This is a genomic window from Salmonella sp. SAL04214 (assembly GCF_046550615.1).
In the GTDB taxonomy this organism is placed as follows: domain Bacteria; phylum Pseudomonadota; class Gammaproteobacteria; order Enterobacterales; family Enterobacteriaceae; genus Salmonella; species Salmonella enterica.
Map to the genome: position 1 here is coordinate 227,044 of NZ_JBGDXT010000005.1, position 57,124 is coordinate 284,167.

57 protein-coding genes, 1 pseudogene and 1 riboswitch (1 of these 59 cut by a window edge) are annotated in these 57,124 nt (G+C 50.5%); of the genes and pseudogenes, 22 read left to right on the forward strand and 36 right to left on the reverse strand.

The features are described 5' to 3' along the window. Positions 1-239: the 3' portion of a tetratricopeptide repeat protein gene (locus ACLJQD_RS11240; protein WP_000586675.1), read on the forward strand. 481 nt of this gene lie to the left of the window's left edge; the window shows 239 of its 720 coding nt (coding positions 482-720); its start codon lies off the left edge, out of view; the stop codon is at positions 237-239. A 130-nt stretch (positions 240-369) separates the two neighbouring features. On the opposite strand, the gene ACLJQD_RS11245 is transcribed toward ACLJQD_RS11240, so the two are convergent. The 6 genes and pseudogenes from ACLJQD_RS11245 to ACLJQD_RS11270 form a co-directional block, all read right to left on the reverse strand. Continuing rightward, positions 370-1,107, reverse strand: coding sequence for a hypothetical protein (locus tag ACLJQD_RS11245; RefSeq protein ID WP_017442192.1), 738 nt, complete (start codon positions 1,105-1,107; stop codon positions 370-372). A 38-nt stretch (positions 1,108-1,145) separates the two neighbouring features. After that, positions 1,146-2,078, reverse strand: coding sequence for a hypothetical protein (locus ACLJQD_RS11250; protein WP_000092680.1), 933 nt, complete (start codon positions 2,076-2,078; stop codon positions 1,146-1,148). 233 nt (positions 2,079-2,311) lie between these two features. Further along, positions 2,312-2,559: pseudogene (locus ACLJQD_RS11255) on the reverse strand (ISAs1 family transposase); the annotation flags it as partial. Positions 2,560-2,949: 390 nt separating this feature from the next. After that, on the reverse strand, positions 2,950-3,393 hold the full coding sequence (locus ACLJQD_RS11260) for a hypothetical protein (RefSeq protein WP_000646714.1): 444 nt from the start codon (positions 3,391-3,393) through the stop codon (positions 2,950-2,952). A 551-nt stretch (positions 3,394-3,944) separates the two neighbouring features. Further along, complete coding sequence (locus ACLJQD_RS11265) at positions 3,945-4,364, reverse strand: hypothetical protein (RefSeq protein WP_000502177.1); 420 nt, start codon at positions 4,362-4,364, stop codon at positions 3,945-3,947. A 656-nt stretch (positions 4,365-5,020) separates the two neighbouring features. After that, positions 5,021-5,638: a hypothetical protein gene (locus ACLJQD_RS11270; RefSeq protein WP_017441984.1), complete on the reverse strand. Its 618-nt coding sequence runs from the start codon at positions 5,636-5,638 to the stop codon at positions 5,021-5,023. A gap of 163 nt (positions 5,639-5,801) precedes the next feature. Between ACLJQD_RS11270 and yegQ the strand changes: the two genes are divergently transcribed. After that, positions 5,802-7,163, forward strand: a complete 1,362-nt coding sequence (gene yegQ, locus ACLJQD_RS11275; protein WP_023242746.1) for a tRNA 5-hydroxyuridine modification protein YegQ — start codon at positions 5,802-5,804, stop codon at positions 7,161-7,163. Positions 7,164-7,614: 451 nt separating this feature from the next. Further along, the gene (sseK2, locus tag ACLJQD_RS11280) at positions 7,615-8,661 is read left to right on the forward strand and encodes a type III secretion system effector arginine glycosyltransferase SseK2 (protein WP_077907252.1); all 1,047 of its coding nucleotides are present in this window, start codon (positions 7,615-7,617) and stop codon (positions 8,659-8,661) included. A 35-nt stretch (positions 8,662-8,696) separates the two neighbouring features. Here the strand turns inward: sseK2 and ACLJQD_RS11285 are convergent, their stop codons facing one another. Together ACLJQD_RS11285 and steD are read right to left on the reverse strand one after the other, a co-directional pair. Then, on the reverse strand, positions 8,697-9,113 hold the full coding sequence (locus tag ACLJQD_RS11285; protein WP_001540404.1) for a CesT family type III secretion system chaperone: 417 nt from the start codon (positions 9,111-9,113) through the stop codon (positions 8,697-8,699). Between the two features lie 121 nt (positions 9,114-9,234). Beyond that, the gene (steD, locus tag ACLJQD_RS11290) at positions 9,235-9,570 is read right to left on the reverse strand and encodes a type III secretion system effector SteD (RefSeq protein ID WP_001529372.1); all 336 of its coding nucleotides are present in this window, start codon (positions 9,568-9,570) and stop codon (positions 9,235-9,237) included. A 564-nt stretch (positions 9,571-10,134) separates the two neighbouring features. On the opposite strand from steD, the gene yegS reads away from it, so the two are divergent. Further along, positions 10,135-11,034 carry a lipid kinase YegS gene (gene yegS, locus ACLJQD_RS11295; RefSeq protein ID WP_017441987.1) on the forward strand — a complete coding sequence of 300 codons (900 nt, stop codon included), beginning with the start codon at positions 10,135-10,137 and terminating at the stop codon, positions 11,032-11,034. A gap of 52 nt (positions 11,035-11,086) precedes the next feature. Here yegS and fbaB read toward each other — a convergent pair whose 3' ends face one another. Further along, complete coding sequence (gene fbaB / locus ACLJQD_RS11300) at positions 11,087-12,139, reverse strand: class I fructose-bisphosphate aldolase (RefSeq protein WP_017441988.1); 1,053 nt, start codon at positions 12,137-12,139, stop codon at positions 11,087-11,089. 253 nt (positions 12,140-12,392) lie between these two features. On the opposite strand from fbaB, the gene ACLJQD_RS11305 reads away from it, so the two are divergent. Genes ACLJQD_RS11305 through ACLJQD_RS11315 form a run of 3 tightly spaced genes read left to right on the forward strand, consistent with a single transcriptional unit; the run spans position 12,393 to position 15,627 of the window. Next, positions 12,393-13,664, forward strand: a complete 1,272-nt coding sequence (locus tag ACLJQD_RS11305; protein WP_000858692.1) for a nucleoside permease — start codon at positions 12,393-12,395, stop codon at positions 13,662-13,664. Continuing rightward, on the forward strand, positions 13,661-14,665 hold the full coding sequence (locus ACLJQD_RS11310) for an ADP-ribosylglycohydrolase family protein (protein WP_000642799.1): 1,005 nt from the start codon (positions 13,661-13,663) through the stop codon (positions 14,663-14,665). Before ACLJQD_RS11305 ends, ACLJQD_RS11310 begins: the two co-directional genes overlap by 4 nt. Beyond that, positions 14,662-15,627 carry a PfkB family carbohydrate kinase gene (locus ACLJQD_RS11315; protein ID WP_001012652.1) on the forward strand — a complete coding sequence of 322 codons (966 nt, stop codon included), beginning with the start codon at positions 14,662-14,664 and terminating at the stop codon, positions 15,625-15,627. Before ACLJQD_RS11310 ends, ACLJQD_RS11315 begins: the two co-directional genes overlap by 4 nt. Here ACLJQD_RS11315 and ACLJQD_RS11320 read toward each other — a convergent pair. The 3 genes from ACLJQD_RS11320 to thiM are packed head-to-tail and all read right to left on the reverse strand — an operon-like array spanning position 15,601 to position 17,967. Further along, positions 15,601-16,347: a GntR family transcriptional regulator gene (locus ACLJQD_RS11320; RefSeq protein WP_000434062.1), complete on the reverse strand. Its 747-nt coding sequence runs from the start codon at positions 16,345-16,347 to the stop codon at positions 15,601-15,603. The two genes, ACLJQD_RS11315 and ACLJQD_RS11320, sit on opposite strands and share 27 nt — an antisense overlap. Before the next feature lie 35 nt (positions 16,348-16,382). Beyond that, positions 16,383-17,183 carry a bifunctional hydroxymethylpyrimidine kinase/phosphomethylpyrimidine kinase gene (gene thiD, locus ACLJQD_RS11325; protein WP_017441989.1) on the reverse strand — a complete coding sequence of 267 codons (801 nt, stop codon included), beginning with the start codon at positions 17,181-17,183 and terminating at the stop codon, positions 16,383-16,385. Next, on the reverse strand, positions 17,170-17,967 hold the full coding sequence (gene thiM, locus ACLJQD_RS11330) for a hydroxyethylthiazole kinase (RefSeq protein WP_017441990.1): 798 nt from the start codon (positions 17,965-17,967) through the stop codon (positions 17,170-17,172). Before thiM ends, thiD begins: the two co-directional genes overlap by 14 nt. A gap of 31 nt (positions 17,968-17,998) precedes the next feature. Beyond that, a riboswitch (TPP riboswitch) is annotated at positions 17,999-18,095 on the reverse strand. 282 nt (positions 18,096-18,377) lie between these two features. Here thiM and rcnB point away from each other — a divergent pair. After that, complete coding sequence (gene rcnB, locus ACLJQD_RS11335) at positions 18,378-18,692, forward strand: Ni(II)/Co(II) efflux transporter accessory subunit RcnB (RefSeq protein WP_000837534.1); 315 nt, start codon at positions 18,378-18,380, stop codon at positions 18,690-18,692. Between the two features lie 41 nt (positions 18,693-18,733). Here the strand turns inward: rcnB and ACLJQD_RS11340 are convergent, their stop codons facing one another. The 6 genes from ACLJQD_RS11340 to apbC form a co-directional block, all read right to left on the reverse strand. Beyond that, complete coding sequence (locus ACLJQD_RS11340) at positions 18,734-19,741, reverse strand: fimbrial protein (protein ID WP_017441991.1); 1,008 nt, start codon at positions 19,739-19,741, stop codon at positions 18,734-18,736. A gap of 8 nt (positions 19,742-19,749) precedes the next feature. After that, positions 19,750-22,230, reverse strand: coding sequence for a fimbrial biogenesis outer membrane usher protein (locus ACLJQD_RS11345; protein WP_017441992.1), 2,481 nt, complete (start codon positions 22,228-22,230; stop codon positions 19,750-19,752). A gap of 12 nt (positions 22,231-22,242) precedes the next feature. Further along, positions 22,243-22,923, reverse strand: a complete 681-nt coding sequence (locus tag ACLJQD_RS11350) for a fimbria/pilus periplasmic chaperone (RefSeq protein WP_017441993.1) — start codon at positions 22,921-22,923, stop codon at positions 22,243-22,245. A gap of 46 nt (positions 22,924-22,969) precedes the next feature. After that, positions 22,970-23,515 (reverse strand): fimbrial protein, encoded by a 546-nt coding sequence (locus tag ACLJQD_RS11355; protein WP_017441994.1) that lies wholly within the window; start codon positions 23,513-23,515, stop codon positions 22,970-22,972. Positions 23,516-23,794: 279 nt separating this feature from the next. After that, on the reverse strand, positions 23,795-24,076 hold the full coding sequence (locus ACLJQD_RS11360; RefSeq protein WP_001543027.1) for a DUF2574 family protein: 282 nt from the start codon (positions 24,074-24,076) through the stop codon (positions 23,795-23,797). Between the two features lie 266 nt (positions 24,077-24,342). After that, the gene (gene apbC / locus ACLJQD_RS11365; RefSeq protein ID WP_001005424.1) at positions 24,343-25,452 is read right to left on the reverse strand and encodes an iron-sulfur cluster carrier protein ApbC; all 1,110 of its coding nucleotides are present in this window, start codon (positions 25,450-25,452) and stop codon (positions 24,343-24,345) included. A 164-nt stretch (positions 25,453-25,616) separates the two neighbouring features. Here apbC and metG point away from each other — a divergent pair, with 164 nt between their 5' ends. From metG to ACLJQD_RS11380, 3 genes are all read left to right on the forward strand, one after another. After that, positions 25,617-27,650, forward strand: coding sequence for a methionine--tRNA ligase (metG, locus tag ACLJQD_RS11370; protein WP_000195334.1), 2,034 nt, complete (start codon positions 25,617-25,619; stop codon positions 27,648-27,650). Positions 27,651-27,890: 240 nt separating this feature from the next. Beyond that, positions 27,891-28,349, forward strand: a complete 459-nt coding sequence (locus ACLJQD_RS11375) for a YehR family lipoprotein (RefSeq protein ID WP_000703137.1) — start codon at positions 27,891-27,893, stop codon at positions 28,347-28,349. A 171-nt stretch (positions 28,350-28,520) separates the two neighbouring features. Further along, a complete protein-coding gene (locus ACLJQD_RS11380; RefSeq protein WP_017441995.1) occupies positions 28,521-29,051 on the forward strand; it encodes a YehR family lipoprotein in 531 nt (176 codons plus the stop codon). A 56-nt stretch (positions 29,052-29,107) separates the two neighbouring features. Here ACLJQD_RS11380 and ACLJQD_RS11385 read toward each other — a convergent pair whose 3' ends face one another. From ACLJQD_RS11385 to ACLJQD_RS11395, 3 genes are read right to left on the reverse strand one after another with little or no spacing between them, the layout of a single operon-like run. After that, positions 29,108-29,575, reverse strand: a complete 468-nt coding sequence (locus ACLJQD_RS11385) for a DUF1456 family protein (protein WP_017441996.1) — start codon at positions 29,573-29,575, stop codon at positions 29,108-29,110. A gap of 46 nt (positions 29,576-29,621) precedes the next feature. Further along, positions 29,622-30,341 (reverse strand): two-component system response regulator BtsR, encoded by a 720-nt coding sequence (btsR, locus tag ACLJQD_RS11390; protein ID WP_000598637.1) that lies wholly within the window; start codon positions 30,339-30,341, stop codon positions 29,622-29,624. After that, entirely contained in the window at positions 30,338-32,023 is a 1,686-nt protein-coding gene (locus ACLJQD_RS11395; RefSeq protein ID WP_000272850.1) for a sensor histidine kinase, read from the reverse strand. The genes btsR and ACLJQD_RS11395 overlap by 4 nt, the downstream gene beginning before the upstream one ends. Positions 32,024-32,245: 222 nt before the next feature. Between ACLJQD_RS11395 and mlrA the strand changes: the two genes are divergently transcribed. Together mlrA and ACLJQD_RS11405 are read left to right on the forward strand one after the other, a co-directional pair. Further along, complete coding sequence (mlrA, locus tag ACLJQD_RS11400; protein WP_001240418.1) at positions 32,246-32,977, forward strand: HTH-type transcriptional regulator MlrA; 732 nt, start codon at positions 32,246-32,248, stop codon at positions 32,975-32,977. A gap of 59 nt (positions 32,978-33,036) precedes the next feature. Then, positions 33,037-33,144, forward strand: coding sequence for a protein YohO (locus tag ACLJQD_RS11405; protein WP_001261696.1), 108 nt, complete (start codon positions 33,037-33,039; stop codon positions 33,142-33,144). Here ACLJQD_RS11405 and ACLJQD_RS11410 read toward each other — a convergent pair. The 5 genes from ACLJQD_RS11410 to bglX form a co-directional block, all read right to left on the reverse strand. Continuing rightward, positions 33,125-33,856, reverse strand: coding sequence for an ABC transporter permease (locus ACLJQD_RS11410; protein WP_000824854.1), 732 nt, complete (start codon positions 33,854-33,856; stop codon positions 33,125-33,127). The two genes, ACLJQD_RS11405 and ACLJQD_RS11410, sit on opposite strands and share 20 nt — an antisense overlap. Continuing rightward, on the reverse strand, positions 33,840-34,787 hold the full coding sequence (locus ACLJQD_RS11415; protein ID WP_017441997.1) for an ABC transporter ATP-binding protein: 948 nt from the start codon (positions 34,785-34,787) through the stop codon (positions 33,840-33,842). The genes ACLJQD_RS11410 and ACLJQD_RS11415 overlap by 17 nt, the downstream gene beginning before the upstream one ends. Continuing rightward, positions 34,780-35,949, reverse strand: coding sequence for an ABC transporter permease (locus ACLJQD_RS11420; RefSeq protein WP_017441998.1), 1,170 nt, complete (start codon positions 35,947-35,949; stop codon positions 34,780-34,782). Before ACLJQD_RS11420 ends, ACLJQD_RS11415 begins: the two co-directional genes overlap by 8 nt. 3 nt (positions 35,950-35,952) lie before the next feature. After that, a complete protein-coding gene (locus ACLJQD_RS11425) occupies positions 35,953-36,870 on the reverse strand; it encodes an ABC transporter substrate-binding protein (protein WP_000155876.1) in 918 nt (305 codons plus the stop codon). Between the two features lie 180 nt (positions 36,871-37,050). Then, positions 37,051-39,348 (reverse strand): beta-glucosidase BglX, encoded by a 2,298-nt coding sequence (gene bglX / locus ACLJQD_RS11430; RefSeq protein ID WP_000871543.1) that lies wholly within the window; start codon positions 39,346-39,348, stop codon positions 37,051-37,053. 266 nt (positions 39,349-39,614) lie between these two features. On the opposite strand from bglX, the gene dld reads away from it, so the two are divergent. Continuing rightward, a complete protein-coding gene (dld, locus tag ACLJQD_RS11435) occupies positions 39,615-41,345 on the forward strand; it encodes a D-lactate dehydrogenase (RefSeq protein ID WP_000095234.1) in 1,731 nt (576 codons plus the stop codon). A gap of 58 nt (positions 41,346-41,403) precedes the next feature. On the opposite strand, the gene pbpG is transcribed toward dld, so the two are convergent. After that, entirely contained in the window at positions 41,404-42,351 is a 948-nt protein-coding gene (pbpG, locus tag ACLJQD_RS11440; RefSeq protein ID WP_000911555.1) for a D-alanyl-D-alanine endopeptidase, read from the reverse strand. Between the two features lie 165 nt (positions 42,352-42,516). Next, on the reverse strand, positions 42,517-43,104 hold the full coding sequence (locus ACLJQD_RS11445) for a Yip1 family protein (RefSeq protein ID WP_001017057.1): 588 nt from the start codon (positions 43,102-43,104) through the stop codon (positions 42,517-42,519). Positions 43,105-43,262: 158 nt separating this feature from the next. Between ACLJQD_RS11445 and ACLJQD_RS11450 the strand changes: the two genes are divergently transcribed. Next, complete coding sequence (locus ACLJQD_RS11450) at positions 43,263-43,832, forward strand: DedA family protein (RefSeq protein WP_001523476.1); 570 nt, start codon at positions 43,263-43,265, stop codon at positions 43,830-43,832. 48 nt (positions 43,833-43,880) lie between these two features. Here ACLJQD_RS11450 and ACLJQD_RS11455 read toward each other — a convergent pair whose 3' ends face one another. Next, positions 43,881-44,642 (reverse strand): SDR family oxidoreductase, encoded by a 762-nt coding sequence (locus ACLJQD_RS11455; protein WP_000169608.1) that lies wholly within the window; start codon positions 44,640-44,642, stop codon positions 43,881-43,883. Between the two features lie 65 nt (positions 44,643-44,707). After that, the gene (mdtQ, locus tag ACLJQD_RS11460) at positions 44,708-46,144 is read right to left on the reverse strand and encodes a multidrug resistance outer membrane protein MdtQ (protein ID WP_001081457.1); all 1,437 of its coding nucleotides are present in this window, start codon (positions 46,142-46,144) and stop codon (positions 44,708-44,710) included. Positions 46,145-46,461: 317 nt separating this feature from the next. On the opposite strand from mdtQ, the gene yohP reads away from it, so the two are divergent. Then, positions 46,462-46,545 carry a small membrane protein YohP gene (gene yohP / locus ACLJQD_RS11465; RefSeq protein ID WP_000698460.1) on the forward strand — a complete coding sequence of 28 codons (84 nt, stop codon included), beginning with the start codon at positions 46,462-46,464 and terminating at the stop codon, positions 46,543-46,545. A gap of 57 nt (positions 46,546-46,602) precedes the next feature. Here yohP and dusC read toward each other — a convergent pair whose 3' ends face one another. The 6 genes from dusC to ACLJQD_RS11495 form a co-directional block, all read right to left on the reverse strand. Then, on the reverse strand, positions 46,603-47,541 hold the full coding sequence (gene dusC / locus ACLJQD_RS11470; protein WP_017441999.1) for a tRNA dihydrouridine(16) synthase DusC: 939 nt from the start codon (positions 47,539-47,541) through the stop codon (positions 46,603-46,605). A gap of 108 nt (positions 47,542-47,649) precedes the next feature. Continuing rightward, on the reverse strand, positions 47,650-48,843 hold the full coding sequence (locus tag ACLJQD_RS11475) for a 3-hydroxybenzoate 6-monooxygenase (RefSeq protein ID WP_000150103.1): 1,194 nt from the start codon (positions 48,841-48,843) through the stop codon (positions 47,650-47,652). A gap of 14 nt (positions 48,844-48,857) precedes the next feature. Beyond that, complete coding sequence (gene maiA, locus ACLJQD_RS11480) at positions 48,858-49,502, reverse strand: maleylacetoacetate isomerase (protein ID WP_000781195.1); 645 nt, start codon at positions 49,500-49,502, stop codon at positions 48,858-48,860. Positions 49,503-49,510: 8 nt separating this feature from the next. Further along, positions 49,511-50,212: a fumarylacetoacetate hydrolase family protein gene (locus ACLJQD_RS11485; protein WP_000170621.1), complete on the reverse strand. Its 702-nt coding sequence runs from the start codon at positions 50,210-50,212 to the stop codon at positions 49,511-49,513. Between the two features lie 15 nt (positions 50,213-50,227). Continuing rightward, complete coding sequence (gtdA, locus tag ACLJQD_RS11490; protein WP_001289857.1) at positions 50,228-51,265, reverse strand: gentisate 1,2-dioxygenase; 1,038 nt, start codon at positions 51,263-51,265, stop codon at positions 50,228-50,230. Between the two features lie 11 nt (positions 51,266-51,276). Further along, positions 51,277-52,635 (reverse strand): MFS transporter, encoded by a 1,359-nt coding sequence (locus ACLJQD_RS11495; RefSeq protein ID WP_017442000.1) that lies wholly within the window; start codon positions 52,633-52,635, stop codon positions 51,277-51,279. Between the two features lie 125 nt (positions 52,636-52,760). On the opposite strand from ACLJQD_RS11495, the gene ACLJQD_RS11500 reads away from it, so the two are divergent. The 6 genes from ACLJQD_RS11500 to ACLJQD_RS11525 all read left to right on the forward strand — a co-directional run bounded on the left by ACLJQD_RS11500 (position 52,761) and on the right by ACLJQD_RS11525 (position 57,067). Beyond that, the gene (locus ACLJQD_RS11500) at positions 52,761-53,669 is read left to right on the forward strand and encodes a LysR substrate-binding domain-containing protein (protein WP_000024658.1); all 909 of its coding nucleotides are present in this window, start codon (positions 52,761-52,763) and stop codon (positions 53,667-53,669) included. 131 nt (positions 53,670-53,800) lie between these two features. Further along, complete coding sequence (locus ACLJQD_RS11505) at positions 53,801-54,199, forward strand: CidA/LrgA family protein (RefSeq protein ID WP_000045719.1); 399 nt, start codon at positions 53,801-53,803, stop codon at positions 54,197-54,199. Further along, complete coding sequence (locus ACLJQD_RS11510; RefSeq protein ID WP_000989296.1) at positions 54,196-54,891, forward strand: CidB/LrgB family autolysis modulator; 696 nt, start codon at positions 54,196-54,198, stop codon at positions 54,889-54,891. Before ACLJQD_RS11505 ends, ACLJQD_RS11510 begins: the two co-directional genes overlap by 4 nt. A 153-nt stretch (positions 54,892-55,044) precedes the next feature. After that, positions 55,045-55,929: a cytidine deaminase gene (gene cdd / locus ACLJQD_RS11515; RefSeq protein WP_000553526.1), complete on the forward strand. Its 885-nt coding sequence runs from the start codon at positions 55,045-55,047 to the stop codon at positions 55,927-55,929. Between the two features lie 176 nt (positions 55,930-56,105). Then, positions 56,106-56,825 (forward strand): outer membrane permeability protein SanA, encoded by a 720-nt coding sequence (gene sanA / locus ACLJQD_RS11520; protein WP_000920081.1) that lies wholly within the window; start codon positions 56,106-56,108, stop codon positions 56,823-56,825. Next, positions 56,822-57,067: a DUF2542 family protein gene (locus ACLJQD_RS11525; protein ID WP_000605187.1), complete on the forward strand. Its 246-nt coding sequence runs from the start codon at positions 56,822-56,824 to the stop codon at positions 57,065-57,067. Before sanA ends, ACLJQD_RS11525 begins: the two co-directional genes overlap by 4 nt. Positions 57,068-57,124 lie beyond the last annotated feature (57 nt).

Here is a 57,124-nt window from a genome sequence, read left to right on the forward strand (position 1 = left end):
AGGGTTACTGGTTCGGTTTAATGGGGATCTACTTCGGCCCCAATATCGGCGAGTTCTCCGCAACGGTAACGCTGGAAAACGATAAAACCATCGTGGCGCTTCGGGAAGGCGATGATATTCACTGTGACATTTCACTGGCTTTTTCTTCTGAAACCATTGATGCCAGCACCGATACGTTTGTGGACTGCGGTTTTGGCGCAAATGTCCGCGCCGACGGGCACTATCTGCGCGTTGAATAAATCTGGCGTGGAAACTGAAATTTTATGATTAACCTGAGATCGGTTGAAATTAACAATCTATTTATAATTCTCATAACGTTCCTCATTCTTTCCTGCTATCCATATTACCTCAACACCTCCATTACAATTATTAATGTCGTAAGCATGGTATATTTAACGCTCGCTTCTTTTTTTTACCCTGTGATACTTCATTTCTGGATATCAATTTGAACCGACCATTTTCCATTTGATATTGTTCCTTTATATAAATCTGAGGCGCCTGATCTTTAAACTTTATAGTTACAAGATGACCATCTTTGCTGTCCTCATACCACCTATATATAACATAACTATCAATGCTTATTGTGTAATTCTGGCGGATGACAAAATCAGAAAAACGCACGATATCTTCATAAGCAAAAAAGCTACTAAGTAATAAAGCATCCACCAGGTTTCCTTTTGCATCATAACTATTTATTTGTACATTAAGTAATAACGTATCAGACTCTCCAATTTTATTATAAATTATCAATTTGTAAGTATTACCATCATGTTCAAAGTACCCTAATTCATAATAACGGACACCATCACCAATATACGGAGAAAGAAAATTCTCACCTTTTACCGGCACCTTAATTTCCTGTTGATTAAATAAGTTAGTTTTCTCTTTATATTCACCTGGTAATTTTAACTCCATTACATTATCATCGGAATTAATATCCTTATAATAACAAGCCAATTGCGTAAACTGCGTGGAATCAACAGGAAGAACCAATTTCTTACTCTTTTGATTATTACAACCAACACTTGTTAAAATGATGCTAAGCAACATTACCGAACGCAGGAAATATAAAGAAAAAGTTAATCTATAATTATTCATAATCGGCATTAACTTTCGTAATACACATCACCCTGTCTCATCTCTCATTATTTAAAGAGTTCTCTGGTAAAAGCCAGTTCAGTATTTGCTGATATCAACCTGTCAACCAGTGGACAGAACCACTCTGGCGCATCCCATTTACTGAAATCAGCCTGATGTTCTATGGCTAATGGCGTCTTTAATAATGGATGATCAATTTCTGGCGTGGTAAGACCATGTGCTGCACGAAATTTTTTCACTGCCTGATATTCAAAAGGCCAGAGCAAAAGTTCCTGTGGCTCTATTTCATAACCGTTAAGAGCATATTCATTTTCTGTAGTCTCTGTACGCGCAGACCATTTCAGATGGCAGTCACAAAGCTCAGCCAACCACTCTTTTAGTACCGCTTCATCCTGTGAGTAAAGAGCCTCTTTCACAAAATCATAATAGAAACGCTCAACTGGAATACCATGCGACTGCCAGTCAACCGTCTGCTTATGTTCACTGGCTAGCATTTCAATTGCCAGAACAATGGTCTTTTGAGGCAATAGATTTCTCGCTCGTTCTGCTTCAAAGTTCTTTAATCCTTTAATAAAAAGAGGATAGAAGCGACGGGCAACATCAATTTTATTGGTAGCAATCTGAAGAAGTAAGGGAATACCCTGATTATATAGCAGTTCATCAGAAACAAATACTTTATCTGGTTGTTCAAAATAGCCACAAAACAATCCCATCGCATCAAATGCAACAGAAGCACATAGTAAATTATTTTTTATTTTATTTTTAAAATAGACATTCCAAGCGTAAAGGTACAGAAAAGACCTTGAATTATTAAGGAAAAATAGATTGAAAGAGGATAATATTTCTTCCTCACCATACTTATCTATTATTTTAAGGTCAGTGGAAATAGTTCTTTCTGTAATATGAGTATATCGTTCCACATCCATACTTGCAGAGTTATCACTATTAAAATACTGAGATATCTCATTATATCTGCTCATGTAGCGCCCTTATTTTTTCACATCTGGATGGACTGGAATATCCACACCAAAAATTTTTTTAACTGTTTGCCCCACTCTTTCATCACTAAAAAAACGAAAGTGAGGACATTCCTTCAGGACAGGCATCATTCGAGACTAATCTGTAGTTTTCATCAATATCCTGTCCGGACACAACCCCCTCCTTACAGGGCAAGATTACGAAACCCCGCCCCCGCAAGGACTGACGCGAGGTACTCTCTGTCCATCGCCACATCCAAACGCCAGTACCATTTATTTTCCACATCCCAATGGCTTCTCATCGCATTAGAAAATTTTTCTGATGTTAAATCCGATGAACTTATATAATATCTCACCCAACATTTCCTGTTCTTTCTTTCCGCTATGTTTCTCTGAACGAAAAGATACCGTCACACATAGTTTTTTAACCCTTCCATTCAAATGTAAAATCAATTATCTCATCAGGAACATCACTGACAATATGAGTCACATGTTATTTAACATTAAATGAGAAATATATTTCTTTGTAATCTTTAAATAAGGGTGAATCCCCTACGCCCATAAAAATGAACATTATGTTTGTTGATGATAATGCCACCTCTGCCTGAAGGCACTGTTCTATCAGGGAAAGATCATAACAACCATAACTCAAACATTAATTTATGAATTTAGTAATAACGCAACATTGATCTGTAAAATCCAGCACTGACTTGTATTTAAAAAGTTGTGTTTAACGTAATAAATATACGATTCTTGGTTATTTTATTCTTTATCCCGGTGTGTACAAAAATATACTTTCATACTCTCGTCATGATGCTGAAGGTTAAATTTAATTCATTTTAAAAGGCTAAAACCAGGATGAAGAACTACCTCGTCACCAAATCAATTTGCCACCACCACCTATATAACTCCGGCCTGGATATGGAAGTATAAACATGTCATCACATTTTTCCCTGGAACACCCCCAGTATATCGTTTCCTTACCATCGGACCATTCTGCCGTGGCAGCAGCATTAATAGAAAAATGCCACTTTTTCTTATTATAAATCAACTCACCCGTTATTTCACAGGGAAACCAGAGCCAAAATCCAGTCATGGTATCACTCATTTCCTTATATTTATCACTTAACAAAAATATTTTTTCTATCTGACTTGCATTTAAAACCCATTTATTGCATAAGTTTCTATCCCCAGGCTCTTTATTATAAGGACTCATATAATGGGACTGATTTATTTTTAATATCTTCATATCAGCAAAACAATAACTCACAGAGGATAAAAATAGAATCACAAAAATAATCACATTATTCGCTTTCATATTAACACTCTATCCAGAGTCGAACGCATACCTTTGTCGTTTAGTCGAGCGGCGGCGGGCATATAGTTTTCCTCATTATATATTGATGTGATTTTGTATCATTGCAATTATAATATTAAAGTTACCTTACTCAGTTTAGTAAAAAAAGGCAGAACATGTTTGACGTCAATATTATTCAACACTTCTATGAAGAAGTACAAATTCAAACTAACAGTTTGCACTTGCTTTTTGAATAAATAATGAGAAATTTTTTATCTGACTTGTTCTTTGCCCTAATTACTACAAATCCGTGAGTTTGTACTCGATTTTACATTATTGTCGATAGTCATGAATTATTGATATATAATTCAGTAAATTTGACAAATTCGTTTCAGAATGACCTTGCTTTTATGTGAACTTCATTCATTTTTCAAACCGTCTCATATAATCTTTTCATGCAAATTTTCTTGTCATACACATTGAAAACATATAACAAAAATATGTTCACGACATATCCAATTAATATTTCATACCATCATTAACTTCATCATCATAATTTATCAAATATAGAATTATTTTAGTGTAATACGTTTGAGTGGCAACCATTCACCAGGCTGAGAATATGAAAACATTTTTCCTTTTATATAATATGCTTTTCCTTTATTGCTTATCTCAAATTGCGGTGATGGATATGGACATGCATTTTCCTCGTCGCCGTTATAGTATAATGCCAAAACACCAGAATTGATTTTTAAAGAGTAGTCACCAATGCATGTTATCCCCGCATGCCAGGTTGTCATGGATAAAGAAGCACGATTATTTTTACTATCTATCTTTAAATTATATTGTAAAAAAACCTGACTCCCATCATTTAACTCCTCGCCAAGTTCCTCGACTCTAAAGTTACCATCCCATTGAGTTTGAGTAATCGCAAAAGAATTTGCGCTCCATAAGCAAGAAAAAATAAATAGATACTTTATAAAATCGCCCATACAACTAACCCCTGATTTAATATGTAGAAGGTATCAATTCAGTATTCAGCATTGTCACACTATATACAAAATCACTCAAGTTGCATCAAGGCGGCAAGGATTTGCTATTGCGCAATGCGTAAAAAACATCAAGAAAAATATATTTTTCATAATAAAATCTACTAATAAGTAGATTCAATGGATTCCATCTTATCAATACGTAATTATCATTTTCTGTTCAACCTCAACCTGATTTCCTCTTAGTACTGAGCATCGTCTGCGATCGTTAATTCCACCTCTGATGATATCTCGTTAAAAAATAACGCTACCGCCATACCCTGGTTTACAAACCTGCACCCCCTAAGATTACTCTCTTATCTGCATTAAGAATATCATTGTGTTTTTTTTCGGAATATATAAAGATTCCCCATAGTGGATACATATCGTGAACCAAATTAGTTAAAGGAGGGATCACTGATGCTATAATAAGTCAAATGACCTTTTGTATTTTCTTTAATAAATGTTGCCGAGGTGATTTCAAATTTATTTTTTAGTGAATTAATTTAATATTCAAGAAATGCTTATTTAAATCCTGAATATTGGGGGCAGTGTCATAATATCCTGATAGCAGAAAGATATAAATAAGCAGCTATTTACCCTGATTAAACATATATGCCTCACGCACTACAATCTTCCGTGACCAAATCCAGCAGCGTTAAACTCCACCCTTTGCCCAAGCCATGAAGCTCGCTCAGATGAAAAATCAAACCATCACCCCATTCTTTCGGCACTGCCACCACTCGCTCTGATTGCAGCTCAAGCCGCCTGGCGTTTGCTATACGGGTATCCGACGCCTGATCCCCACTATCCGCTCCATTCACCATGCTAAACGTCAGCAGCGCATTATTAGTACCGGTATAGCTGACAAAAAAACCGGCGTGATCCCATCCCTTTTCACAAACGTACTCAACCTCCGTGTGGTGATCAAATTCGTTATCCACAGGAATATGCTCTGAAAACCAACCTACCTGCCCCAACAGGTAGTTAAAACCGGGTATCGGCTTATTAATATCAAAACTTTTCATCCACTTATAATCAACCCCAGCCCCAATTCGGTACAGCACATACATCCCAACTTTTTTATCAATCAGGGCATTAATTTTCGCGTTGTCTCGCTGCTGAAAAGCGATAATCACCTGTCTTGCCGTCTCTTCAAACGACGGAGCGGCAAAAACGGGATGCGCGACCATTCCCAGCAGACTCAACGCGATGGCCGTGCGGCTCATTTTCATCATTGGCTCTCCATTAACATCCGGTGTTCTATTAGCGCCAATATACTCTCGCAATATTTACTCGGCCTGTCCGTAAGCGTACAATGCCCGCCCTTAAAGTGAGGACTCTCCTCAAGCCGCCTCATCAGGTGAGGCGGATCTGACCTGTCATCAGAACGAGAAAATGATGTTTAAACCAGAACTTCTTTCGCCGGCGGGAACGCTGAAAAATATGCGTTACGCTTTCGCTTACGGTGCCGATGCCGTCTATGCGGGCCAACCACGCTACTCTTTACGCGTGCGTAATAACGAATTCAATCACGAAAATTTGCAGCTTGGCATCAACGAAGCCCACGCGCTCGGAAAAAAATTCTACGTGGTGGTGAACATCGCCCCGCATAACGCCAAGCTCAAAACCTTTATCCGTGACCTGAAACCCGTCGTCGAGATGGGCCCGGATGCGCTGATCATGTCCGATCCAGGGTTGATTATGCTGGTACGCGAGCACTTCCCGGCAATGCCGATTCACCTGTCGGTACAGGCTAACGCCGTAAACTGGGCGACGGTAAAATTCTGGCAGCAGATGGGGCTGACCCGTGTGATTCTCTCCCGCGAGCTGTCGCTGGAAGAGATTGAGGAAATTCGCCAGCAGGTGCCGGATATGGAAATAGAAATTTTCGTCCACGGCGCGCTATGCATGGCCTATTCCGGCCGCTGCCTGCTTTCCGGCTACATCAATAAACGCGATCCGAATCAGGGCACCTGCACCAATGCCTGCCGTTGGGAATATAACGTGCAGGAAGGAAAAGAAGACGTTGTCGGCAACATCGTGCATAAGCACGAACCGATTCCGGTACAGAACGTTGAGCCGACGCTCGGTATCGGCGCGCCGACGGATAAAGTGTTTATGATAGAAGAGGCCCAAAGACCGGGCGAATACATGACCGCGTTCGAAGACGAGCATGGCACCTATATCATGAACTCAAAAGATTTGCGCGCTATCGCCCACGTGGAGCGCCTGACGAAAATGGGCGTCCACTCGCTGAAAATCGAAGGCCGCACCAAATCCTTTTATTACTGCGCCCGTACCGCGCAGGTCTACCGTAAGGCCATCGACGACGCCGCCGCGGGTAAACCCTTCGACCCTACGCTGCTGGAAACGTTGGAAGGTCTGGCTCATCGCGGCTATACCGAAGGTTTCCTGCGTCGCCATACGCACGACGATTACCAGAATTACGAGTACGGGTACTCCGTTTCCGAACGCCAGCAATTTGTCGGCGAGTTCACCGGCGAGCGTAAAGGCCAACTGGCGGCCGTGGCGGTGAAGAATAAATTCTCCGTTGGCGATAGTCTGGAGCTGATGACACCGCAGGGAAATATCAATTTCACCCTGGAACAGATGGAGAACGCCAAAGGCGAAGCTATGCCGGTGGCGCTTGGCGATGGCTATACCGTCTGGATGCCCGTCCCGCAGGACGTTACGCTGGATTACGCACTATTGATGCGTAATTTCTCAGGCGAATCAACGCGTAACCCCCATGCTAAGTAGTTAATTGCGGTTATTTTTTCATGGCGGGAAGATTCTTAGAAATTGATCACATACCGCTTCGCTCAATGCGAGTATTATTCAACGCGCTGAAAAACATAACCCATAAATGCTAGCTGTACCAGGAACCACCTCCTTGGCCTGCGTAATCTCCCTTACGCAGGCTTATTTTTTGCGTATAATCAATAAAAAAGTGGTACTTTCCGCCACATCCAAAAATTCACCACACTAACCAAAGCGCAAATGGGCGCTTAGGTTTAGAGACCTCCCCTATTCATGGCCAGCCAGCAAGTCACAATCCTCCCCGCATCCGGTCAGACTCAGGACTTAGCATTCTGACGTTTACGTTTAACATCAGTGAATTAAATCAATAACTGCTTTGTGCGGACTTACACAAAAAGTTTCCAGGTTATTAAATTAAGGTTAAAAACTGATAATTTAAGCGTGTAAAGTTATGGCACGTTTTAATGCCGCTTTTACAAGGATTAAAATAATGTTTTCCCGGATTAGAGGTTTGATTTCATGTCAAAGTAATACTCAAACCATCGCACCTACGCTCAGTCCACCTTCATCAGGCCATGTAAGTTTTGCTGGGATTGATTATCCTCTATTACCACTAGATCACCAAACGCCGCTCGTTTTTCAGTGGTTTGAACGCAATCCAGATAGATTTGGTCAAAACGAAATTCCCATTATCAATACGCAGAAAAACCCTTATCTTAATAATATTATCAATGCTGCTATAATAGAAAAAGAAAGAATTATTGGTATTTTCGTTGATGGCGATTTTAGCAAGGGACAAAGAAAAGCATTGGCAAAATTGGAACAAAATTATAGAAACATAAAGGTTATTTATAATTCTGACCTTAATTATAGCATGTATGATAAAAAGTTAACGACGATTTATTTAGAAAACATCACCAAACTGGAAGGTCAGTCAGCAAGTGAACGAGATGAGGTCTTGCTTAACGGGGTAAAAAAAAGCCTGGAAGATGTCTTGGAAAACAATCCGGAGGAAACGCTTATTTCATCTCATAATAAAGACAAAGGGCACTTATGGTTTGACTTCTACAGAAATCTTTTCCTGCTAAAAGGAAGCGATGCTTTTCTGGAAGCTGGTAAACCTGGTTGTCATCATCTGCAACCAGGCGGTGGGTGCATATATCTTGATGCAGATATGTTACTTACTGATAAACTCGGCACGTTGTATTTACCTGATGGTATCGCTATCCATGTAAGTCGTAAAGATAATCATGTTAGCCTTGAAAATGGGATTATTGCTGTTAACCGCAGCGAGCATCCAGCATTAATAAAAGGACTCGATATTATGCACAGTAAACCTTATGGCGATCCCTATAATGACTGGCTCAGTAAAGGGTTGAGGCATTATTTTGGCGGTTCTCATATACAAGATTATGACGCATTTTGCGATTTCATTGAATTTAAACACGAAAATATCATTATGAACACAAGCAGTTTAACTGCCAGTTCTTGGAGGTAATCATGATAGCCTTGTTTTACTCGCTCTTCCCACCGTCACGTATAATCGGTATCCAGAGTTATTCCTTTATCCTGTAAAATGTGATACAGATTCTCCATTGATCTAATAACCACCTCAATTTCACATTCAAGTTTCTCTACAGAACTTTCATTGAGTGAGAAGTTGAGAGCCAGTAATAATGATTGTGAGTTATTATCATAACACAAATGTGGTCCATTATTCTCTGCAAACCATAAATTAGCATTGAGAAATTCAAAAGCAAGATTATTATTATCCGGAGGTCTTCCGCAAAAACCGTATATCATTATATACTCACTGTTAGTGCTTGTTAGTAAGATACGGTAACGGTTATCTATAATAAATGAGCATAATCTGTTTTCGTCAAAGACAATTGAATCGGTATTTAATTTTAGTGAAAACTGTCTTAATAAGCGATCGGCTCTTGAATACATAACACCCCATACTCTATCTAAAGCGTTTCTATATAAGTCATAAGCCTCTGGTCTGGACGCTTAACACCCCGTGTCATCTCCGGAATTCATCTTTTCCCTATGACTTGCTGTGTTTGCTCATTTATGGCCAGGCTGGCCGGGTTCTGACGCCATTTGCGCTAAGGTATAGTCCGGCGCATATTCCCATCATACCAATTCCCCCCATGCCAAACGATGCGCCTAAAACCGTCAGAGCGGTAGTATATGCAGCACCACTACTGACACTGGCGACAGCCCCTGAGCATACCCCACTGAAAATACCTGTAAACAATGCCGTGGTTCCTACGCATATTAAACATCTGGGTTTATTGCCGTGAGCGTTAAACTCAACGATTTCAGCTGCCGGACTTTCTTCATTACACCGTTCAGAAGGGGAGAGCAATGGCGTTTGCGCATTCACGCCCGAAGTGACATTCATATAAACCTCTTCATGCACATGCCTGTTTATGTTTATGAGAAAAGCGATACCTCAGGCAACGGTACGACTATAAGACACCGCGCCAAGTCATCATCTAAATAGGTTTTATTTGATAACAAGAATAGTGTACTGCTAATAGTGCGCCTTGTTCCTGCCAAAGCAGTCTAAAGAACATTTCGATTTTATGCTATTAAAAAGTATGTTTGGTAATAAATATCAGGTTTTTATCTGATATTATGAAGTTTGAAATTAATACTGATAACTGACGTATGTTCGTCTTGTTAATTCTCCGTTTCGTTATTAAAGGCGCTATATCGGAAAGCGTCTGACTCCCCCTTGTGGTTTCCCTGCACTCTTACAAGCGATACTCAATGCGCATACCGGCATCTCTCTTGTCGCCATTTGCCTTAAACCATGCTTCGCTTACCGCTGCGTACAGCAGGAAGAAAAACGGTAAAGCAATAAGTGCGCAACATTTCAATTTTCATCCTGTTCTGACCTCGCTTTTTCATTTCTGCTATACACTTTCTGGAGATTGTTGTTCAACCTATTAAGGCATAACGGATGGCTAACTTTCCCGCCAGCTTACTGATCCTCAATGGCAAAAGCGCTGATAACCAGCCGCTACGTGAGGCCATTACTCTACTTCGCGACGAAGGTATACAGATTCACGTTCGGGTAACCTGGGAAAAAGGCGACGCGCAGCGTTACGTTGATGAAGCCCGTAGACTGGGCGTTGAAACGGTGATTGCCGGCGGCGGAGACGGTACCATTAATGAAGTGTCGACCGCGCTCATCCAGATCCGCGACGGCATAGCCCCTGCACTGGGCCTTTTGCCGCTCGGCACTGCCAACGATTTTGCCACCAGCGCCGGTATTCCTGAAGCGCTGGACAAAGCGCTGAAACTGGCGATTGCCGGAAACGCGATGGAAATTGATATGGCCAGGGTCAATGATAAAACCTGTTTTATCAATATGGCAACGGGCGGTTTTGGCACCCGCATTACCACCGAAACGCCGGAAAAACTTAAAGCCGCGTTGGGCGGCGTCTCCTATCTTATTCACGGTCTGATGAGAATGGATACGCTGACCCCTGACCGCTGCGAAATACGTGGCGAAAACTTTCACTGGCAGGGAGATGCGCTGGTGATCGGCATCGGCAACGGTCGTCAGGCCGGCGGCGGGCAGCAATTATGTCCCACCGCGCTGATTAACGACGGGCTGTTACAGCTACGGATTTTTACCGGCGAAGAACTGCTGCCGGCGCTGTTTTCCACACTCACGCAGTCAGATGACAATCCGAATATTATTGACGGCGCCTCAGCGTGGTTTGATATTCATGCGCCGCATGAAATCACGTTCAATCTGGATGGCGAACCACTCAGCGGACAAGAATTTCATATTGAGGTGCTGCCTGGCGCATTACGCTGTCGGCTGCCGCCAGACTGCCCGTTGCTACGTTAATAACACCTGTCGCTGGCCGGATGCGTTCACATCCGGCTTTTCTTCGTTGAACTCAGGCGATGGTGACTTTGCTATCCAGATAGACATCCTGTACGGCGTTAATCAACTTCACGCCATCAGCCATCGATTTCTTAAAGGCTTTACGTCCCAGAATTAGCCCCATTCCACCGGCTCGTTTGTTGATCACCGCGGTACGAACCGCGTCGCCGAGGTCAGTGTCGCCGCCGTCCGCGCCGCCGGAGTTGATAAGCCCGGCGCGTCCCATATAGCAGTTCGCCAACTGGTAACGTACCAAATCAATCGGGTTATCGCTGGTCAGTTTGCTGTACACGCGATCGTCGGTATAGCCGAAGTTGACCGCTTTATAACCGCCATTATTCTCGGCCATTTTCTGTTTCACAATATCCGCACCAATCGTAGCGGCCAGATGGTTGGCTTGCCCCGTCAGGTCAGCGGATACATGGTAATCGACGCCGTCTTTTTTAAAGGAAGAATTACGCAGGTAAGCCCACAATACGGTCACCATACCCAGCTCATGCGCACGCTCAAAAGCGGCGGAGATCTCTTCAATCTGGCGACGGGACTGTTCCGAACCGAAATAGATCGTCGCGCCTACCGCCACGGCGCCCATATTGAACACCTGCTCAACGCTGGCGTACAGGGTCTGATCGTACTCTGTCGGATAGCTCAATGTTTCGTTGTGATTCAGTTTGACCAAAAACGGAATACGGTGCGCATAGCGCCGTGAAACCGAGGCCAGTACGCCGTAGGTAGAGGCCACGCAGTTACAGCCGGCCTCAATCGCCAATTCAACAATATTTTTTGGGTCAAAGTAGCGCGGGTTGGCCGCAAAAGAAGCGCCGGCGGAGTGCTCCACTCCCTGATCGACGGGCAGTATCGAAAGGTATCCTGTTCCCGCCAGGCGTCCAGTATTATAGAGCGTCTGCATATTACGCAGAACGGCTGGTGGACGATTATTGTCAATCATCACCCGGTCAACGTAATCCTTGCCGGGTAGATAAAGCTGATCGGAAGGAATGGTCATACAACGATGCTGTAAAAGGCTGTCGGCGTCTTTGCCAAGCAACTGCGCAATATCAGTCATAGCTATGCTCCCGTAAGTTCCGATAGGGTATCGGAAGGTGAATAGTCCTGCCCCGCAGATTGCGGGTCGCAATAAGCCTGGTACTGACCGACCATTTTTGCCAACTTTAGCGCATTTTTTCGGCGCTATCTGCTGACTCGATTCACGTCCGAAAAAGTGTTAGATCGGTCAAAATTAATGCTCAATGGTATTTAAAAGGTATTATTAAATGGTATTGTCGTGGCGTACCTTACCTGTCATGAAGGATTCAAAAATGAAAACGACCTTTAAACTGTCGTTCATGATGTTCGTGGAGTGGTTTATCTGGGGCGCCTGGTTCGTCCCCCTGTGGCTATGGCTAAATAAAAGCGGGTTTTCCGCCGGTGAAATAGGCTGGTCTTATGCCTGTACCGCCATTGCGGCGATCCTGTCGCCGATTCTGGTCGGCTCCGTTACCGACCGTTTTTTCTCAGCGCAAAAAGTCCTGGCGGTACTGATGTTTGCAGGCGCCGTGCTGATGTATTTCGCGGCGCAGCAAACCACCTTCGCCGGATTCTTTCCGCTGCTTCTGGCCTATTCATTGACCTATATGCCGACCATCGCGCTGACAAACAGCATTGCCTTCGCTAACGTACCGGACGTTGAACGCGATTTTCCACGCATTCGCGTTATGGGAACCATTGGGTGGATAGCCTCCGGCCTCGCCTGTGGATTCCTGCCGCAAATGTTAGGCTATAACGATATTTCCCCCACCAACATTCCACTGCTCATAACCGCCGCAAGTTCAGCGTTGCTGGGCGTATTTGCGTTCTGTCTGCCAGACACGCCGCCAAAAAGCACCGGCAAGATGGATATTAAAGTGATGCTGGGGCTGGATGCGCTGGTCCTGCTGCGCGATAAAAACTTTCTCGTTTTCTTCTTCTGTTCCTTCCTGTTTGCGATGCCGCTGGCCTTCTACTACATCTTCGCTAACGGCTATCTGACAGAAGTGGGAATGAAAAACGCCACCGGCTGGATGACGCTCGGCCAGTTCTCTGAAATCTTCTTTATGCTGGCGCTGCCCTTTTTCACTAAGCGCTTTGGTATTAAAAAGGTATTATTGCTTGGTCTTATTACCGCCGCGATCCGCTACGGCTTTTTTGTTTATGGCGGCGCGGAGACGTACTTCACTTACGCCCTGCTGTTCCTCGGTATTTTGCTGCACGGCGTAAGTTACGATTTCTACTACGTCACCGCCTACATTTATGTCGATAAAAAAGCGCCGGTTCATATGCGTACCGCTGCGCAAGGACTTATCACCCTCTGCTGTCAGGGATTCGGCAGCCTGCTGGGCTATCGTCTCGGCGGCGTGATGATGGAAAAAATGTTTGCTTATCCGCAACCGGTTAACGGTCTGACATTCAACTGGGCGGGCATGTGGACGTTTGGCGCAGTGATGATTGCCGTCATCGCGCTACTGTTTATGATTTTCTTTCGCGAATCGGACAAAGAGATCACTGCTATTGACGATCGCGATATTGCGTTGACACAAGGGGAAGTAAAATGAAAGCAGAACGTATTCTCGGTGCTCTTTACGGGCAAGCGTTAGGGGATGCGATGGGAATGCCCTCTGAGCTGTGGCCGAGAACGCGCGTCAAAGCGCATTTCGGCTGGATTGACCGCTTTCTGCCCGGCCCAAAAGAGAATAATGCCGCCTGCTATTTTAACCGCGCGGAGTTTACGGACGATACCGCAATGGCGCTCTGCCTGGCCGACGCGCTACTCGAATGCGAAGGCAGTATTGATCCCGAGATTATTGGGCGTAACATCCTCGCCTGGGCAGAGCGCTTTGATGCGTTCAATAAAAATGTACTCGGCCCGACGTCAAAAATTGCGCTGAATGCGATTCGCGACGGCAAACCCATCGCGGCGCTGGAAAATAACGGCGTGACTAACGGCGCGGCCATGCGCGTTTCGCCGTTGGGCTGTCTGTTGCCGCCAACTAACCTGACAGCCTTTATAGCAGAAGTAGCGTTAGCCTCCAGCCCGACGCATAAATCCGATCTGGCGGTGGCTGGCGCCGTGGTTGTCGCCTGGGCCGTCTCGCGAGCGGTTAACGGCGACACGTGGCAAAGTATTGCCGACTCGCTCCCCGCCGTCGCCCATCAGGCGCAGACAGCGCGTATTACCACGTTTAGCGCCTCGCTATCGGCACGTCTGGAACTGGCGCTAAACATTGTCCGCCACGCCGACGGCGTCGAATCTGCCAGCGAACAGCTCTATCAGATCATCGGCGCGGGAACCAGCACCATTGAATCGGTTCCCTGCGCTATCGCCATGGTGGAACTGGCGAATACCGATCCTAACCGCTGTGCCGTGCTGTGCGCTAACCTCGGCGGCGATACCGACACTATCGGCGCGATGGCTACCGCCATTTGCGGCGCGTTGCACGGGGTAAGCGCCATTAACCCCCAGTTAAAGCAAACGCTGGACGAGGTTAATCAGCTGGATTTTGCGCGCTATGCCGTTGCGCTGGCGAGTTATCGTCAACGGCGGGAGGCACTATGAACGGCGCACGGTTGCTGACATTATTACCGACCCTGCATACCCGGCGTCCGCTCACCGTTATCGGCGCGGCAGTAATCGATATCATTGCCGACGCCTGGACGTTGCCGCGTCGCGGAGGCGATATTGAACTGCAACAACAGAGCGTCAATGTCGGCGGCTGCGCGCTGAATATTGCCGTGGCGTTGAAACGACTGGGGATTGACGCCAGCAATGCGCTACCGCTGGGCCAGGGCGTGTGGGCGGAGAGGATTCGCCGCCGTCTGGCAAAAGAGGGATTATCCAGCGTGATTGACGCGGTTGAAGGAGATAACGGCTGGTGTCTGGCGTTAGTCGAACCGGATGGCGAACGCACGTTTATGTCTTTTAGCGGCGTGGAAAACCAGTGGAATGCGGACTGGCTGTCGCAGCTCAGGACACCGCGGGGCAGTCTTGTCTACCTGTCCGGCTATCAACTGGCCTCGTCCTGTGGCGAGCCACTGATCCAGTGGCTGGAAACCGTCGACGATGTCACGCCTTTTATCGATTTTGGCCCACGAATCGGTGATATTACAGACGACGCAATGGCGCGCATTATGGCCTGCCGGCCCATCGTCTCCCTCAACCGCCAGGAAGCCATCATCGCTGCGGAACGCGCCGGGCTTGCGACCGATACGCGCACTTTCGGCGAAGCATGGGTAAAACGCTTTTCCGCGCCGCTGGTGGTGCGCCACGATAAAGACGGAGCGTGGTATTTTAGCGCGCAATCTTCCGGCGTTGTACCAGCGTTTCCGGCAACCGTGGTGGATACCATCGGCGCGGGCGACAGCCATGCTGGCGGCGTGCTGGCAGGACTGGCGTCAGGCTGGCCGCTCGCGGATGCCGTACTGCTGGGAAATGCGGTGGCGAGCTGGGTGGTCGGGCATCGCGGCGGCGACTGCGCGCCCACACGCGAGGCGCTACTCCTCGCACACAAAAACGTATAGGTCGCTACGACAATAACTGATGCTGTATTCAATAGGCCGCTGCTGCTGATCGAGCGCCACCTGCTTAATCACCAGCACCGGCACTTTACCATCCATTTGAATATGCGACTGAAACTCATCATCCGGCATCCGGGCGCTGACGCGAGATCGGGTACGCTGAGGGTAAATGTGCTGGCGACGAAAATAGTCATACAGAGAAATACCAATCGCGTCGACATCATGAATCAGATGCGCGGGCACCCAGGACTCTTCAATCGATACCGCATCCTCATCAACATAACGAATGCGTTTGAGTAAAAAGACGTCGCTGCCTGCGGGGATCGCCAGATGCTGCGCGACCTCATCCGGACAACTTACCACGCGTTTGTTAACCCATAGCGTATCCGGTTTTTTGCCGCGCAAGACAACCTGCTGAGAAAATCCCCGCGCCTCTTTCAGGGAATATTCAAAGATATTATTGATTTGCGTACCGTAGCCACGGGCGCGCGTGACGACACCCTCTTCTTCCAGCGCCTGCATCGCTTTCCGTACCGTGATGCGCGAGACGCCGGTAAGCTGGCTGAGATCGCGTTCGCCAGGCAAAATATTACCGTGCTCAAGAATACCGCTGCGCACGGCATCCTTTACCGTCTGGGCGAATTTCATGTATAGCGGCGTATTATCCGCCGCTGAAATTCGTTCATTCAGTTGCGCGATGAGCCGGGTATGCGCTTGTTCCATTTATCTTTCCTGACGACGGGTCTGTAGGCAGTATACTACCACCACGCGTGGAAATGATGTACCGGACCAATGCCCTTCCCCACTTCCAGCGTGTCCGCCTGCGCCAGCGCCGCCGAAAGCCATGCCTTCGCCTCGTTTACCGTCTCTCCCCAACAGCGATGCCGGGGCCGTAACGCCGCCAGCGCCGCCGACAGCGTACAGCCCGTTCCATGCGTATTTTTGGTGTTCACACGCGGCGCGCTAAAACGTTGCTCGCCCTCACGGGTAAAGAGCCAGTCCGGGCTTTGCGCATCCTCTAAATGCCCGCCTTTCATCAATACCGCTTCACACCCCATCGCCAGTAACGCCCGCCCCTGCGCCAGCATCTCCTGTTCCGTACGCGCATGGGGCGCATCCAGCAATGCTGCGGCTTCCGGCAAATTAGGCGTAATCAGCGATACCTGCGGCAACAGCCGGACGCGTAATGTTTCTATCGCAGAGAGCGAGAGCAGCGGATCGCCGCTTTTCGCCAGCATCACCGTATCCAGCACCACATTACGTACATGATGGCGCTGTAGTCGTTCCGCCACGGCCTCGACAATATCGGTTTCCGCCAGCATCCCGATTTTTGTGGTATCAATGCGCACATCGCTGAGCACGGAATCAAGTTGAGCGGCGACAAAGTCCGGCTCTATCCGGTACACCGACTGTACGCCACAGGTATTTTGCGCCACCAGCGCGGTGATGACCGAACAGCCATACGCGCCCAGCGCGGAAAAGGTCTTGAGATCCGCCTGGATACCGGCCCCGCCGCTGGGATCGGTGCCAGCAATCGTCAGCGCATTAATTCGTTGCATTGGCCGCCTCCACATCCAGATGATAGAGCGCATCAAGAAAAGCCGGGATGAAGCTGCCCGGTCCTTCGCTACGCTCTGCCGCGACCTGTCCAGCCAGTTTCATCCAGCAGCAGGCCGAAGCGACATTGTCCAGCGCGGCGCCCGGTAACGCGCAACTGGCGGCGACGACCGCCGACAACGCGCAGCCGGTGCCTACAATGCGAGTCATTAACGGATCGCCGCCGGGAATGCTCAGCGTGCGCTGACCGTTAGTGACGTAATCTATCTCTCCGGTAACCACAACGATGCAGTCTATCTGACGCGCCAGCGCCTGCGCCGCAGGCAGTGCGGCCAACGCCGCCTCGGTGGTATCTACGCCGCGTCCGCCCAGCGCCATGCCGGATAACGCCAGGATTTCCGAGGCATTGCCGCGTATTGCCGCCGGGCGCAGGGGCAAGAGATCCAGGCAAAATCGCCGACGAAATTCCAGCGCGCCCACCGCGACAGGATCAAGCGTCCACGGCGTTTTGGCATCATAAGCGCTTTCTACCGCCGCACGCATCGCGTCAGCGCGTGAGGCGGTTAAGGTTCCGACATTAACCAGCAAGGCGTTGGCGATGGCGGCAAACGGTCTGGCCTCGACAGGATCAATCACCATGGCGGGTGAAGCGCCCAGCGCCAGCAGCGTATTGGCGGTAAACGTTTGTACGACGTCATTCGTCATACAGTGCGTAAGCGGGGAGAGCGCGCGAAAGTGTTTTAACGTATGCGCCGCAAGCGTGCGGCAGTGCAGGTCAGGCTGCATGGTTCAGCTCCTGCCCGCGTGAAGAAGGGACACGAGCAGTGTCAGACTTCCCTACGCTGGCATTATCCAGATCAGGTGGTACGGGTATTTCTCAGCCTTCACAAAGAAGGGCACCCCGAGTCGTCAAGCCCCACCGTGTTAAGCGGGGGTTTCGCTATTAAGCATACTGTCTGCGCCAGACAATGTAAATTTACAGCCAGCGGCGGACGATAATTTCAGCGTTATCAGATAGTTCTCAAAACCTATTCGGTTCTGGCAAACTTGCTGGCGGATATGTTGCTGCACGACGCTTTCGTTTACACTTTTTACGAAAAGGGGCGTGAGATAACAAAATAGCGCTTGTCAGATACGCCACCAGCAGAAATGATACACACGATGTTAACTGACCCGCATATGTGGAGGGTAAAAGTATGAAAAGTAAGTTGCTGCCTTGCGCGCTGTTGCTTGCAACCAGTTTTGCATGGGCCGCCCCCGCGACAACGGGCATTGATCAATATGAGTTAAAAAGTTTTATCGCCGACTTCACCCATTTCAAGCCCGGCGATACCGTTCCGCAGATGTACCGCACCGATGAGTATAATATTAAACAGTGGAAATTACGTAATCTGCCCGCGCCAGATGCCGGTACTCACTGGACCTATATGGGCGGCGCGTATGTACTGATTAACGATACCGATGGAAAAATCATCAAAGCCTATGATGGCGAGATTTTTTATCATCGATAAAAAAGCACACTCTCCGTTAAGGAGAGTGTGCTTAGCATTGATTACTGATAACTTGTAATAATATAAACACTACTTTTTACATTGCCCGGTTGGACGTTACCATATTTATAGTATTGTACACCCAGCTTCAGTTCTGAAGCTTCAGTCATTTCTTTATTATACCCTAACAGTTGCCTTTTCTCATCAGAGTTTACATGAATAAGGTTATCATTAAGGAAAATTTTAAACCCAACATTTTTTGCACTATCGGCGCTTGTTAATTCATTTGCCAAATAATCTCCATTGGTTGCTGAAACGGCAGAAAAATGATAATTTACAATACTTGTCGTCATTCCCAGCCCTCCATCACATGTAAATTTCAGTGCATCAGGAAAGTATTCGACCTGAGCATTACCAGCCAACAGATCACTTAATGAAATAGGAGGCAACGTAATCTCATTATTAGACAAAGAACATGTTGTCTTAGTAAAAAATATTTTTATCGGCACTTTAAAACTATATTCATGATTGGTGTTATCATGATTACAAATAGCTGCTCCATGACAATCCAATGGTTTAACTTTGATATAATTTCCTAACAAAAAAGCTTCACCTGCAGATTTGGCTTCAATACTATTATCATCTGACTCCACTTTTACCACCTTAGCCAACACCTTGTATTTTAAGTTATTGTTTAGTTTACTGGCTTGAGAAGTCTCATTGGCTTTTTGTTTTCCTGTTTGGCTACCATCAACAAACAATGTCACATCAACATACAACCTATGTCCGCTATCATCTTTTATTTTATATCTTACAGTCTCCCCATTACCACTTGAATACGTTGTCTTAAAGCGGTTTTCTACAGCAGTCCCTCCCAAACAATGGAATCCAGAGAAAGAATCTGGAAATACCATTGATACTTCTTTTTCAAAAACATTCCTGCTATCTAATTTAATTTCAATTACATCCTCTATTTTTGTATTACTAGCAGATTCCGGATTTATAATATAACAATACGCTTGCAAATTTGAAGATATAAAAATCATAAACAACATCAATAAATATCTCATGACATTCCTCACCGACAAATATAAACTTTACTTTCATCAATCGTTTTGCCGAAAGTGATTGAGCATGAAAGTCCCTGTTGTTTATCAATCGCCACATTTATTTCCGGCGGTACTTCATTGGTGCGAATAAAGAGCTGGCTTCCCTGGCCTACCACGCCAATATTATGTCCATGAATATCCTCTACTTCGTAACCAAAGGTCAGCGGTGAACCATCGGGACGCTGCGCCCGGATATACCAAGGTTTACGTTGGTCGGTATCAAACGTCGCCAGAACGACTGCCCCCCGATATGGGGCTGTATTACGCCGATTCCCTTGCAGATCGGTTTTACTATTAGTGTTGGAAACATCCAGCATCAAGTGGTTTTCACGATACGGCGTTAAACCATCGTAAACCACCACGCCATTACGGTTGGTGGTGCGGTATTTCTGCCCATTAACATACGCTCCTTCCAGGCCCGGCGCATGCATCACGGCAAACGTTTCCGACAGTCGGTTGGCTAAATTCACGCCCCCAGACCAGGCCACCAGCCCCCCGGAAATACTGCCGCCAGTTTGCGTGTATTTAGACGACTGACTGTAGCTACCGTTAAGCGTGGCGACCGGCGCATTCCACGTCAGATTCCCGCCAGCCGTTGTCTCGCTGTCCTGCCGTTGATGGCTGAGATTCACCCCATAGTTAAACTGATCGCGACTGCCTGCGGTGCCGGAAAGCCCGGTATTATTTGACGCAAAACCGTCATCATCAAAGGTCGTTGAGTTAGACACATACAAATGCCTGCGCGGAGCGCTAATATCATCTCCCCAATCGAACGGAATAGAGATAAAGACGTTAAAACGCTTATCTTCGTGATGATCTTCATCGTAAGTCTGGCTGGCGGAAAAGGTATAGCTAATCCGTTGCCAGCTATTGGAATAGCTCAGCTGATAATCTTTACTGTTACCGCTACGCCCCCAATAATCACGCCACAGCGTGCTCAAAGATACAGAGCCCCAGCCCTGCGGCAAAGATTGGCTGACGTTCGCCGAAAAACTGTTCTTACGACCAAAATCGTTCTGATAATAATCCGCAATGTCGTACACATCATTTTCATCACGATCATAGCTGTCTTTGTTATTGGCCCAAACGTGATCGTTAAACGTTCGGTAATCTCGTGACGAGTAACGATAGGCAGCAAGCCCAAAACGGGTGGCGGTTTGCGTCAAATACTTGTTATAGGCAATCTGGTAACTTTGCCCGTCAAACACATCACCATTGTCTTGCTTGCTATGCGATTGTGTCATATCGACGGAAATCGCGCCGATACGCGTATTCCAGCCAGTACCCAACGTAAATGCATTGTAGTTATCCGCCAGCATGGTGCCGCCGTACAGCGTTAAGAGATTATTCAGCCCGTATTGGTAGCTCATCTGCGCAAAATCGGTCTGGTTGCTGGCGCCTTCGATATGGCTACGCCCTGCCGCAAAATCATATTTTGAAACACCCGGCTGCAACATATTGGGCACCGCAGCATAGGGCACCAGATAGGTTGTTACCGATCCGTCAGCCTCTTTGACGCTAACATCAAGATCCGCACCGCCGCCTGCCAACTGTAAATCCGCAATAGAGAACGGGCCTGGCGGAACCTCTTTCTGGTAAACCACAAAACCGTTCTGTTCGATGGTGACCAGCGCGTTACTTTGCGCAATCCCCTGCACCAGCGGCGTAAAATTCTGTTTTGAGTTCGGCAGCATCTGCATATCGCGATACAGCCGTACGCCACGAAAACGCACCGCATCGAAAATATCTGATGAGGTATACATATCCCCGGCACGCAGAGTGCCCAGAATTTGTGGGATGCCGCGCTCCAAATACAGGGTGTTGCTTTTCCACTCCCCGCTGCTGTCATCGGTTTTGTTATAGCTGGCATCGGAATGCAGCTGCCAGCCCAGCAGGTTTAACCCGCTGGTGAAACGCGCGTAGGTACTTTTACTGTTGCCAGAATCCTTATAGTCGCTGTAATACTGGCTGGCATAGTACGAGGTATAGAAGGCATTAATGCCACGATCCCAGTTTTCCGGAGGAACATACCCTTGCTCAAGTTCATCGACAAACGCCTGCGGAACGCTAAGATCCAGACGAAACGTGCCAATATTCCAGGCATAACTGCCCCCTTGTACCGCCTGCTTCAAGGTTGGGCATTCATTCTGCTTGTCCAACGCTTGTATATTTATCCCCAGACGCGTTAATGCATCGCGGGATAAACAGGTGTCATCCGGATTATCCTTAATAGTAATATCATACTTACCACGCCACTGCTTATTGACGTAGATGTCAATATCATATTGGCCTGGCAGGGGTTGGTTATCATCGAGGCGAAAATCAGAAACCCTCTCACCTTTCATTCCACCCATCATAAAATTTGTATCAAACGTTTCTTCTGCGGCATGGGCGTCAATGCCGAGTAGCAACAGTAATACCGCCGAAGCAATCGGAGTCATCCTTAACATAACCAGCTCCTGTTATTTTAAGCTGACGTTATCGCTAATATAATTACCGTGATCGTCAATAATGGTCATTTTATACTGATTGGCATTAGCACTTTTTAATGCCACATCTGCACTGGAGAACGGTGCAAGCATAATACTTTCATTATTTATTTTAACACCATTAACTTTAACTTCTATTATCGTGACCCAATTAGCTGTATCATTCTGAATAGAATAACTACTAGCAGTACGTTTCATGGACAGTTTCTGAAAAGTACCTCTATTAACTGGGGCAATTCCTTTAGGCCGATAGAATAATTTGATGCGATTCTGCATGGCAAATTTCAATACATTTTTACCGGTACTATTTGGATTGTTTGGTGGAATATCCAGTACGTTGAGATAAAACAAACTTTCTTTATTATTTGGTAGCATATTTGGCATTTTTTTAATTTTAATCTGCTGACCTGAATCCCCAGCCACCTTCGCAACAGGAGGTGTTAGCAAAAATGGAACCTTAATCTTTTCCGGTGGTAACGATGTATCTCCATCATCAATCCACGACTGAACCAATGAAGAACGCCCACCCTGATTCATTAACTGCACCAGTACTTCATTTTTCTCTGCTGGATAGATAATGCGAGTACCGTAAATAACCACACCGGCATTTGCCGTTGAAATGAAGAACAGCGAAAAAAAAAGAAGTTTTTTCATGGGTAACTACCTTATAAAAGGCCGGCAGGTTATGCCGGCCTACAAATCAATTATATGCAGCTTGCAGTGTTACGGTAGCGTTCACATCCCCTGACGTTACTGCGTCAGTACCTTGCTTAGCATAATAAACATCCAGTGGAATCGTATAGATCTTATCTGAGTCAAAATCTGTGGCTCCCACGATGATATTATTTGAGCTATGATCAACAGCTTTGTTTTTATATTTCAAAGCAAAACCGACACCTTTAGCACCATCAGGTAACGTATTTCCAATTACACCTTCAGCATCTAAAGTTGGTGCCTTGACAGTAATATTCAGACTTTTTCCTTCTTCAATACCTGGGCAGTAAATTTTGAGATGTGTGGTCTGTTCCGTGATTGGTGTATAAATCGAACCGGGACTCATCGTATCAAATACATTAGTTTCAACCTGACTTAACACCACATCCTCTGAATTATTTCCTGACACAAACTGGCATGATGTTCCAACTACTGTGCCAATAATGTTTAAAGTTCCGGTATCTTCAGCAAACGCCCCAGCACTCATAAATACAGCAGACAGTACAGCAGCAGAAATAATTGAACGTTTCATAGTATCTTCCTTAATAAAATAATTTCTATTTGTTAAGAGGGTTAACTCTTGGATTTAAATTCGCACACCAAAAACGTTACTGCAATGTAAACGTGTTGTTTTATTGATTTAAAACAAGTTACAAATATCAATATAGTTGTAGCAAATAAGTGAAGGTGAGTACTATTTTAAAATCTAATAAATTAGCGTAATTAATTGACAATAATTATTTGTATCGCAAATAAAAAAAGCCTCTATCATTCATCAAAATGATAAAGGCTTAATAAACAATATATTTTCTTAGTCGTAGCGATTTAACACTATCTGTCGTGTGGAATCCCCAGGAACAGCGACAATTTCAGTAACAATGCCTTGTGCAGGAGTGGGGGTAACATTGTTAATATCTGTATGATGAAGAGTCTGACCACATCGCTGCTGCACCGTATTATTCACAACATCAGTACTGCATGTTGGTTCAACAACCCTCCCGGTAATGGTTAAGGTTGCCGTATCAGAAGCCAAAGCCTGTAAACTCATTCCATAAGCCAAAGTTATAAATCCCAAGAATAAACTTTTCTTCATTGCGTTCATTATTCCTGTTTTAAGTGGAAAACAGCGTACAAGCCATTTTTCCGTTGAATTATGTATTAACGTCCCTGCTAAAACCAATTGGAATGGTAGATTAATGAGATAGGTTTGATCAATTCAAATGATGCATTGAGGCGAATTATTCAGAAAAAGACATGGATTATACAGGCAGGATAAACAATATTACGCAGCTTTTCCATTCCATATATTCACCACATCAATATATCATTGATGCGGTGAATAAAATTTAACGCCAGAAATTACACCGCGCGGAAGGCGATTTCTCCCGGAATCACTTCACCCTGCCAGTAAAGCTGTGCCGCAACGCGATCGGCCAGTTCGCGATAGATCGCGGTAAATTCGCTCTCCGGACGGCTAACCACCGTCGGCGTACCACGATCGAGATCTTCGCGCAGACTAATATGCAACGGCATCTGACCCAGAAGCTGAGTATGGTATTTTTCCGCCAGCTTCTGCGCGCCGCCCGTGCCGAAGATCGGTTCGTGATGGCCGCAGTTGCTACAAATATGCATACTCATATTTTCCACAATGCCGAGCACCGGCACTTCCACCTTCTCGAACATCACGATACCTTTTTTGGCGTCGATTAACGCGATATCTTGCGGCGTAGTCACCACCACCGCGCCGGTAACAGGAATGTTCTGCGCCAGCGTTAGCTGAATATCCCCGGTTCCCGGCGGCATATCCAGTACCAGATAATCCAGATCCGGCCACAGCGTCTCCTGCAACATCTGCATCAGCGCCTTACTGGCCATTGGGCCGCGCCATACCATTGCGTTATCGTCAGTTACCAGATAGCCGATCGAGTTGGTCGCCAGGCCGTGAGACATAATCGGCGCCATATGCGTACCGTCTGGCGATGTCGGGCGCTGATCTTCTGCGCCAAGCATGGTTGGGATCGACGGACCGTAAATATCGGCATCGAGAACCCCGACCTTTGCGCCTTCAGCCGCTAACGCCAGCGCCAGGTTTACCGCCGTGGACGATTTACCCACCCCGCCTTTACCGGAGCTCACGGCAATGATGTTTTTCACGCCATTAATGCCAGGCTGATTTTTGACGCGTTTCAGCGTCGCAATGTTGTACGACAGTTTCCAGTCGATCGCTTTTGCGCCTGTAATACGTAACAGATCGGCGCTGCATTGCTCTTTTAAGACCTCAAACGCGCTGTTCCAGACGAACGGCATGACCAGCTCAACGTGCAGCGTATCATCCATCCAGGCGACGTGGTGCAACGCCTTAAGCGTGGTGAGGTTATGCTTCAGGGTTGGGTGCTGAAAATTCGCCAGCGTCCCGGCGACCATCGCTCGCAGGGTATCTGGTGATTTGGCCTGGGATTGTTCGTTCATCCCGACTCCTTTTGTAGTTCTGAAAAGTACGATTGTAACTTTGTAGTTTACTCCAGCGGTAACAATTATTCATTTACGGATAAATGCCCTTATCGATTGGCGCAGTAATTACCATTTTGGTACTATCAAAGCCCTTTTTTACAACAGAAGAAGTAATACCCACTATGACTCAAGTCGCGAAGAAAATTCTGGTAACGTGCGCGCTGCCGTACGCCAACGGCTCTATCCACCTCGGCCATATGCTGGAGCACATCCAGGCTGATGTCTGGGTCCGTTACCAGCGAATGCGCGGCCATGAGGTTAACTTCATCTGTGCCGATGACGCTCATGGCACGCCGATCATGCTGAAAGCGCAGCAGCTTGGTATTACGCCGGAGCAAATGATCGGTGAAATGAGCCAGGAGCACCAGACCGATTTCGCCGGTTTTAATATTAGCTACGACAACTACCACTCAACGCACAGCGACGAGAATCGCGAGCTGTCCGAGCTGATTTATACGCGCCTGAAAGAGAACGGTTTTATTAAGAACCGCACCATCTCTCAACTCTACGATCCGGAAAAAGGCATGTTCCTGCCGGACCGATTTGTGAAAGGCACCTGCCCGAAATGTAAATCCGCAGACCAGTACGGCGATAACTGCGAAGTCTGCGGCGCAACTTACAGCCCGACCGAACTTATCGAACCAAAATCCGTGGTGTCCGGCGCGACGCCGGTAATGCGTGACTCCGAGCACTTTTTCTTTGACCTGCCATCATTCAGCGAAATGCTGCAGGCGTGGACCCGCAGCGGCGCGCTGCAGGAGCAGGTGGCGAACAAAATGCAGGAATGGTTTGAATCCGGCCTGCAACAGTGGGACATCTCCCGCGACGCGCCGTATTTTGGTTTCGAAATCCCGAACGCGCCGGGCAAATATTTCTACGTCTGGCTGGACGCGCCGATTGGCTATATGGGCTCCTTCAAAAATCTGTGCGATAAGCGCGGTGACACGACCAGTTTTGATGAGTACTGGAAAAAAGACTCCGACGCCGAGCTGTACCACTTTATCGGCAAAGACATCGTCTATTTCCACAGCCTGTTCTGGCCTGCCATGCTGGAAGGCAGCCACTTCCGTAAGCCGACCAACCTGTTCGTTCACGGTTACGTGACGGTGAACGGCGCGAAGATGTCTAAGTCTCGCGGCACCTTTATTAAGGCCAGCACCTGGCTGAAACACTTTGACGCCGACAGCCTGCGCTACTACTACACCGCGAAGCTTTCTTCACGCATTGATGACATCGACCTGAACCTGGAAGACTTTGTCCAGCGCGTCAATGCCGATATCGTCAATAAAGTAGTCAACCTGGCATCCCGTAACGCAGGCTTTATCAATAAGCGTTTCGACGGCGTGCTGGCGGCTGAACTGGCCGATCCGCAATTGTATAAAACCTTTACTGACGCCGCTGCGGTGATTGGCGAAGCATGGGAAAGCCGTGAATTCGGCAAAGCTATCCGTGAGATTATGGCGCTGGCCGACGTCGCTAACCGTTATGTTGACGAGCAAGCGCCGTGGGTGGTGGCTAAACAGGAAGGCCGCGACGCGGACCTGCAGGCCATTTGCTCGATGGGCATCAACCTGTTCCGCGTGCTGATGACGTATCTGAAGCCGGTACTGCCGACGCTTTCTGAACGCGTTGAAGCCTTCCTGAACAGCGAACTGAACTGGGATGCCATCGAACAGCCGCTGCTCGGTCACAAGGTCAACACCTTTAAGGCGCTCTACAATCGCATCGACATGAAGCAAGTTGAAGCGCTGGTTGAAGCGTCTAAAGAAGAGGTGAAAGCCGCAGCCGCGCCGGTTACCGGCCCGTTAGCCGACTTCCCGATTCAGGAAACCATCACCTTTGACGATTTCGCCAAAATTGACCTGCGCGTAGCATTGATTGAAAACGCTGAGTTCGTAGACGGTTCTGACAAATTGCTGCGCCTGACGCTGGATCTGGGCGGCGAGAAGCGTAACGTCTTCTCCGGCATTCGTTCCGCCTACCCGGACCCGCAGGCACTGATTGGCCGCCAGACGGTAATGGTCGCCAACCTCGCGCCGCGTAAAATGCGCTTTGGCGTCTCCGAGGGAATGGTGATGGCCGCAGGACCTGGCGGGAAAGATATCTTCCTGTTAAGCCCTGATGACGGCGCGAAGCCTGGCCAACAGGTGAAATAAGCAACAAGCCGGAGCATGCTCCGGCTTTTTTAACCGCTTAATCCTGACTGGCATATCACCCCATCCGCGTGTTTTAACTTTTTCCTTAATAAGCAATAGCGTTAAGACTCCATATCCGGACTGCTAAATAACGGCTAAAAGTCATATTCTATCTCTCCCTGATACATTGCTATTACTGGGTTAAATTAATTCATTGAAATTATTTTAAAAACCCAATCATTATATAAAATGGAGTTTTAGATGAAAATTTCTGGCAAGTTATTGTCCGCGGCTTTGGCTTCCGTACTGGTGTTCTCTCTTGCTGGCTGTGGCGATAAAGAAGAATCAAAGACCTTTAACGCAAACCTGGCGGGGACAGAAATTTCAATTACTTACACCTATAAAGGTGACAAAATCATTAAGCAGACGTCTGAAAGTAAAATCAGCTATGCCACTGTAGGCGCTAAAACGAAAGAAGATGCCGCCAAAATTCTCGATCCGCTGAGCGCGAAATATAAAAATATCGCCGGAGTGGAAGAAAAATTAACCTATGAAGATACCTATGCCCAGGAAAACGTCTCTGTGGATATGGAAAAAGTGGACTTTAAAGCGTTACAGCAAATCTCAGGGACAATGGTGTCCGGCGATACCAGCAAAGGTATCAGCATGAAACAAACCCAGACGCTGCTGGAGGCTGCTGGTTTTAAAGAAGCGAAATAACTGGCAGGCATAATGTATTGCATCGACTGGTAAAGTCGCTCAGGGCGCTGCTTCGGCAGCGTCTTTTCTTTATGAATTCCGAAAAAAGACAGCCTCGCTGTAAGTCCCCTCGCCAAAGCCTATAATCCCTGAATTCCTGGCCACACCAATACTTAACGACAAGGAATTGTTATGCGGGTTCTACGCCTTATGGCACTGCCACTATTCGCGCTCTCTTTATCGGTTAGCATAACTGGCTGCGATCAGAAAAACGATACTCCCCAGGGAAAGCAAAATAACATGACAGCGTTTATCAAGAAGATAGCCGCTAACAAAGAGTCAGAGGAAATACAACGCTATGCAGGTAATCTCAACGGTATTGAAATCAAGTTAACCTATTACTACAAAGGGGATATCGTTTTACGTCAAATATCTGAACATAAAATACTTTATAAAACCCTGAAAGCCAATAATAAAGAAGAAGCACAAAAAATGCTGAGTCAAGTCGGCGAAGCTTATCAGGGTATGCCGGGTTTGACTGAACGAATCGACTATTATGATAGCTATGCTACGGAATATGTGGATATTGATTTTACCCAGGCAAAAATAAGCAACCTCTGTAAATTGCCAGGATCATCAATTGACAACTGTTCCGCGTACTATCTGTCAATGATTCGCTCGCAGAAACTGTTGGAAGAGAGCGGGTATCATAGAATCAATTAGTATAATAATGCGTTTTCCCGGTCAGACAGGACGCTGCCGGGAACAATACCGCAGAATTACTTCGCCGTGTGTTCACGGGCCGCCAGACCGCGCAGAAAATAACGCATAAACTGATCGCCGCATTCGCGGAAGTTCTTATGATCCGGCGCGCGCATCATCGCAGTGATCTCTGGCATTGAGACACGAAACAACTGACCGGTAAGTATCGCCAGGATATCATCTGTTTTTAGCGAAAAGGCGATACGCAGCTTTTTCAGCACAATATTGTTGTTGATACGACGTTCCGCCGTCAATGCAGGCGCCGCCTCATCTTTGCCGCGTTTTTCATAAATGAGGCCATTGAGAAATGAGGACAACACGATATCCGGGCAACGCTGAAACCCCTCTTCCTCTTCTTTGCGCAACCAGATTGCTATCTGCTCCGGCGTAGCATCAACGTTACCCAGCGCCAGGATACGCGCCAGATCGGTATTATTAGCTTTTAAAATGTAGCGCACGCTACGCAGAATATCGTTACTCAGCATGAGGCCTTCGGTCGTTTCTATGGCAAAACGATATTCTAACAGTCTTTTACAGGCCAATCGCCTCTTTTAAACTTTTCAGATAGCGACGGCTTACCGGCACCGTCAGGCCGTTGCGTAAAATCAGCTCTGCCTGCCCATTATCCTCCAGCCGAATTTCTTGCAAATGGGCCATATTCACCAGAAACTGACGATGACAACGCAGTAGCGGCGTCCGGCTTTCTAGCGTGCGCAGCGTCAGCTCGGTAAACCCCTCTTTACCTTCACTGCTGGTCACATAAACGCCGCTCATACGGCTACTGACAAAGGCGACATCATCCATTTGCAACAAATAGATCCGGCTGTGTCCGGTACAGGGAATGAATTTAAGCGCCTGCTGGTTTTCCGGCAACAACGAAACATCCTGTTTACTGCGCTCCTGACGCAGACGATGTAACGTTTTTTCCAGCCGTTTCTCCTCTATCGGCTTGAGCAGATAATCAAAAGCGTGTTCTTCAAAGGCTTTGATGGCGTATTCGTCAAACGCGGTTAAAAAAACGATATACGGGCGGTGTTCCGGATCAAGCATTCCTACCATCTCCAGTCCACTGATACGCGGCATCTGAATATCCAGAAACAGCACATCAGGTCGCAGCTTATGTACCGCGCCAATCGCTTCTACCGCGTTCGCGCACTCCCCCACAATCTCAATGTCATCCTGCCCCTGGAGCAAAATCCGCAGATTTTCCCGCGCTAACGGCTCATCATCCACAATCAGCACTTTAATCATGCGTCCTCCTCCAGTGGAAGTCGTAATGTAATTCGGGTAAAACAGTCCGGCTCGCAGGCCACGCTAATACCATAATCATCGCCAAAGTGTTCGCGCAGACGTTTATCCACCAGACTCATCCCCAGCCCGCTACTGCCGGCGGAAGGCTGATACAGTCCCGCATTATCTTCAATATCTAACATCAAATGCTGCCCTTCGCGCCGGGCGCGAATAGCGACGTTGCCGGTATCAAGCAGTTGCGACGTGCCATGTTTAATGGCGTTCTCAACAATCGGCTGTAACGTAAACGCAGGCAATTTCTGACGTGAAAGCGTCGATGGAACATCAAGCTGTACCTGCAGACGCGACTGAAAGCGCGCTTTTTCAATTTGCAGATAAGCGTTCACGTGTTCAATTTCATCCGCCAGCGTGACGATTTCCGACGGGCGTTTTAAATTTTTGCGAAAAAAGGTCGACAAGTACTGCACCAGTTGGCTGGCCTGTTCGCTGTCGCGGCGAATCACCGCTTTAATGGTATTGAGCGCGTTAAACAGAAAATGCGGATTCACCTGCGCGTGTAACAGCTTGATCTCTGACTGTGTCAGCAACGCCTTCTGCCGTTCATACTGACCGGCCAGGATTTGCGCGGATAAAAGCTGCGCAATCCCCTCTCCCAGGGTGCGGTTAATTGAGCTGAACAGCCGGTTTTTCGCTTCGTACAATTTAATGGTGCCCATGACTCGCTGATTTTCGCCACGCAGCGGGATCACCAGCGTCGAGCCGAGTTTACACTGCGGGTGTAGCGAACAGCGGTACGGCACTTCGTTGCCATCGGCATAAACCACCTCTCCGGTTTCAATTGCTTTCAGCGTATAACCTGATGAAATGGGTTTGCCCGGTAGATGGTGATCGTCGCCAATACCGGTAAAAGCCAGCAGTTTTTCGCGATCGGTGATGGCGACGGCGCCGATATCCAGCTCCTGATATAACACCTGCGCCACCTTCATACTGTTCACTTCGTTAAATCCCTGACGCAGAATCCCCTCCGTTGACGCGGCGACCTTCAGCGCGGTAGCAGAAAATGCCGAAGTATATTTTTCGAACATGGCGCGCTTATCGAGCAAAATACGCATGAACAGCGCGGCGCCAACGGTATTCGTCACCATCATCGGCGCGGCAATATTACTGACCAGATGCAGAGCATCGTCAAACGGCCTGGCTATCAATAAAATAATCAGCATCTGCACCAGTTCGGCAACACACGTAATTGCTCCCGCCGTCAGCGGGCTAAACACTTTGTCCGGGCGTCCGCGACGTATGAGAACGCTGTGTACCAACCCGCCCAGCAGCCCTTCGACGATGGTGGAAATCATACAGCTCAGCGCCGTCATGCCGCCCATAGAATACCGATGTAACCCACCGGTCAGACCGACCAGCCCGCCGACGACCGGCCCGCCGAGTAGGCCGCCCATCACCGCGCCAATCGCGCGGGTATTGGCAATTGAATCTTCGATATGCAGCCCAAAATAAGTGCCCATAATGCAGAAGATAGAAAACGTGACGTAACACAGGAGCTTGTGCGGCAGACGAACCGTGACCTGCATAAGCGGGATGAACAGGCGCGTTTTACTCATTAGCCACGCAATGACCAGAAACACGCACATCTGCTGAAGCAGCAGCAACACCAGATTAAACTCGTACATACCCGCAAACCACACTTCAATTAAAAGCGCGTAACATACATTGAGTACGATTAACTTTCTTTGAACTGTTGCATAAAAATATGAATTCGTGAATACGATCACTTAAACGCCGCGCCGCAACCCGCTACTTCGCGTTTTAATGCATAAAAAACAGGCAAAACTTCCTGGTTCCTAAAAGAGCGTCTAAAGTTAAACCGGGACCTCGCGAGCAAGGGTGAAACGATGGCGCTTTACACAATTGGTGAAGTGGCTTTGCTTTGTGATATCAATCCTGTCACGTTGCGCGCGTGGCAGAGACGTTATGGACTTTTAAAACCACAGCGAACGGATGGCGGTCATCGTCTGTTTAACGATGCCGATATCGACAGAATCCGCGAAATCAAGCGCTGGATAGATAACGGCGTCCAGGTCAGCAAAGTCAAAGTGCTGCTCAGTAGCGACAGTAGCGAACAACCTAACGGCTGGCGCGAACAGCAGGAGATCCTGCTGCACTACCTGCAAAGCAGTAATCTGCACAGTTTACGGTTATGGGTCAAAGAACGCGGTCAGGATTATCCAGCCCAAACATTGACCACTAACCTGTTCGTCCCGCTGCGGCGACGATTACAGTGCCAACAACCTGCCCTTCAGGCGCTGCTCGGCATTCTTGACGGTATCCTGATCAACTATATTGCGCTCTGCCTGGCGTCTGCGCGTAAGAAACAGGGAAAAGATGCGTTGGTGATCGGCTGGAATATCCATGATACCACCCGCCTGTGGCTGGAAGGTTGGGTCGCCAGCCAACAGGGATGGCGAATCGACGTGTTGGCGCATTCGCTTAGCCAGTTCCGCCCGGAACTGTTTGACGGCAAGACGTTACTGGTATGGTGCGGAGAAAACCAGACGCTGGCGCAGCAGCAGCAACTCCTGGCATGGCGCGCCCAGGGACGCGACATTCATCCCCTTGGCGTTTAAACAGCAGCTAACAAATTCGCTTTAATGTATACTCCTTTTATTAACATAAGGAGTACATAATGCGCGTAGCGAAAATCGGGGTGATCGCCCTTTTCCTGCTGATGGCTATTGGCGGTATCGGCGGCGTGATGCTGGCAGGTTACAGTTTTATTTTGCGTGCCGGGTAAGCGCGCGCGTCAGCCTTTCAAACAGGCGATCGATAATGATCGCCGCCAGCGCCACCAGCAGCGCCCCCTGGATAACATAGGCCGTATTAAAGCCGCTAAGCCCGATAATGATCGGCGTGCCTAACGTACTGGCCCCCACCGTTGAAGCGATGGTCGCCGTACCAATATTGATAATCACCGAGGTTCGGATGCCCGCCAGAATCACCGGCGCGGCCAGCGGCAGCTCAACCTGATACAACTGTTGGCGACGGCTCATTCCCATACCGCTGGCAACGCTCATCACGCTGGCAGGCACCGCGCCCAGCCCGGCCAGGGTCGCCTGCAGGATGGGCAACACCCCATACAGGATCAAGGCGATAATGGCCGGTTGCTGACCAAAACCCATGACGGGTACCGCGATCGCCAGTACCGCGACCGGCGGAAAGGTCTGCCCGACGGCGGCGATAGTCTCCACCAGGGGACGAAACTCTTTCCCACTTTCTCGCGTGACCGCAATCCCTGCGCCGACGCCCACCACGACGGCAAACAGACTTGAGATGCCCACCAACCAGAAATGGGCGAGCGCGAGGGCGGCAAAACTCTCCTGTTGGTAGACCGGGCGCGGTAAATCGGGAAACAGCGCGGCGAAGAACGGCTGGCTATAAGGCAATCCAAACAGCAGAAGCAAGAACAGAACAATAAGCCAGAGAAGCGGATCACACAGTCGTTTCACGAGGGGACGTCTCCGAAAGCAGATCGCGGAAATGGAGCGTACCGCAGGGCTCGCCCTGCTGATTCGCCACTGGCAGGACGTCGCACCGACGGGCGACAAACATCGATAGCGCATCGCGTAGCGTCATCTCTTCCACCAGCGCGTCGCCGCTGAGCTGTTCATGCCGACGTACATAATCGCCTACGCTACGTAACGAAAGCAGCCTTACGCCCAGCTCGCTGCGGCCAAAAAACGCCTGCACGAAATCATTTTCCGGCGAGGTCAGCATAGAAAGCGGCGATCCCTGTTGGATAACATTGCCCCCGTCCATCAGCACCAGATGGTCGGCGAGGCGTAGCGCCTCGTCGATGTCGTGCGTCACCAGTACGATGGTGCGCCCCAGTAGCTGATGAATGCGGGTCATCTCCTGCTGCAATGCGCCGCGCGTTACCGGATCAAGCGCGCCGAAAGGCTCGTCCATCAGCAATACCTGCGGATCGGCAGCCAGCGCCCGCGCAACGCCGACCCGCTGCTGTTGCCCGCCGGAAAGCTGATGCGGATAGCGATCGCGCAGCGCGCTTTCCAGACCCAATAATGCCATCAGTTCATCAACACGATCGTTAATCCGCGCACGCGACCACTTTTGTAGTTGCGGTACGGTGGCGATATTTTGCGCCACCGTCCAGTGGGGAAAAAGGCCGATAGACTGAATGGCATAGCCCATGCGACGGCGCAGTTCAAGCACCGGCAGGCTGCGGATCTCTTCCCCGGCAAAACGGATCGTTCCGCTATCATGCTCTACCAGCCGGTTAATCATCTTCAGAGTGGTCGATTTTCCCGAACCGGAGGTGCCAATTAACACCGAAAAGCTGCCTTCGCTAAAGTGCAAATTGAGGTCGCTAACAGCCTGTTGATCGCCGAAGGTTTTACTGACATGGTTAAATTCAATCATCGGTTGCTCCCTTCAAAAACGCGATCCATAAATCAAACAGCGCGTCGATCACTACCGCCAGCGCAATCACCGGAATGACGCCCAACAGGACTAAATCAATGGCGCTGCTCAATAGCCCCTGAAACACCAGCGCGCCGAAACCTCCCGCGCCAATCAGCGCGGCGACGACGGCCATTCCCACTGTCTGGACCATTACTACCCGCAGGCTACGTAAAAAGACCGGCAGCGCCAGCGGCAGTTGCACATGCCTGAAGCGCTGGCCGCTACTCATTCCCATTGCTCTTGCGCTCTCCAGCACATCGCGTGGCACCTGATTGAGCCCGGCGACCACGCCGCGCACCAGCGGCAATAACGCATAGAGCACCAGCGCTATCAGCGCAGGCGTCATGCCGGTTCCCGCGACGCCGAATGCGGCAAGCCACGGAAACTGTTTCACCAGCCCGGCCAACGGCGCGATCAGCAGGCCAAACAGCGCGACGGAAGGAATAGTCTGGATCACATTCAGTACGGTAAACACCGGCCCCTGGCGTGAGGCGGAAAAATAACACCAGACGCCCAACGGTAGTCCGATCGCCAGCGCCGGCAGCACCGTGCCCGCCAGTAACATTAAATGTTGCACCAGCGCGGCATCGAAAACATCCTGGCGGTTGGTATACTCTTTCAGAAGCGAGAGGTTGTCGAACGTGCCTGAAAACAGCAGCGCCAGCGGGACAATGACAATTTGCGCGTGCAGCAACCAGCGCCACAGCGGCCCAACGGTAATACGGCGGATCGCATCGCTACAGGCCAGCAGCATCAGACCGAGGCCCAGCCACAATCCACTTCCCAGACTGGTACGCGCCAGCGGGCTGCCCTCCTCCGCCAACTGGGTCGCCGCCCTGCCGACTCCCCACAGCATGACAATAAAAAGCGTCTGCGCCATCATCAGCGTCAGTATGCTACCGCGTTTACCGGGTACAAAGCACAGCGTAAACAGCGCGCATCCCGCGCCAGTCAGCATCCAGATGGTCGCCGGCCAGATCTCCCATAACTGGCGCCCCTCGCCGCTCACCAGACGATTCGGGGCGTAATTAATGAAAGGCAGCGCGACAGCAAGCAAGGTCAGAACAACCAACAGCAACAGCACACGATTAACCGTGATTTTTTTGGCAGCATCACTCACAGATTACTTCACCCACCCTTTTTGTCGGAGGTAATCTGCGGCGACTTTTTTCGCATCCAGCCCTTCTACGGCGATTCTGGCGTTCAACTGTTGCAGCGTTTTCTCATCAAGGCTGGCGAAAACGGGCTGTAGCCAGTCGGCTATCTGAGGATAGGCCTGTAACACCGATTCACGTACTACCGGCGCTGGGGCATAGATAGGCTGGACGCCTTTCGGATCGCTCAGGGTTTGCAGACCCAGCGCGGCGACCGGGCCGTCGGTACCATACGCCATCGCGGCGTTAACGCCGGATGTTTGTTGCGCGGCGGCTTTGATCGTGACCGCCGTATCGCCGCCCGCCAGCGACAAGAGCTGGTTCTGATTCAAGGTAAAATCATAGGCTTTTTCAAATGCCGGCAGCGCATCCGCCCGTTCGATAAATTCCGCAGACGCCGCCAGTTTAAAAGTGCCGCCCTCTTTCAGATAACGGCTGAGATCGGCAAGCGAGGAGAGTTTATTTTTTTCCGCGATGTCCTGGCGTACCGCGATGGTCCAGGTGTTATTTGCCGGCGCAGGCGTCAACCAGACCAGCTTATTCTGCTCCGCATCCAGTTTTTTGACTTTCTCAAAGCCTTGCTTTGCATTCTTCCATGCCGGATCGTTTTCATCTTTAAAAAAGAACGCCCCGTTACCGGTGTATTCCGGATAGATATCCAGCTCTCCGGCGGTAATCGCGCCACGAACGACTGGCGTGGTCCCGAGCTGAATTTTATTGACCGTTTTAACGCCGTGGCTTTCCAGTACCTGCAAAATCATGTTGCCGAGCAGCGCGCCTTCGGTATCAATCTTTGACCCGACCGTCACGGGCGATGCCGCCTGTAGAGGTAAACTCACCGTCGCCAGCAACGCCAGCGAACTTACCCATAGCTTTGAGATCGTCATGATGCTTTCCTCATCCTTTTACGGCCTTTTTCAGAGACTTGAGAAAAAAGCATAGTTGAAAAGTCTGCGTTTAACCTGGGATTTTCCGCCAGTGTAAGTGACGTGACTGGTAATAAAAGGGGGGACAGGAAAAGTCATTGCCAGACAGGGCGCAGCTATCACGCCCTGTTGACGGCAGGCTTACAGTAGCTCGAACGATCCTTGTTTAACGCGAGCGGAATCCACGCCGATAAAGACGTTGAACTTGCCGGGTTCCGCGTCATATTTCATCTGCTGATTCCAGAACTTCAACGCCTCGATATCAATCGGGAAACTCACGGTTTTACGTTCGCCGGGTTTGAGGGTGATTTTTTCAAAGCCTTTTAATTGCTTCACCGGGCGGCTCATTGACGCCGTGACATCCTGTAAGTACATCTGGATGACCGTAGCCCCTTCGCGTTTACCGGTGTTCGTGACCTCTACGCTGGCCGTGACTTTGCCGTCGCGTTGCATTGTCGGTGAGGAGAGCGTGACGTCAGACACCGTAAATGTGGTGTAGCTCAGACCGTAACCAAACGGATAGAGCGGGCCATTTGCTTCGTCAAAATAACGTGAGGTGTATTTGTTTGGCTTTTCAGGATTATACGGGCGTCCCGTATTGAGATGGCTGTAATAGACCGGAATTTGTCCCACCGAACGCGGGAAGGAGATCGGCAGTTTGCCTGACGGGTTGTAATCGCCAAACAGCACATCGGCAATGGCGTTGCCGCCTTCCGTCCCGGCAAACCAGGTCTCCAGAATCGCATCGGCCTGTTGATCTTCTTTTACCAGCGCCAGCGGTCTGCCGTTCATTAATACCAGTACCAGCGGCTTACCGGTGGCTTTCAGAGCGGTGATTAAGTCGCGCTGACTCTGCGGAATGGTGATATTGGTACGGCTGGAGGCTTCATGCGCCATCCCCTGCGACTCGCCTACCACTGCGACCACCACATCGGCCTGTTTCGCCGCCTGCACCGCCTCATCAATCATCGCCTGCGGTGAGCGCGGATCGATTTTCACCGCCTCTTCATACAGGTTTAAGAAATCGACGATATCTTTATCGTTAGTGATATTCGCCCCTTTGGCATAGAGGATCTTCGCCCCATCGCCGACGGCATTTTGAATACCCGCCAGCACCGTCACCGACTGATTCGCGACCCCAGCAGCAGACCAGCTTCCCATTACATCACGTTGACTGTCGGCCAGTGGCCCAACAACGGCAATGGTGCCCGATTTTTTCAACGGCAGCGTTTCCAGCCGGTTTTTCAGCAGTACCACACTTTCCCGCGCCACTTCCCGCGCCTCTTTACGATGCAGGCGGCTTTCGGCATTGGTGTCCGCAGGGTCGCTCTCTTTCGGCCCCAGATGGCTATAGGGGTCGTTAAACAATCCCATGTCATATTTTACGTTGAGCACATGGCGCGTCGCGTCGTCCAGTTCCGCCATCGTCACTTTGCCCGACTTAATCAGACCCGGCAGATATTTGCTGTAATACTCATCCGCCATGCTCATATCCACCCCTGCCTTTAGCGCCACGCGCACCGCATCTTCCGGGTCGGCCGCGGTACCGTGTTTAATCAGTTCTTTAATAGCGCCGTGGTCGGAAACGGTAATTCCCTTAAAGCCCCACTCATCGCGCAGGACATCTTTCAGTAGCCAGGAATCTGACGTCGCAGGCGTGCCGTTCAGCGAGTTCAGCGCCACCATCACCGCGCCGCTCCCCGCATCCAGCCCCGCTTTGTACGGCGGCATGTAATCATTAAACAGGCGCTGGGAACTCATATCCACGGTGTTGTATTCTTTACCGCCTTCAACGGCGCCATAGGCGGCAAAATGTTTCACGCTGGTCATCACCGAATAGCGGTCCGCCGGGCTTTTGCCCTGCATCGCTTTCACCATGGTTTCGCCCATGATGGAGGTTAAATATGTATCTTCGCCAAAGCCTTCGGAGGCGCGTCCCCAACGCGGATCCCGGGAGACATCCACCATCGGCGCCCAGGTCATATTCAGACCGTCGTCCGCCGCTTCATACGCCGATACGCGTCCTACGGTTCTTACCGCATCCAGATTAAAAGAAGAAGCCAGACCGAGGCTTATCGGGAAGACGGTTCGCTGGCCGTGTACCACGTCATAGGCAAAAAAGAGAGGAATTTTCAGGCGGCTCAATGCCATCACCTGATCCTGCATTTGACGGATATCCTGGCGGGTGACGGTATTGAAAATCGCCCCTACCTGCCCGTCTTTGATCATCTCGCGAATCGCTTCTTTCGGGTTATCAGGGCCGACGCTGATCAGACGTAACTGACCAATTTTTTCATCGACAGTCATTTTCTTGAGTAAATCGGTGACGAACGCGTCGCGCGCTTCGGGCGTCAGCGGGTGATTGCCAAACAGGTTTTCCGCCAATGCTGGCTGCATCGCCAGACTCACAGCAACACCTACTGAACATAACCATTTCATGTTGAGTCTCTCTTTATCTTTATCCCGACGAGGCGGTAAAAACAGAATAAAAACCGCAGTTTGCCATAAGCCTAAACGCGAGAGGAGAAGAAAGCGAAGGTTATTCTCCTAATTTTCCGCACAGTCGAATACGCAGCCGCCAGCAAATGGTATCAAGGCGGCAAATGAATACCACCAACACAGAGACAATTTGAATGAGAAAGCGTATTGTCATACCAAGCGCTATGCTTAACGCTGATATTTTGTCCCACCACAAGGAGTGGAGAATGTCTTCCATAACAATGACTGATAATAAAACGTTCCTGAATGAGCTGGCCCGCCTGGTAGGCCATTCTCACCTGCTGACAGACCCCGCCAAAACCGCCCGCTATCGCAAGGGTTTCCGTTCCGGTCAGGGCGACGCGCTGGCCGTTGTTTTCCCGGGTTCATTACTGGAACTGTGGCGTGTGCTCAACGCCTGCGTTAACGCTGACAAAATTATTCTGATGCAGGCCGCCAACACCGGTCTGACGGAAGGCTCCACGCCGAACGGCAACGACTACGATCGCGATATTGTGATTATCAGCACCCAGCGGCTGGATAAGCTGCACTTACTGGATAACGGCCAACAGGTTCTGGCCTGGCCCGGTACGACGCTCTATGCGCTGGAAAAAGCGCTTAAACCGCTGGGCCGTGAACCGCACTCGGTGATTGGTTCGTCGTGTATCGGCGCGTCGGTCATCGGCGGCATCTGTAATAACTCCGGCGGCTCGCTGGTGCAACGCGGCCCGGCCTATACCGAGATGTCGCTCTTTGCCCGTATTGACGAGCAAGGCAAACTGCAACTGGTCAATCATCTGGGTATCGATCTTGGGCATACGCCGGAGCAGATCCTGAGCAAGCTGGATGACGAACGGATTAAAGATGAGGATGTGCGTCACGATGGTCGTCATGCGCACGATCACGACTATGTGACGCGGGTACGAGATATCAACGCCGATACGCCCGCCCGCTATAACGCCGACCCGGACCGTTTGTTTGAATCTTCCGGCTGCGCCGGAAAACTGGCGGTTTTTGCCGTTCGCCTTGATACCTTTGCAGCGGAAAAAAATCAGCAGGTTTTTTATATCGGCACCAATCAGCCCGCGGTACTGACTGAAATCCGTCGGCATATTCTGGCGAACTTCGACAATCTGCCAGTGGCGGGAGAATATATGCATCGCGATATCTACGATATTGCGGAGCAGTACGGTAAAGATACCTTTCTGATGATCGATAAACTCGGCACCGACAAGATGCCATTCTTTTTCACGCTAAAAGGCCGAACCGATGCGATGCTGGAAAAAGTAAAATTTTTCCGTCCGCATTTCACCGACCGCGCGATGCAGAAATTCGGCCATCTGTTTCCCAGCCATCTGCCGCCGCGAATGAAAAACTGGCGCGATAAATATGAGCATCATCTGCTGTTAAAAATGGCGGGAGACGGCGTCGCAGAAGCGCAACGCTGGCTGAATGAATTTTTTAAATCCGCTGAGGGCGGTTTCTTCACCTGTACGCCGGAAGAAGGCAGCAAAGCCTTCCTGCACCGCTTCGCCGCTGCTGGCGCGGCGATTCGTTATCAGGCCGTACACGCTGATGAAGTGGAAGATATCCTGGCGCTGGATATCGCTCTGCGCCGCAACGATACCGACTGGTTCGAGCATCTGCCGCCGGAAATCGACAGCCAACTGGTACATAAACTCTATTACGGTCACTTTATGTGCCACGTTTTTCATCAGGACTATATCGTGAAGAAAGGCGTCGACGTCCATGCGCTGAAAGCGCAAATGCTGGAGCTGTTGCAGGCGCGCGGGGCACAATACCCGGCGGAGCACAACGTGGGACATCTGTATAAAGCGCCGGAAACGCTGACGCGTTTTTATCGGCAAAATGACCCAACCAACAGTATGAACCCCGGTATCGGCAAAACGAGTAAGCGGAAATTCTGGCAGGAAAATACGCCCGACGAAACGCATTAACACCGTGCGGTTTACCGTGAATGCCCGGCGGCGCGATGCCTGCCGGGCCTGCGGCGACTTAATCGTTCTGTGCGGTTTGCGCTCCGGCGCTGGCGCTGGCTGCCGCCATTTGCGCGGCTTTTTGCTTTTTATAGCTCAGCGCGGCAGCCGGAACGGGCATGACTTTACCGGTTTCAATCCATGTACGCAGGCGACTGGCGTCCGCAAAGTGGGTATATTTGCCGAACGCGTCCATGACCACCAGCGCGACCGGTTTGTTATTGATCACGGTACGCATCACCAGGCAATGCCCCGCCGCATTGGTAAAACCGGTTTTCGTTAACTGGATATTCCAGTTATCACGGTAGACCAAATGGTTGGTATTGCGAAACGGCAGCGTATACGCCGGATGCGAGAATGTCGCCATGTCTTCGCGCGTGGTGCTTAGCTGGCCAATCAGCGGGTATTGCTTCGTGGCAATCAGCAGTTTTGTTAAATCCCGCGCGGTCGAGACGTTATGAATCGACAGCCCCGTCGGCTCAACGAAGCGGGTATGCGTCATGCCCAGCGCTTTCGCCTTCGCATTCATCGCTTTAATAAACGCGTTATAACCGCCGGGATAATAGTGCGCCAGGCTTGCCGCCGCACGGTTTTCGGATGACATCAACGCCAGCAGCAACATATTTTTGCGGCTAATTTCGCTGTTCAGGCGCACGCGGGAGTAAACCCCTTTCATTTCCGGCGTCTGGCTGATATCGACCTTCAGTATTTCATCCAGCGGCAATCGCGCGTCGAGCACGACCATCGCCGTCATTAATTTGGTTATCGAGGCAATCGGACGCACCAGATCCGGGTGGTTCGAATAGATCACTTTATTGGTGTTGAGATCAACAATCATTGCGCTACCGGAGGCAATCTCAGGTTGAGACGCCGCGGTTGTCGCTGCCGTTTTCGCCACGGCCTGCGGGGCAAAAGGTACGGCCAACATCAGAGCAAGGCTCAGGAATGAAGCTCGGAATTTCAGCATGATGAGATTTCTGATAATGATTCACGCGCGTCGTAACGCACACCGCCTGAGCTAAGATTATACTCAAGCTAGCAGTGGCATCATAGCGGCACGCCAGCGTTGCCGCTACAGAAGAATCGTCAGCAAATGCTGCATTGCTGGCTTTTGCGCCAGCCCTTTTTCGCATCAGAACAGGCGGTAGCCGTATCCCCACAGGATCACGGTGATCGCCAGTAGCACCTCCAGGACCAGCACGCCGATAGCGAGCGTCGAACTGGAGAAGCTTAATCCTTCCTCTCTATTAATGTTAAGGAAAGTCGGAATACCCAAATACAGCAAATAGCCGGTGTAAAAGAGCGCGACAGCGCCGACCAAAGCGCATAGCCATACCAGGGGATAGAGCGCCACCAGACCACTTAAAAACAGCGGCGTCGCGACATAGCCGGCAAAAACCATACAGCGCGCAAGCGATGGCCGTTGCGGATAGTTTCGCGCCATCCACCAGATGACGCGTCCCATCACCGCGACGCCCGCCAGCATCACGCCGTAGAACAAGACCGCCAGCGCAAAAGCGGTAAACAGCGAGAGTTGTAACACGTTGCCGTCGCCAAAATTCCAGCCGATTTGCGTCGTGCCGATAAAGGCGCAGACGACGGGAATCGCCGCCATCAGCAAAACATGGTGCGTATAGTGATGCGAAACGGTTTCGTTTTCGCTTTTGATCACCTGCATTTCCCGATCGGGATGGGAAAAAAGCCCCCATACATGGTTCATACTGCCCCCTTCTGCTGCCTCAGATGCCAGTATGTTCAAGTATAATTCAGTTTCTGGTTATTTTATGAACAACAGCGAAATAGTCTCCGGCAAAACGTCGGCTTTGCCACGCACGCCTCTTGCCAGGGTGTATGCTTAATGCCGGAGGTGGTTTACGCATGGATATCAACACGCTTATTACGCATTATGGCTATGCGGCGCTGGTTATCGGCAGTATGGCCGAAGGTGAAACCGTTACCCTGTTGGGGGGCGTCGCGGCGCATCAGGGATTGCTCAAGTTTCCGCTGGTGGCGGCGGCCGTCGCGCTGGGAGGGATGATGGGCGATCAGCTACTTTACTTGTTAGGACGATGCTATGGCGGGAAGATCCTGCGTCGTTTCCCGCGTTATCATACGAAGATTCGTCGCGCGCAGAAAATGATCCAACGCCATCCGTATCTGTTTGTGATCGGCACGCGTTTTATGTATGGCTTCCGGGTGGTTGGCCCGTTGCTGATTGGCGCCAGCCGCCTGCCGCCTAAAATTTTTCTGCCGCTGAATATTGTAGGCGCGCTGATCTGGGCGCTGCTGTTTACCACGCTGGGATATCTTGGCGGCGAGGTGATCGCGCCATGGCTGCACGACCTCGATCAGCATCTCAGGCACGGGGTCTGGCTGATTCTGGCCATCGTCCTGGTAGTGGGCGTGCGCTGGTGGCTGAAAAGACGCGGCAAAGCGGAGGCCCGTTAAACCCGATGGTATCCGGATGGCATAACGCCGCCATCCGGCACCCGGCGTTTATTTGGCGTTGAATTGCGGATTCGCCAGCATAAATCCGCCGTCGACAATCAGCGACTGACCGGTGGTATAGCTTGCTCCTTCCGAACACAGCCAGGCGACGAGGCTGGCTATTTCATGCGTAGAACCCGGTCGGGCAATAGGGATCGAGGGTTCCGATCCCGGCTCAATGTCGCTGTCATCCATATCATTCATCGGCGTGGCGATAGCGCCTGGCGCGACGGCGTTGACCAAAATATGATGTTCAATCAGTTCCAGCGCCATGGATTTAGTCAATCCCCCCAGCGCATGTTTCGCCGCGGTATAGGCGCTGGCTTGCGGAAGCGGCGTATGCTCATGGACGGAGGTGATGTTGATAATACGCCCTCCCTCTCCTTGTTTAATCATATGCCGGGCGGCGATCTGCGCGCAGAGAAACGCGCCATCGACATCCACGGTAAAAATTTGCCGCCACTGCGTAAACGGCATATCAATAAACGCGGATTTGGTCATCGCCCCGGCATTATTGACCAGCACGTCAACGCGCCCCAGGCGCTGGATAAGATGTTCAATGGCCTGCGCGCCCTCGGGTAACTGGCTCAGGTCAAGATGAATGGTCTCTGCCCGCACACCAAACTGCGCTGCTTTTTTCGCCGTCTCCTGCGCGCCGCGTTCATCGGAATGCCAGGTGATACCAATATCAAAACCGTTTTGTGCTAATAACAACGCACACGCTTTGCCAATTCCCGAATCTGATGCCGTTACAATTGCGACTTTGGTCATATTCCTCTCCGGATGAATCATACACAGCCTAAGTATAGGAACCCTGTCTGAATCATCTGGAAAAATCAGGAATGATAACCGCCGCCCAGCGCGCTGGTAAGCTGAATAGAGGCATCCAGCCACTGGCCCTGCAACAGCAAGCCGTTACACTGCTCGCGCAGTGCCGGGATTTTGGCCTCGCTCACGCGGGAACCCGCAATAATGCCGGCATTAAAGCGCGCTTGCGCCAGACCGACCACACGCTGCGCGTCATGCTCAATCTGCTGCTGATGCTGATTTTTCTGCGCCAGCGTCTCTACCTGACTGGCGGCGCGCGCCACATCATTAACCGCATCTACCACCGCTTTGTTGTAGTTGGCGATAGAAAGGTTGCTTTGCGCTTTGGCGATATCGAGGTTGGCATTCAGCCTGCCGCTGTCGAAAATCGGCAGCGTCAGCCCGCCGGTAATGCCATATTGCTGTGCGGAATGGCGGAACAGATCGCTCAGATGTAACGCATCCTGCTGTAAAAAAGCCATCAGATTGATATCGGGATAAAACGCGGCCTTCGCGGCGTCAATGCTGCTCAACGAGGATTCAATGTACCAGTGCGCGGCCTGTAGATCCGCCCGGCGCGCCAGCAAAGAATAGCCCAGTTGCGACGGTAACTGGCTTTCAACGGCGGGGAGACTCACCTGACGCAGCTTGAGCGCCGCCGATTGCGTGTTGGTTAACGCGCTGAGCCGCGCTTCAATCACCTTCATTTTACCGTTAACGTCATTCAGCTGCTGCTGGGTTTTGCTGGCGTCGATATCGGTCTCGACCCCTTCAACAGAAGAAGTAATGCCGTGTTGATACAGCTCCCGGTTTACCGTCACCACATTTTGCTGCTCATGCTCGATTTGCATCAGCACATTTTTCAGCGCCGCCTGCGTCTGCCACTCCCAGTAGAGTCGCGCCACGCCGCTTGCCAGCAGTTGTCGGGTCTGCTCCTGCTCCGCTTCGCGCGCTTTGACCGCCCCGATCCGCGCGGTAACTTCAGCGCGGTTTTTCCCCCATAAATCCAGATCCCAGCCCGCCGTCAGGCCGAATGTACCGTTGGTATACCACGGCCCGGTCGTTCCCGCCGCGGGGTCGGTAATCGCGAATGGCCCCATCAGCCCTTCCGCGGACATTCGCTGGCGCTCAATGTCGGCAGAAAAGTCGAGCTGCGGGCCGTCCTGCGCCTCAACCGCTTTCGCCTGCGCTTCCGCCAGTTGAATACGCTGTTCAGCCACCTGCATATCCGGCGAATGCTGTATGGCATTATCAATCAGCGCGTCAAGCTGCGCATCGTGATACGCCTTCCACCACTGGCTATCCGGCCAACCGTTTTTCAATGCCGCCGGCAGGCTGGAATCAACATGAGAAGAGGGCGTCTGCTGGGTCAGCGACTGGCGGGTATCGTGCATAGGGGCGCAGCCCGCCAGCAAAATAAAAAGCGGTAAGCTCGCTGTCGCGGCAAGGAAAGAATTACGATTCATGGAGGTGTTCTGATAAAAAAAGGTGCGCAGAGAGTACGTCTTACGGCGATCTATTTTTTAGTTACGCGTGGCAATACATCATCAGACAACAAAAGACATATTTTGAAATTTATATGATTAGCAAATAATTTCATGCAATACATTTTTTGATGTGATATTTCAGTATAAAGCCCCACTAACTCGTTAATAAATGAACAATTTTGCTGCAATACCCGCCAGCAGCCTTCATGAGTTAAACGTCGCCGCGCCCAACAAGGCAGCAGATGGCTTAATACTTTCCTATACTTTGTTTGTATTTACCAATAAAGGGACAAACAATGAAAATTCTTTTATGGGCAATCTTAATTATTTTTCTGATTGGGCTGTTGGTGGTAACGGGCGTGTTTAAGATGATTTTCTGATTCCTGCGCCGGGCAGCGATAGTATCTGCCCGGCACACGTTCTGGACGCTGTAGAGATTAGATTTTAATAGCCTGAATCGCCCGCGCAATCTCGGACGAACGGTTTAACGCCCGAATCGACTGAAAGAGTTCCGTCGCCTCAATATATTCCTTACGTAAATATCCCAACCACTGTTTAATACGCGCGACATGGTATAAACCGGTATCGCCCTGCTTTTCCAGCCGGGTATATTTTTGTAATAACGTCACTACTTCCGGCCACGACATACGCGGCTCGTTATACTTCACCACCCGACTCAGGTTAGGAATATTTAACGCCCCACGGCCGATCATCACCGCATCGCAGCCGCTGGTCGCCATACATGCCTGCGCGCTCTGCCAGTCCCAGATTTCGCCATTAGCGATAACCGGAATAGTCAGACGCTGGCGTATTTCGCCGATCGCCTGCCAGTCGATATGCTCGGCGCGGTAGCCCTGCGCTTTAGTACGGCCATGCACCACCAGTTCACTGGCGCCGGCCTGCTGCACCGCATCGGCGATTTCAAATTTTCTATCGCCGCTATCCCAGCCGAGACGCACTTTTACCGTCACCGGCAGATGCGACGGTACCGCGGCCCGCATCGCTTTCGCGCCCTGATAGATGAGTTCGGGATCTTTGAGCAATGTCGCGCCGCCGCCGCTGCCGTTCACCACTTTTGACGGACAGCCGCAGTTCAGGTCCACGCCATACGATCCCAACGCCGTCGCCCGCGCGGCGTTTTCCGCCAGCCACTGCGGATACTGGCCCAGAAGCTGAATACGCACCGGCGTGCCGGACGGCGTGCGGCTGGCGTGATGCAACTCCGGGCAGATGCGATGAAACACTTTTACCGGCAGCAGCTGATCCACCACGCGCACAAATTCGGTGATGCAGAGATCGTAATCATTCACTTCGGTCAGCAGCTCGCGCACTAACGCGTCGAGCACGCCTTCCATCGGCGCCAGTAAAACACGCATATCGGTATCCACAGCAAAAAAAGAGGCGCTATCATAACGCCTCTCTGCGATGAGCAAAACTTTTTGCCGGGTGGCGGCGCAAACGCCACGCTACGTCACATAAAGTGCTCAACGCGGCTCAAGACAGTTATCTTCTTTCCAGCCGTACAGCCATTCGATACCGCGATAAAACGCCTCCTGCGATTTCCCTTTCCACAGCAGATTACGTACCTGACGCTCTACCCCGGCGGCGTGATAGAGACGCCCCATCTCGCGGGTAGACCAGACGATACGCGCCGTGCGGGGAATACGCACCGACTCATACAGCGCAAATGCCTGCTGCGCGTCGCCGTCGCAGCGTTCCAGCGCTTTGCCCAGCGTGACGGCGTCTTCCAGCGCCATACAGGCGCCCTGGGCCATATATTGCGCCACCGGATGCGCGGCGTCGCCCACCAGAGTGATACGCTCGGTTCCCCATTTCGCGACCGGCTCACGATCGGCGGTCGACCAGCGGCGCCAGGAGGTCGGCTTATCCAGCATCTGACGCGGGCGGGGATGAATACCGGCAAAATAAGAGAGCACCTCTTCTTTACTGCCGTCTTTCACGCCCCACTCTTCTTGCTGGCGGCTGTGGAATGTCACCACCAGATTGTACTGTTGGCCTCCGCGCAGCGGATAATGGACCAGGTGACAATGCGGGCCTGCCCACAGCACCGGTGCGTTAATACGTAAATCGTCCGGCATATCGTCGCAATCAATCACCGCCCGATAGACTACATGCCCCGTTACGCGCGGCGCGTCGCCGAGTAAACTTTGCCGCACGACTGATTTAACGCCGTCGCAGCCCACGAGAATATCCGCCGTCCAGCTATTTCCCTGCTCATCAAACACCGTAACGTCATCCGGCGTCTGGCGGATATCGACAATATGGGTCGAGGTACGATACTCCACGCCAGGGTGCGTCAGCACCGCTTCCCATACCGTTGCATGAATATCTACCCGGTGAATTACCGCATACGGCCCGCCAAAATGGTCGCGGAACGCTTGCCCGGTTTCAATGCATACCACTTCTTCGGCATTCACGGCATCCATCATGGTAATGTGATCGGTAAACACCGCACGCTGGCGGGCAACATCGCCCACACCGAGACTATCCAGCGCCGAAAAAGCGTTCGGCCCAAGCTGAATACCCGCGCCAATCTCGCCAATTTCGTGCGCTTTTTCCAGCAGCATGACTTTTATTCCCTGGCGCGCCAGCGACAGCGCGGTCGCCGCGCCGCCGATTCCGCCACCTACAATAATTGCGCTTGTCACGTGAGTCATGGTCATTCTCCTTTTCAGGCCGGGATTTTATCTTGTTGATTTTCCGGCGCGGCGGCAATAAACGCCGGTAGCTGTACGCAGGCGTCATAAACGGCTTTACAGCGCGGATAGCCTGATAAATCGCAGCCCATCCTGAGCGCATTCGCCCACTGAGGAATCAGGCAGCAGTCCGCAAGGCCTGGCGCGTCGCCCACGCAGAATCGTCCGGACTGACTTTTACGCAATAGCTGCTCTACCGCGCTTAACCCTTGCTGTATCCAGTGGGCGTACCAGCGTTTTTTATCCTCTTCGCTAACCTTCAGCTCATCGGTCAGGTAGCGCAACACGCGCATGTTATTGATTGGGTGTATATCGCAGGCGATAGCGTAGACAATTTCCAGCGCCTGGCTGCGCGCCGGGTCGCTCGTCGGCAGCAGCGGCGTTTGCGGAAAATGTCGGTCCAGCCAGTCGACGATGGCCAGCGATTGCCCCAACGATTCGCCGTCATCAGTGACCAGCGTCGGCACCAGGCCTACCGGATTCATCCGTCGGTAGGCCAGCTCATTCTGCTGGCCGATACGAATATTGACGCCCACCGTCTGGTAATCAATCCCCTTTAACGCCAGCGCAATACGTACACGATAAGACGCCGAACTATTAAAGAAACTGTACAGCTTCATCGTTCACCTCAGACAATTTTCACAGCAATCGGCGTCAGACCTTCTACGTTCCCGGTGATAACATCCCCTTTCACCACTGCGCCCACCCCCTCTGGCGTACCGGTGAAAATCAAATCGCCTGGCTGCAATTCAAAAAAGCCGGACAAATAGCTGATGGTTTCATTCACCGACCAAATCAGGTGACGAATATCGCTGCGTTGATGGTCTTCGCCGTTAACCTGTAGCCAAATAGGGGCGTTATCCACATTATGCGTTTCAGCGGCTTTGTGTAATGGCGCAATGGGCGCGGAGAGATCGAACGCTTTGCCGATTTCCCACGGGCGTCCCATCTGACGCATTTCCATCTGACGATCGCGACGCGTCATGTCCAGACCGGTGGCGTATCCCCAGACATATTCATGGGCTTTTTCCAGCGGAATATCGCTCCCCTTTTTACCAATCGCCACCACCAGCTCAATTTCATAATGGTAGTTATCGGTCTGCGCCGGATACGGCAGTTCCAGGGTATCCCCCGCCGCTACCGGGACGACAGCGTCTGCTGGTTTACAAAAGAAGAACGGCGGTTCGCGATCGGGATCAAAGCCCATTTCACGGGCATGGGCGGCATAGTTGCGACCCACGCAGTAAACGCGACGTACCGGAAACTGCTCATCACTGCCCGCCACGGGTACTGTTACCGGGGCCTGCGGCTGGAATACATATTTGGTCATGTTCTCTCTCCCTAATTAATAACGTGCTTCGCGGAACAGCCCCAGGGCTTCCTGAACCGGCTTGTCCGAAAAGCTGAATAACACCGTGTCTTCGCTGCTGCGAAACGACACCTCATGCCAGGTCGGCGCCACAAAAATGTCTTTTGCGGAAAAATGAAAAGTTTCGTTGCCGATAGTGACCTGCCCTGCCCCTTCAACGACGTGGTAGATAGTGCTGTCGGTGCTCCGCGCCACACGCGAGGCAAAGCCTTTTGGCAGCAGTTGCAGGAACGCGCCCATCGACGGCATCGGATAACCGCCGGTGACGGGATTAACGTAACGCAGCTTGTAACCTTCCCACTCATCCGGATCGCCCATACGGGTCAGATCGTGCAACGCCTCGCGGCTGCGGTCGTAACGGTAGTTGAAAATCGGCGACGAGTTCCCGCGCTGGTGGCGCAGCGGCAGCATATTCGCTGCATAGCGCGGCAGATAATCGCCCTCTTTTCGCGTCACCGGCTGCTGATCTTCGGGATAGTCTTCCGCAAAACCACAGCCCAGGAGGTTGACTAACGGCAGATCCAGACCATCCAGCCATACCACCGGCTCTGATCCCGGATTACCATGATCGTGCCAGCGCCACTGCGGCGTCAGGATAAAATCGCCGGTATGCATTGGCGTGCGCTCGCCGTCCACCGCGGTAAATGCGCCTTTACCTTCGACGATAAAACGCAGCGCCGACTGGTTATGGCGATGACTCGGCGCGACTTCGCCGGGCAGGATCAGCTGTAAACCAGCGTATAAGGTCGCCGTGATCGACGACTGACCGCGCAATGCCGGATTTTCCAGCACCAGCACCCGGCGGATCGCCTCTTTCGCGCCAATGACATTGCCGCTTTCCATCAGTAGCGGACGAATTTCCTGATAATTCCAGTAGGCCGGCGCGCAGTTGGCGTTTGGCGTCTGCGGTACCAGGTGATGTAACGATTCCCACAGCGGCGTCAGGTTCTGCCCGGAAATATGTTGGTAATACTGCTGACGGCTATCTTTTACGTTCTGATTTATTTCAGACATGGAGATTCTCCTTATTCGTTTACGACGCTGGCACGCGGCAGGTCGTCAGGTACAGAAATCGAAAGGCGGACAACCACCGTCAGCAGGGTAAGCATTACCGCGCTGATAGCCGCCGGAATAGCAATGACAAAAAACAACGTATCGAAAGAGAAATTGAGGGCCATCATCATGCCGCCGGAGAGCGAACCGACAATCGCCCCGCAGCGTCCAATGGCGTTCGACCAGCTCACGCCCGTCGCCCGGCTTTGGGTGGGGTACAGCGTCGCCGTCAGAGCATTCAGCCCGACCTGGGAACCGCTAATACCGATGCCGGTACCAAAAATCGCCAGCGCCATCAGCCAAAGGCCGTTTTCGCTCAGGCCTATCATGACAATGCAAACTGCGCCCAGCGCATAGCTCACCGCCAGTACCCGGAACGGGTTAAGCCGGTCCATCAACACGCCGAGTAACAGCGCGCCAAGCGTGCCGCCAACCTGGAATGCGGCAGTCACCCACGACGCCTGTTGCAGATCAATACCGCGATGGTTAAGTAACGTCGGCATCCAGCTGGAAAGCAGATAGATAATGAGCAGGCTCATAAAGAACACCACCCATAACATCAGGGTAATGACAAGCTGTCGCCCGGCAAAAAGCTGGCGAATACTGCCTTTGGCGATGGCTGCCGTCTCATGCAGAAAGAATTGCGTATCGTGATAGCGCTCGCCGGTAATGGCGCTGACCGTCCGGGCGACAACGGCTTGCGGTAGTTGGCGACGTACCTGCCAGCGGGGAGATTCCGGCAGCGCGAACAGCAGGCCGAAAAACAGCATCAAAGGCAAGATGCCGCCTAACACCAGAATTCCGTGCCAGCCAATCAGCGGCACCAGTTGCGCGCTCACAATCCCGCCCATCGCCGACCCCAGGGTAAAACCGCAGAACATCAGCGTGACCAGCGCTCCGCGTCGACGAGCGGGAAGGTATTCCGACGTCATGGTGATGGTATTCGGCATCGCTCCGCCCAGTCCCAGACCGGTTAAGAAACGCAGCAACACCAGGGTTTCTATATCCGGCGAGAAAGCGGAAAGCAGGCTCAATGCGCCGAATAGCGCCACGCAAAGCTCAATGACCCGCTTGCGGCCAAAGCGATCCGCCAGCGGCCCGCATAGCAGCGCACCGGCCGTAAGCCCCAGCAGCCCTGCGCCAAACAGCGGCGCAAGTTCGCTGGCGCTTAGCTGCCAGTGAGTACGAATATCCGGGGCGATGAAGCCAATCGCGGCGGTGTCGAAACCGTCGAGCATAACCACCAGAAAACAGCAGATGATAACGCGCCACTGCATTTTGCCGACGGGCGCGGCATCAATAAGGGCTTGTAGATCACGTCGTTGAGTCATAGCTAATGCCTCAGTGCAGGGAGATAGATGTTGTTTTTATGTTTGCTATGTTACGAGTTTGTAGAGTGAGCGATAAAATGTACAATGGCTTTTCAGGCAGAGACATAACCTGGAGGTTATAGCGAATGGCGAACTGGGCGCAGAAATTGAAATTACATCACCTACAAACGCTGGTTGCGCTGGGCGAACAGGGCAACCTGACGCACGTCGCCCGGATGATGAATATCTCCCAGCCGGCGCTATCGAAGTGGCTATCTCAACTCGAAGATGAGATTGGCATCACGCTTTTTGAGCGCCACAGTAAAGGGCTACGCCCCTCGGAAGGCGGTAAATTACTGCTCCAGCACGCCCAGCGCCTAATTAACGATCTGGAGCGTTCACAGTATGAAATCGCCCGTTTCAAGCAGGGCGGCCTGGTTGGCAGCCTGAAGATCGGCTGTTCGCCCGTGGCGACTGACTGCGTATCACAGGCGATTCTGAGCCTGCTTAACGAAATGCCGACGCTGCATCTGAATATTGAAGAGAAGGTAATGACGCCGCTGCTGCACGATTTGCTTGCCGGTCAGGTGGATGTGGTGGTAGGGCGTGTCGGCGGCCGCGCCCTGCAACTGCCGCTTAATTATCAGGTACTTTATACCGAGCCGGTCTGCTTTGTGGCGCGTCCGCACCATCCGCTGGCCGCGCGAGCGCAGATCGCCTGGAGCGATCTGGCGCACTGGCGGTGGATAGTCTGGCCAACCGGCACCCCTATTCGCATCAGTATTGATAACGCCCTCGTCGATAACGGCGTCATGCTCCCGGAAAACACCATTGAATCGGCGTCAATGAACGTCAGCACCAATTTGCTGCAAAGCAGCGATATGATCTCTATTCTTTCTTTACGGCTGGCGCAACGCTATGCCAGCCAGGGACAACTGGCGATTTTAAACTTGCCAAAAATTGAGCAAAAAGGCAGCGTAGGGATGTTCTGGCGTAAGAATGAGACACCGTCTTTGGCCCTGAGTCGCTTTTTGTATTTTTTAGCCCAGGTTTAACGCCGCCGACCAGGGGCATTGCCCGATGTTCCTGCTGTCTATACCCACTATGCTAAGAATTCATGATGTGATCGGTAGCACGTTTTAACGTTTAATTGTATGATGAATCCATCTCATCAAGGGCTTTAAACATGAGTAAGTCACTGAATATTATCTGGCAATATATACGCGCTTTTGTATTGATTTATGCCTGTTTGTACGCAGGCATTTTTCTTGCATCACTGCTTCCTATCACTATTCCCGGCAGCATTATCGGGATGTTAATTCTGTTTGTGTTGCTGGCGCTGCAAATTCTGCCGGCGAAGTGGGTTAACCCCGGCTGTTATGTGCTGATTCGTTATATGGCGTTGCTGTTTGTGCCGATTGGCGTCGGGGTCATGCAATATTTTGATTTACTGCGCGCGCAATTCGGCCCGGTGGTGGTCTCTTGCGCTATCAGTACGCTGGTCGTTTTTGTGGTCGTAAGCTGGAGTTCACATCTGATACACGGTGAGCGTAAAGTGGTTGGGCAGAAGGGAACGAAAAAATGATGACATATATCTGGTGGTCGTTACCGCTGACGCTGGCGGTATTTTTCGCCGCCCGCAGACTGGCGGCGCATTTTAAAATGCCGTTGCTGAATCCGCTGCTGGTGGCAATGGTTGTCATTATTCCTTTTCTGTTGCTGACCGGTATTCCCTACGAGCACTACTTCAAAGGCAGCGAAGTACTTAACGATCTGCTGCAACCGGCGGTGGTGGCGCTGGCCTATCCCCTTTATGAACAGTTGCACCAGATTCGCGCGCGTTGGAAATCCATTATTAGCATCTGTTTTGTCGGCAGTCTGGTAGCGATGATTACCGGAACATCCGTTGCCTTGCTGATGGGCGCAACGCCTGAAATCGCGGCATCGGTACTGCCTAAATCCGTGACTACGCCTATCGCGATGGCGGTGGGCGGCAGCATCGGCGGCATCCCCGCGATCAGCGCGGTATGCGTAATTTTTGTCGGTATTCTGGGCGCGGTGTTTGGCCACACGCTGTTAAACGCGATGCACATCCGTACTAAAGCCGCACGCGGGCTGGCAATGGGGACCGCCTCACATGCGCTCGGTACTGCGCGCTGCGCCGAGCTGGATTACCAGGAAGGCGCGTTTAGCTCCCTGGCGCTGGTGATCTGCGGCATTATTACCTCGCTGGTAGCGCCCTTTTTGTTTCCGCTCATTCTGGCGGTAATGCGCTAACGACGGGACAAAAGACCGGGTTAAAATTTGCGATACGTCGCGCATTTTTCATTGAAGTTTCACAAGTTGCATAAGCAATGAGATTTGGATCACATATTAAGACATAGCAGGCCCGTAAACTACGGTTCCATTACATTGTTATGAGGCAACGCCATGCATCCACGTTTTCAAACTGCTTTTGCCCAGCTTGCGGATAATTTGCAATCAGCGCTGGCCCCTATCCTGGCGGACCACCATTTTCCCGCCATGCTGACCGCAGAGCAGGTCTCGACGCTTAAAAATACGGCGGGACTGGACGAAGACGCGCTGGCTTTCGCACTGTTACCTCTGGCGGCGGCCTGCGCCCGTACCGATTTGTCCCATTTTAACGTCGGCGCGATTGCGCGCGGCGTTAGCGGCAACTGGTATTTCGGCGCGAATATGGAGTTCCTGGGCGCCACCATGCAACAAACTGTGCATGCTGAACAAAGCGCGATTAGCCACGCCTGGCTACGCGGCGAAAAAGGGCTCGCCGCCGTCACCGTTAACTACACGCCTTGCGGCCACTGTCGCCAGTTTATGAACGAGCTGAACAGCGGTCTGGATCTGCGCATTCATCTGCCGGGCCGCGCGCCGCATACGTTACGCGATTATCTGCCTGACGCTTTCGGGCCAAAAGATCTGGAGATCAAAACGCTGCTGATGGACGAGCAGGATCATGGCTTTACGTTAACGGGCGATACGCTAACGCAAGCGGCGATTACGGCAGCCAATAAGAGCCATATGCCTTATAGCCACTCACCGAGCGGCGTGGCGCTGGAATGTAAAGATGGCCGTATTTTCACCGGCAGCTATGCGGAAAACGCCGCCTTTAACCCTACGCTCCCCCCGCTGCAAGGCGCGCTAAACCTGCTGAGTCTCAATGGTTATGACTATGCGGATATTCAGCGTGCGATTCTGGCGGAAAAAGGCGATGCGGCATTAATTCAATGGGATGCCACCGCCGCAACGCTGAAAGCGTTAGGTTGCCATAATATTGACCGCGTGCTTCTCGGCTAAGCAAATGTGCCGGATAGCGACGCACTGGCGTCTTATCCGGCCTGACTCTCCTCTCCCGCGACCCGATACAAGGGAAATCATGCTGAAAATCTCCGCAATCAGACGGCGGTTTCTTGCGCTACGTCTTCGGGTACAGTAGCCTGATCGTACTTTCATCCTGGTATCGAGTTTCCTGCATGTTAAAGCGCGTGTTTTACAGCCTGTTGGTCCTGGTAGGCTTGCTGCTGTTGACGGTGCTTGGCCTCGATCGGTGGATGAGCTGGAAAACAGCGCCCTATATCTATGACGAGCTACAGGATCTTCCCTACCGCCAGGTTGGCGTCGTGTTAGGGACAGCCAAATACTATCGTAAGGGTGTCATTAATCAGTACTATCGTTACCGTATTCAGGGCGCGTTAAACGCTTACAATAGCGGTAAAGTCAATTACCTGCTGCTCAGCGGCGACAATGCCCTGCAAAGCTATAACGAACCGATGACCATGCGCAAAGACCTTATCGCGGCGGGCGTCGATCCTGCGGACATTGTGCTTGATTACGCTGGCTTCCGTACGCTTGACTCCATTGTGCGTACCCGCAAAGTGTTTGATACCAACGACTTTATTATCATCACTCAGCGCTTCCACTGCGAACGCGCCTTGTTTATTGCGTTGCATATGGGCATTCAGGCGCAGTGTTACGCGGTACCTTCACCCAAAAATATGCTGACAGTGCGCCTGCGCGAATTTGGCGCCCGCTTTAGCGCGCTGGCGGATCTCTATATTTTTAAACGCGAACCGCGTTTTTTAGGCCCGCTGGTACCTATTCCCACGCAGCATCAGGTGCCGAATGACGCCCAGGGGTATCCGGCCGTTACGCCGGAACAATTGCTTGAACTGGAAAAGAAAAAAGGGAAATGATCATGGATGTACAGACGATATTTGTCATATTAGCCTTTCTGCTACTCCCGCTTTTTTGCTTCCGTGAGGCCTGGAAAGGCTGGCGAACCGGCGCGGTAGATAAAGTTGTCAAAAATGCGCGAAAACCGGTTTATGTCTATCGCCATGCCGATCCCGTACAATATTGGTCTTATCTTTTTCTTTATACCGGTTGCGGTTTTTTATTTACTGGAATGATTATTTATCTTCTTTTTTATCGTTAATCTATTTATTATCCCTTTAAAATTGAGAATAGTTATTATTATGATATAAGGAACAAA

Coding starts and splice junctions, on each gene's coding strand:
- ACLJQD_RS11245 (WP_017442192.1), bottom strand. CDS start 1,107: ATGCCGATTATGAATAATTATAGATTAACTTTTTCTTTATATTTCCTG.
- ACLJQD_RS11250 (WP_000092680.1), bottom strand. CDS start 2,078: ATGAGCAGATATAATGAGATATCTCAGTATTTTAATAGTGATAACTCT.
- ACLJQD_RS11260 (WP_000646714.1), bottom strand. CDS start 3,393: ATGAAAGCGAATAATGTGATTATTTTTGTGATTCTATTTTTATCCTCT.
- ACLJQD_RS11265 (WP_000502177.1), bottom strand. CDS start 4,364: ATGGGCGATTTTATAAAGTATCTATTTATTTTTTCTTGCTTATGGAGC.
- ACLJQD_RS11270 (WP_017441984.1), bottom strand. CDS start 5,638: ATGATGAAAATGAGCCGCACGGCCATCGCGTTGAGTCTGCTGGGAATG.
- yegQ (WP_023242746.1), top strand. CDS start 5,802: ATGTTTAAACCAGAACTTCTTTCGCCGGCGGGAACGCTGAAAAATATG.
- sseK2 (WP_077907252.1), top strand. CDS start 7,615: ATGGCACGTTTTAATGCCGCTTTTACAAGGATTAAAATAATGTTTTCC.
- ACLJQD_RS11285 (WP_001540404.1), bottom strand. CDS start 9,113: ATGTATTCAAGAGCCGATCGCTTATTAAGACAGTTTTCACTAAAATTA.
- steD (WP_001529372.1), bottom strand. CDS start 9,570: ATGAATGTCACTTCGGGCGTGAATGCGCAAACGCCATTGCTCTCCCCT.
- yegS (WP_017441987.1), top strand. CDS start 10,135: ATGGCTAACTTTCCCGCCAGCTTACTGATCCTCAATGGCAAAAGCGCT.
- fbaB (WP_017441988.1), bottom strand. CDS start 12,139: ATGACTGATATTGCGCAGTTGCTTGGCAAAGACGCCGACAGCCTTTTA.
- ACLJQD_RS11305 (WP_000858692.1), top strand. CDS start 12,393: ATGAAAACGACCTTTAAACTGTCGTTCATGATGTTCGTGGAGTGGTTT.
- ACLJQD_RS11310 (WP_000642799.1), top strand. CDS start 13,661: ATGAAAGCAGAACGTATTCTCGGTGCTCTTTACGGGCAAGCGTTAGGG.
- ACLJQD_RS11315 (WP_001012652.1), top strand. CDS start 14,662: ATGAACGGCGCACGGTTGCTGACATTATTACCGACCCTGCATACCCGG.
- ACLJQD_RS11320 (WP_000434062.1), bottom strand. CDS start 16,347: ATGGAACAAGCGCATACCCGGCTCATCGCGCAACTGAATGAACGAATT.
- thiD (WP_017441989.1), bottom strand. CDS start 17,183: ATGCAACGAATTAATGCGCTGACGATTGCTGGCACCGATCCCAGCGGC.
- thiM (WP_017441990.1), bottom strand. CDS start 17,967: ATGCAGCCTGACCTGCACTGCCGCACGCTTGCGGCGCATACGTTAAAA.
- rcnB (WP_000837534.1), top strand. CDS start 18,378: ATGAAAAGTAAGTTGCTGCCTTGCGCGCTGTTGCTTGCAACCAGTTTT.
- ACLJQD_RS11340 (WP_017441991.1), bottom strand. CDS start 19,741: ATGAGATATTTATTGATGTTGTTTATGATTTTTATATCTTCAAATTTG.
- ACLJQD_RS11345 (WP_017441992.1), bottom strand. CDS start 22,230: ATGTTAAGGATGACTCCGATTGCTTCGGCGGTATTACTGTTGCTACTC.
- ACLJQD_RS11350 (WP_017441993.1), bottom strand. CDS start 22,923: ATGAAAAAACTTCTTTTTTTTTCGCTGTTCTTCATTTCAACGGCAAAT.
- ACLJQD_RS11355 (WP_017441994.1), bottom strand. CDS start 23,515: ATGAAACGTTCAATTATTTCTGCTGCTGTACTGTCTGCTGTATTTATG.
- ACLJQD_RS11360 (WP_001543027.1), bottom strand. CDS start 24,076: ATGAAGAAAAGTTTATTCTTGGGATTTATAACTTTGGCTTATGGAATG.
- apbC (WP_001005424.1), bottom strand. CDS start 25,452: ATGAACGAACAATCCCAGGCCAAATCACCAGATACCCTGCGAGCGATG.
- metG (WP_000195334.1), top strand. CDS start 25,617: ATGACTCAAGTCGCGAAGAAAATTCTGGTAACGTGCGCGCTGCCGTAC.
- ACLJQD_RS11375 (WP_000703137.1), top strand. CDS start 27,891: ATGAAAATTTCTGGCAAGTTATTGTCCGCGGCTTTGGCTTCCGTACTG.
- ACLJQD_RS11380 (WP_017441995.1), top strand. CDS start 28,521: ATGCGGGTTCTACGCCTTATGGCACTGCCACTATTCGCGCTCTCTTTA.
- ACLJQD_RS11385 (WP_017441996.1), bottom strand. CDS start 29,575: ATGCTGAGTAACGATATTCTGCGTAGCGTGCGCTACATTTTAAAAGCT.
- btsR (WP_000598637.1), bottom strand. CDS start 30,341: ATGATTAAAGTGCTGATTGTGGATGATGAGCCGTTAGCGCGGGAAAAT.
- ACLJQD_RS11395 (WP_000272850.1), bottom strand. CDS start 32,023: ATGTACGAGTTTAATCTGGTGTTGCTGCTGCTTCAGCAGATGTGCGTG.
- mlrA (WP_001240418.1), top strand. CDS start 32,246: ATGGCGCTTTACACAATTGGTGAAGTGGCTTTGCTTTGTGATATCAAT.
- ACLJQD_RS11405 (WP_001261696.1), top strand. CDS start 33,037: ATGCGCGTAGCGAAAATCGGGGTGATCGCCCTTTTCCTGCTGATGGCT.
- ACLJQD_RS11415 (WP_017441997.1), bottom strand. CDS start 34,787: ATGATTGAATTTAACCATGTCAGTAAAACCTTCGGCGATCAACAGGCT.
- ACLJQD_RS11425 (WP_000155876.1), bottom strand. CDS start 36,870: ATGACGATCTCAAAGCTATGGGTAAGTTCGCTGGCGTTGCTGGCGACG.
- bglX (WP_000871543.1), bottom strand. CDS start 39,348: ATGAAATGGTTATGTTCAGTAGGTGTTGCTGTGAGTCTGGCGATGCAG.
- dld (WP_000095234.1), top strand. CDS start 39,615: ATGTCTTCCATAACAATGACTGATAATAAAACGTTCCTGAATGAGCTG.
- pbpG (WP_000911555.1), bottom strand. CDS start 42,351: ATGCTGAAATTCCGAGCTTCATTCCTGAGCCTTGCTCTGATGTTGGCC.
- ACLJQD_RS11445 (WP_001017057.1), bottom strand. CDS start 43,104: ATGAACCATGTATGGGGGCTTTTTTCCCATCCCGATCGGGAAATGCAG.
- ACLJQD_RS11450 (WP_001523476.1), top strand. CDS start 43,263: ATGGATATCAACACGCTTATTACGCATTATGGCTATGCGGCGCTGGTT.
- ACLJQD_RS11455 (WP_000169608.1), bottom strand. CDS start 44,642: ATGACCAAAGTCGCAATTGTAACGGCATCAGATTCGGGAATTGGCAAA.
- mdtQ (WP_001081457.1), bottom strand. CDS start 46,144: ATGAATCGTAATTCTTTCCTTGCCGCGACAGCGAGCTTACCGCTTTTT.
- yohP (WP_000698460.1), top strand. CDS start 46,462: ATGAAAATTCTTTTATGGGCAATCTTAATTATTTTTCTGATTGGGCTG.
- dusC (WP_017441999.1), bottom strand. CDS start 47,541: ATGCGTGTTTTACTGGCGCCGATGGAAGGCGTGCTCGACGCGTTAGTG.
- ACLJQD_RS11475 (WP_000150103.1), bottom strand. CDS start 48,843: ATGACTCACGTGACAAGCGCAATTATTGTAGGTGGCGGAATCGGCGGC.
- maiA (WP_000781195.1), bottom strand. CDS start 49,502: ATGAAGCTGTACAGTTTCTTTAATAGTTCGGCGTCTTATCGTGTACGT.
- ACLJQD_RS11485 (WP_000170621.1), bottom strand. CDS start 50,212: ATGACCAAATATGTATTCCAGCCGCAGGCCCCGGTAACAGTACCCGTG.
- gtdA (WP_001289857.1), bottom strand. CDS start 51,265: ATGTCTGAAATAAATCAGAACGTAAAAGATAGCCGTCAGCAGTATTAC.
- ACLJQD_RS11495 (WP_017442000.1), bottom strand. CDS start 52,635: ATGACTCAACGACGTGATCTACAAGCCCTTATTGATGCCGCGCCCGTC.
- ACLJQD_RS11500 (WP_000024658.1), top strand. CDS start 52,761: ATGGCGAACTGGGCGCAGAAATTGAAATTACATCACCTACAAACGCTG.
- ACLJQD_RS11505 (WP_000045719.1), top strand. CDS start 53,801: ATGAGTAAGTCACTGAATATTATCTGGCAATATATACGCGCTTTTGTA.
- ACLJQD_RS11510 (WP_000989296.1), top strand. CDS start 54,196: ATGATGACATATATCTGGTGGTCGTTACCGCTGACGCTGGCGGTATTT.
- cdd (WP_000553526.1), top strand. CDS start 55,045: ATGCATCCACGTTTTCAAACTGCTTTTGCCCAGCTTGCGGATAATTTG.
- sanA (WP_000920081.1), top strand. CDS start 56,106: ATGTTAAAGCGCGTGTTTTACAGCCTGTTGGTCCTGGTAGGCTTGCTG.
- ACLJQD_RS11525 (WP_000605187.1), top strand. CDS start 56,822: ATGATCATGGATGTACAGACGATATTTGTCATATTAGCCTTTCTGCTA.